This is a genomic window from Staphylococcus sp. HMSC62A08 (genome assembly GCF_001839105.1).
In the GTDB taxonomy this organism is placed as follows: Bacteria; Bacillota; Bacilli; order Staphylococcales; family Staphylococcaceae; genus Staphylococcus; species Staphylococcus caprae.
In genome coordinates this window covers 14,197-71,867 of record NZ_KV840030.1, presented here as the reverse complement: position 1 = coordinate 71,867, position 57,671 = coordinate 14,197, and the positions used below count along the sequence as shown (strand labels likewise).

Here is a 57,671-nt window from a genome sequence, read left to right as displayed (position 1 = left end):
TTCGCTACGTTGCCATTTACAGTTACACGACCTTGATCGCTAATTTCTTTAGCTAACGTACGTCGTTTAACAAGTCGTGAAACCTTTAAATATTTATCTAATCTCATGATTGATTCTCCCCTTGTTGTAAAAAATTTCTGAGGGCGTCTTCGTCAAAGTGTTTATTTTTGGTTTCATCATACAACTTCAAGAAATGCTCTGCAAATACTTTCTCGAATTTCACACGAGGCTTTTTACCTTCTTTATCTTTCGCTGCAGACCAAATCTCTTTTAAGTCTTCCACAGAATCAGCTTGTGCTTCTCCAAATATATGAGGATGACGACGGATCATCTTGGCATTAAGACTTTCAATGACTTCTTTGATATCCATATAACCTTCTTTTTTGCCAATACTTGTGTGGAGTAAGACTTGTAGTAAGATGTCACCTAACTCTTCTATCATATGCCAATCATCTTCATTGTCAATCGCTTCGAATAATTCAAACGTTTCTTCTAACAAATACCGTTTAAGTGTTTCATGCGTTTGAATTTTATCCCAAGGACAACCTTTCTCGTCATCTACAAGTAAATCAATTGTTTGTACCACAAAGTCAAAGTCTTGATAAAATGCTTTATCATCGTTCACTTTAGGAATGTATAAACTTGTAAGATTATTGAATTCATTTTCATGATGATCAATTTCATAAAGTGGGCATGTAATTACTTGAGAACCACCACTATGCGCACCTGTCACAATCTTCACTTCCCAATCATCAGGGTAGCGTTCCATCAACGTTAACTTCAGATCAGCCGCCACCATTGCACTATACACTTGTGTAATCATCGTATGTGTGCGTATATTCAGCATTGACTCTTCTAAAGCTGTGCCATCTAACAACGTAAAGCCATCGTTAGGGTCCACATTTACCGCTTCAAAGATATCATCGATAAAGCTTTTACCACCCAAAGTTTCTACACTAATATCATCATGCGATTGACTATATTCGAGCAACTTTGCCGTCGTCGTCTCAGCCACGCGAGGATGACCCGGAACCGCATAAACAATATCTTCGAATTGTGCACGTTGTATCAATTCATTCACAATCGTTTCGTACACTTCTTCGAAAGTTGCATTATCCTCATAAATATCATCAAAACTTTCGAAGTGAAGTTCTTTCTTCAGTTCTTCGACCACGGGGTGATCTAAAGTTCTCGCATAGATTTTGGGTTTATTTTTTAAAAAGCGATAAATGCCTAGCGGTAAATCATCAATACTGTAATTACCTAAACCAACAATTGTAATAGTGTGACTCATGAACGTCTTCCTTTCTTAAAATGATAAAGTTTATCTCCAAAAGGTAAATATTTCAACTCTTTATAGCTTAATACATCAAACATCATGATATATATAATCAGAATGCCAATTCCTACGAAAGCACCGATGAATAATTCAATCAATCCCATCATTCGCCCGTGACTCGGAATCAAGAACATTACCGCTTGCACAGCAACACTCATAACAACCATGCCACCTACTAATTTAATAATAAACGAGCGCATCTGACTAAAACGATAATACTTCAGTACTTCTATTTGTAACACACCCACAAATATAAATAGCGATAGCACGGTGCTTAAACTGGCACCCAAAATACCAAATTGACTGATGCATATAACATTTAAAATAGCTTTAGACATCAATCCAAGTGTAATGCCAATCAATATAGGTCGTATATGATTTAACACTTGTAACAACGCAATATTCATCATAATGAGTGATACACACATTACTGTAACCATATAGACGCTTAGTGTTGCAGTGAGTGCATTGTTCTTGAAAAAGACACGATTCATCAGCGGAAGCAAATTGATTAAGCCAATTCCCGCTGCCGAACTCATCAACACAGTAATCTTTACTGATGCATTCGCATAGCGATTCTTATGAATATCATTACGATGTTGAATAGCTTCAGTGAGTAAAGGTATGAGCACGAAACTAAATGTTGTTGTGACGATTAAGCCCATTTGGATAAAGGATGCACCTCTATCATATATACCTTTATGCTGAATAGCTTCTTTAAACGAGAGCCCACTCACTTGTAACGTGTGTATGACTGTGAAACTATCGACAACTTGCCACAAGATGACGATAAGTTGGCTCAATGCATAGATTAATATAGATACGAATAATTGTCGCCAATTTACATGCACTGTGTTGTGCTTTAATTTTAAGGAAAATGGACGCGTCAGCACTAAATAAAGCATGGAACCTAAAAACCCAATAGATGAAGCCAGGATTGCTAATGTCCCTGCTTGGTAAACTGACCAGCCATGAAGAGAAAATAAGACAATCGCAATAATAATTAAGCCAACCCGAATAAATTGTTCTATTACCTGGGAAATAGCTGGAATATTCATCTCTTGTTTCGCCTGGTAAAATCCACGCAACACGCCTAAGATACCAATTAATATAAAGCTAAAACTCGCCATTCTTAACATTGGCGTTAATCTGTCATCACCCATCCAAACCGCAATAGGATGTGCACAAATAAAGATGACGACAAATATGGCAAATCCAACATATTGCAAACGTAACATCACTTTCGAATAAGTCGAAATAGAGCTATTGACACCTAAAACTTGAGTGACGGCACTCGGTATCGCGTTCATGGACAGAATCATACCTAATGCCACGATGGGATAGACCTGTTGATATGCATATAACCCTTGATCTCCAAGTACATTCTGATATGGCACACGATAAATGGCACTCAAAACTTTAACAATAATGAGCGCTAACGTTAGTATGATGACACCATTAAACGCTGTTTTAGGCTGTGATTTACGCTTCATCTTCAATCGCCATACTTTCTTCGATACATTTAACTAAGAATTTCAAGCTATCTAGCCACTGTTTAGATTTAGTAAGCGTCACGCGCATCGCGTTATCTTGAACGCCTACTTTCATGGCTCTACCAAGTGGTTGCGACTGTTTGAATAGTTCTTCGCCGTTAATGTTTTCAGTAGCTTTAGTAGAGAGCGATACCTCAATTGTCTTGCCTTTATCTTTAATCAATGTAATACCCGCATGGAGGGCATGTACTTTAATTTCAACGATATCTAAAAGACGTTCCACCTCAACTGGATAATCATTGAAACGGTCGATAAGTTCATCTTTAACATCGAATAATTGATCTTCGGTCTCAACTTTACGTAATTTTTTATAAATTTCAATTTTAGCTTGTTCATTTTGTATATATTCAGCTGGTAAATAAGCGTCGAGATTCAATTCCACTTCTACTTCTGGCGCATCTGGTGTTTCTTCTTTAATGCCACGCTTTTCATTTACCGCTTCTTCAAGCATTTGTGAGTACAAGTCGAAACCAACTGAATCAATAAAGCCATGTTGTTGTTTACCTAGTAAGTTTCCAGCACCACGAATATTGAGATCTCGCATTGCGATTTTAAAGCCTGAACCAAGTTCAGTAAATTCTTTAATCGCTTGTAGACGTTCTTCAGCTGTTTCATTTAAGACCTTGTTAGCTGGATGGAGGAAGTAAGCATACCCGATTCGACTTGAACGACCTACACGTCCTCTAAGTTGATACAGTTGACTAAGACCAAAACGGTCAGCTTCTTCGATAATCAGTGTATTGGCATTAGGTACATCCACACCTGTTTCAATAATCGTTGTTGTAACCAAAATATCATATTCATGGTTGATGAAACTAAGCATTGTCTCTTCTAAATCACGTTCAGTCATTTGACCATGCGCAACCGCAATATTGGCATCTGGCATTAGCATTTGCAGTTGTTCGCGCTTTTCATAAATAGATTGAACTTTGTTATACAAATAGAACACTTGCCCATCACGCGACAATTCACGTTCTAATGCTTCTTTTATAAAGTTAGTGTTTTGTTCTAACACATAAGTTTGAACAGGGAAGCGGTTCTCCGGTGGCGTTTCGATGACAGATAAATCACGAACGCCTAACATACTCATGTGCAAGGTTCTTGGTATAGGTGTCGCCGTTAAAGTGAGCACATCCACGTTCTTTTTGAGCGTTTTAATGCGTTCTTTGTGTCGTACACCGAATCGTTGTTCTTCATCGACAATGAGTAGACCTAAATCTTTATACTGGATATCTTTGCCGAGCAATTTATGAGTACCGACCACGATATCCACGTATCCAGATTTCAAGCCTTCTTTCGTCTCTTTAATTTCCTTTGTAGTACGGAAACGACTCACAAGCTGAATTTCAACAGGGAAGTCTTGCATACGTTCAATTAGCGTCTCATAATGCTGTTGAGCCAGAATGGTTGTAGGAACAAGAAACGCCACTTGTTTCCCTTCCATCACTGCTTTAAATGCTGCACGCACAGCAACTTCCGTCTTACCATAACCAACATCACCACATAATAAACGATCCATAGGTCGTTCACGTTCCATATCGCTCTTGATTTCTTCAATTGATTTGTCTTGGTCAGGTGTTAACTCATATGGGAAGTCATGTTCAAATGCTGATTGTTCTGCAGTGTCCTCCCCATATTTGTAACCCACCGACATTTCACGTTCTTTATAAAGGTCTATCAATTCATCTGCAATATCTTCAACACTTTGTTGAACTTTGGCTTTCGTCTTCTTCCATTCTGTGCCGCCCAATTTGTTTAATCTTGGGGATTTATCTTCAGAAGCAACATATTTTTGAACCTGGTCCATTTGATCTACAGGCACGAATAATTGGTCAGTACCTTTATACTGCAATTTAATATAATCACGATGTGTATCGCCTACTTCAAGCGTTTCAACACCTAAATAACGTCCAACCCCGTGATGTACGTGAACGATATAGTCTCCTACGTTTAAGTCTTGATAAGATTTGATCTTTTCAGCGTTCGATAGCGTTTTGGTACGCTTACGTTGTTTCTTTTGTTTTGTCTTGAAAAGTTCTCTCTCCGTAATCACCACTAATTGCATGTAAGGTAATTCAAAGCCTTCAGACAAACTACCTTCTGTAACGATGGCTTGTCCGCTATCAACCTTTTCATGGATATGAGAGACCGTCGGAATGTGCATTTCATTTAACATGGATTGAATACGTTCAACTTTCGTTTCCGTCTCCACAAGTACCATAATTGTATAGTCATTATGAATAAATCTTTGAAATTCTGAACGCATGATGTCGTATTGACCATAGAATTGCTGAACAGGTTTACATGAGAATTTAATAATATGTTCTAGCGGCACTTGCATGGAGGATGTGAATAATGTGAAATAGGCCACGGGACGCTTTTCAAGTAATGTTTCGAAACCATCATATTTCATGAAACTTTGTCCTATAAACCCATTTCCACTCTCAATTAAGTTGCCAATAAAGTCATCCACTTCTGTTGTTAATGTCTCTTCCGTTTCTTTCACACGGTTAAATTCATCTACTGCGATAATCGCATCATCTCGGAAATAATCAATAATTGTAGATGGTTGTTCATACATAAACGCAACTAAACGTCGTAATAATTGATGATCAAAGAATGTAGATTCAAATAATTTGAAACTTTCATACGTTTCTTTTAAATCATTACGCACAGATTTTTCAATTTTAGGACGTGTATGTTCGTACGCTTCTTTTAGATGTGTCTGTAAATGCTGAATAACCTCATCTGTAATGATATAGTCACTCGCAGTAGTGATTTCGACTTCTTCAATATTTTCATTAGAGCGCTGCGTTTCAACATCGAAGTCTCTAATTGAATCGACTTCTGTATCAAATAATTCTATTCTTACAGGCGTACCTATAAGTGGATAAATATCAATGATACCGCCACGTAGTGAGAATTCCCCAATATGAGAAACCACACTTTCTCTGCGATAGCCCATATTCACTAATTTGTTTAGAAATGCTTCGACATCTATGTCTTCTCCTACTTTAAGCGTCATTTGATGACTCTGCCACATTTCTACAGGGGTTAACCATTTTTTGAAACCATTTAATGGCACAATAAATAACCCTTTCACGCCTTGGGCTAGCGCCGTCAATGTTCTCACACGTTCACTCATTAATTGAGGACTCTGTGTTGAGAATTCTTCAGTCATAATATCTTGTACTGGGTACTTATACACTTCAGAACCATCAACGTATTGTAAAAGGTCTGCTTCAATTTTGTCTGCTTGGTATAAATTATTCGTTACGAGTAACAATTGCTTATGATCTTTAAGATACTTTTCAGCGATAATTGTCGCTTTAGCAGAAGGGGATAATCCCGTAACTAATATGTTATCTTGACCAAAAACGTCATCTAATTCCTGAAAACGTTTATCTTCACTTATATAATCTGTAATCATTGATTTCAATTGACTTCACCATTATATTCATTCATGACATGATCAAATCGTGATGACTCAATGAAAGCTTCGACAGCTCTAGCAGAGTGCTCAATCACCTTTTCCATCGTAACCATTTCTTCTTTTGAAAAGCGTTGTAGTACATAGTCAGGAACTGACATACCGTTCGTTGGTCGTCCAACGCCAATCCGAATACGTTTAAATTGATCAGTACCAAGCATTTTGATGATTGATTTCATCCCATTATGTCCTCCTGCGCTCCCCTTCTGACGCAAACGAACTTGTCCCTGTTCTAAATCTAAATCATCATATAATACGATTAAATCTTCTGTATCTACGTTATAATAGCCCATTAATGGCGCAACTGCTTCGCCTGACAGGTTCATCATTGTCATCGGTTCAATGAATAATACTTTGTCACCGTTTAAACGTTCAATCGTATACGCGCCTTTAAACTTTTGTTTATCTAACGTAAATTGATTACGTTCTAATAGATAGTCGATCACTTCAAAGCCAATATTATGCCTTGTAAGTTCGAAACGTTTACCTATGTTGCCTAGACCGACAATACATTTCATCTTGCTACCTCCATCGTTATTCTTAATCTATATTCATCTACGTGAGTTTTATTTTTGAAAATGAAGGGACGGCTCCTAACACGAAAGTGTCATGCCAATACGTCCTATCCTTCATCCAATTTCAAATAATTAATCATTCCTTATAATAACACAAAAAGCACCATGCTTATTAGTATAAGCACAGTGCTTCAGACTGTAGACAAACTCTTTTTGAAGATTAGAATATGATATTAATACTTCGTATTGTTTAGCTCCCTTGCCGCGGGCATGGCTTGAGCCTGTAGTCTCAAGACGCATGCTATTCCTGCAGGCGTGTCGCCATCAATACTCAGTTTAACTATTCTAAATAAAACTTTTCGTCTCAGACTTTTGTTTGTAATTATTAATCTAAAGTCATCGAGTGATGATTGTTAGAAAACAAGTCCGAATTATTCTTCTTTGTTGTCTTCTTCAGATTCTTTGTCTTCACCAACAACTTCTGGTTCTTCAGTTGCTGATTCGCCTTCCATAGCTTCTACTTCTTCTTCAGAAGGTTCGTCTGTTGGAGGAACTACTGTTACGATAGAGTCTTCTGGGTCGTTTTCGATAGTGAAGTCACCAGAAATTTTAACATCAGCAACAGAGAAGCTATCGTTGATTTGTAACTCACTGATATCCACTTCGATTGATTCAGGGATATTTTCTGGAGTAGCTGTTACTTCTAAGTCGAATAATGGTTGTTCAACTACGCCGCCTTCTTTAGCGCCTACAGCTTCACCAACTAAGTGAACTGGTACTTCTACAGTACGTTCTTCGCTCATGTTGATTGCTAAGAAGTCAATGTGAGTGATTTGGTTCTTTAATGGGTCAAATTGGTAATCTGAAACCATTACTTTAATTGTTTTAGAACCAACGCCTAAATCGATAACACCGTTACGTCCTACTTCACGGATGACTTTGATAAATTCAACTTCATCAACTTTAACTGAAGTATTTTTAGTACCGTAACCGTATACTACTGCAGGTACTTTACCTGAGTTTCTTAATTGTTTAAGGTCAGAACGAGTTTGTTTACCTTGACGGATGATTGACTTTAATGAAGCCATTCAAATTTCCACCTTTCAAATTTTGCAGTTCGAGCAATCATCAGATTGTCTTATCTGCTCCTCACTTGCCCATCAACGTTATCGTTGCTTGCAAGTGTTTATTTGTCCGTAAATTCACGAACGAATGTATTATACACGTTGACAGTGAATACGTCAAACGCATTTGTAACCTTTAGTCAAATAATACACTTACTGATTCTCTTTCATAAACTCGGATAATTGCTTTTCCAATTAAACCGGCAACTGAAAGTTCTTTAGTGTTTGTAGGCTTTCTACTTTCTTCTAATTGAATTGAGTTCGTAACAATTAATTCTTTAATTGCAGAGTTTTCAATACGTTCTTTTGCTGGACCTGATAATACAGGGTGCGTACAACAAGCATAAACTTCTTTAGCACCTTTATCTTTAAGTGCTTGTGCAGCTAATGTAATTGTTCCAGCAGTATCAATAATGTCATCAATGATAATGGCTGTACGTCCTTCAATCTCACCAACAATATTCATGACTTCTGCCACATTTGGTTTAGGACGACGTTTATCAATAATTGCAATTGGAGTTTTTAAAATGTCTGCTAATTTACGTGCACGCGTTACACCACCATGGTCTGGTGAAACAACTACACACTCTTCTGGATTGATATCTGGGTCATTTTCAAAGTGTTGAGCAAGAATTGGTACACCCATTAAGTGGTCGATTGGAATATCGAAGAATCCTTGAATTTGAGGTGCATGTAAATCTAACGCAATCATACGATTCGCGCCCGCAGTCTCGATAAGGTTCGCTACTAACTTAGCTGTGATTGGTTCACGGCTACGTGCCTTTCTGTCTTGACGCGCATAACCATAGTAAGGTACTACGATGTTAATGTTTGCAGCTGATGCACGTTTACATGCGTCAATCATAATAAGTAACTCCATTAAATGAAGGTTTACAGGGTATGAAGTCGGTTGAATAATAAATACATCACAACCACGAATACTTTCTTCAATATTGATTTGAATTTCTCCATCACTAAAACGTTTTACTGAACATTTCCCTAGTTCAATTCCTACATGATCCGCTACTTCTTGTGCTAAGGGTTCATTTCCTTTAAGCGAAAAGATCTTCAATGATGAATTCTTATATTCATTATTTAACATTTATAGTCCTCCAATTATTTACTTACACAGTTTTATTATATAGAAAATAGAACTTTATTACTATGTTATCAGACGAATCAAAATAATTTCGATGATAAACTCATTTCCACTTTAATCATTTGATTACACGCTTTACTTTTTCGCTATTTACTTCTTCAAATAACCTTCTTTATTAACTTGTCGTGCACGCGCTAACGCTAAACTGTCTTCAGGAATGTCATCCGTAATCGTAGAACCTGCTGCAATCAGTGTATGATCACCTACTGTCACAGGTGCAATTAGATTTGTGTTACATCCTATAAATGCGTCCTTACCTACGATAGTTTTAAATTTATTTACCCCATCGTAATTGACAGTGATTGAACCACAACCAATATTCGTACGTTCTCCAATTTCAGCATCGCCAATATAGCTTAGATGTGATACTTTCGCGCCATCTTTAAGACTTGCTTTCTTCACTTCAACAAAGTTTCCAACTTTTACATCTGCACCAAGATTTGAGCCTGGTCGCAATTGGGCAAATGGTCCTACTTTTGTTTTCTCGCCTACAACTGAGTCGTTGATGATAGATTGTTTGATGTTAGCATTCGAATGAATCGTACTATTATTAATTTCAGAGTACTGACCAATCAGTACATCTTCACCGATTGTTGTATGGCCTCCAATACGCACACCTGGTTCGATTGTTGTATCCATTCCAATTTCCACGTCTGGACCAATATATGTTGAGTTTGGATCAAGAATCGTTACACCATTTCTCATATGGAAATCATTAATACGTTTTTGGAATGCTTTTCAGCTACACTCAACATCACTCGATCATTGACGCCCATAATTTCATCAAAATCATCTGTATGGTAAATTTCAGCTTTACCGCCATCCTCTATGATGAGTGACAAGACGTCAGGTAAATAGTATTCTCCTTGTGCATTATCATTTTTCACTTGTGCTAATTTATCGAATAATACTTGGTTATCGAAGGCAAAAATGCCTGAGCTAATTTCGTTAATCTCACGTTCAGTTTCACTCGCATCTTTTTCCTCAACAATACGTTGTAGCAAATGGTTTGAATCTCTAACAATTCGACCGTAGCCATGTGGTTGGCTAGTTGAGGCTGAAAGAACAGTCACTTGTGAATTTGTACTTTCATGATGATCGATAAGAGATTGTAGTGTTTTAGATGTGATTAATGGCGTATCTCCACATACAACTAAAGTGGTCCCTTCTTTTTCCGCCAAGTGTTCTTGTGCCGTCTTTACAGCATGTGCTGTTCCAAGTTGCTCTTCTTGAAAACTGTATAATGATTGTTCACCTAAAGTTTCTTTGACACTTTCTGCGCCGTGCCCAACGATAGTTACAATATGATTAACTCCAGATTGTTTAACACTGTTGAGAACATGTTCAATCATTGATTTGCCAGCAACTTCATGTAGCACTTTATATTTTTTTGATTTCATTCTTGTGCCTTTACCTGCTGCCAAAATAATCGCATGTCTTTGCATGAATGCTAACCCTCCATAAAAATTTACACTTCATAATTATTATAATTTAACAACTAATAGACTTTCAACTTTTAAAAGTTTTTGTTAACTAATCGTTAATTTTTTATAAACATTTTTACTTTTGTAAGTATCAATGAACAATTACACGTACCATGGACAAAAAAAGGTCAACGCCCCTCTCTCGAAACGTTGACCATTTTTCATACTTTAATTTTATATTTTTATTTAAGCTTCATCTGTTTCTTCGTTATCTGAATCTGAAGTCGCATTTTTATCTGGAATGACTTCATCTGTTTCATCATATACTTTCATCACGGCATCTTGAATTTCTTGTCTCATATCAGAGTTGATAGGGTGCGCGATGTCGCGGAATTCACCATCTGGTGTACGTTTGCTTGGCATTGCGACGAATAGACCTGAGTTTCCTTCGATTACACGTAAGTCATGAATTACGAATGCCTCATCAAGTGTAATGGAAACAAGTGCTTTCATTCTGCCATCTGTTTGTATTTTTCTAAGTCTTACATCTGTCACTTTCATGTAGTGAGCCCCCCTAGTATATCTTTATATTATTAGAAGCTTGACAATATTTTTAAAAGAAAATTATAAATCCTTAACTTTACCTATCAATTCAATTTCAACCTTCACGTCTTTTGGTAAACGTGCGACTTCAACGCAGCTACGTGCTGGTTGCGTTTCGCCGAAATAGTTTCCATAGATTTCATTTATTTTTTGGAAATTATTCATATCAGAAATAAAGATTGTTGCTTTTACAACAGAATCTATATCAGAACCTGCTTCTTTTAATACCACAGTTAAGTTTTCTAAAACTTGCTTAGTTTGTTCTTGTACATCGTCACTTACAATTGTTCCATCAAGTGTTAATGGAATTTGACCTGATGTAAAAACTAAGTCATTAATGACTGTAGCATGTGAATAAGGTCCTAATGCTTCTGGTGCTTTGTTAGTATTAATCGTTTTCATGATGTGTAATGCTCCTTTTTTAAGAAAATTTAGACAAACTATTGCCTGGTTCTACTTTAAATTCCTGATTGTACTCATCAACATCTGATAATCTTACTAAGGAAGTATAATCTTCAATCAATCTTTGTTTTACTTCTTTCGATTCTACAAGTACTGATACCCCTTTTACGTGAGCTTTAAACTCGTTCATTAAATTCATAACTCCGTTAATAGAGCCTCCAGCTCTCATAAAATCATCTACTACGAGGACATTGGAATTTTCAGCTAAAGTACGTTTTGATAACACCATAGTCTCTATCTTTCTAGAAGATCCAGAAACGTAATTGATGGATACCGTAGAACCTTCAGTTACTTTATTGTCCTTTCTAATAACCACTACAGGTAAATTTAATACGTTTGCTACTGCATTAGCAAGCGATATACCTTTCGTAGCAATCGTTACAACGGCATCGAGTTGTTCATCCATATAAATACTTGCAATCAATTTACCTACTTTATTAAGTAAAGTAGGATTCCCAACTAAATCAGATAAGAATAAGTAACCGCCAGGCAATAAGCGTTCCTTTTCTTGTAAATGCGTAATGACTTCATTCACGACATCCGTCGCTTCCGCTTTACTCATCTTCGGTTTGTACGTTACGCCACCACTTGCGCCGGCAGTAGTAATAACCGTTCCCAATTCTTCCTTCTGAAAAGTATTCTTTATAATTTGTACATCTTCACTAATAGAAGATTTCGCTTGTTTGAATTTTTTTACGAAAAAAGTGAGAGGTATTAATTTATTCGGATGATTCATAAGGTATTGTGTCATAAACACGATACGTTCGCTTCTTTTATATCTCATTGTGTCAAACCTTTCTATCCTAATAATCTTACTAAATATACTTCATTACAACATCCGTTGACTGCATTAAAAATATTCTTAGCTTGTCGTTCCTTTTGCGCTAAAGCATAAACAGTTGGTCCACTCCCACTCATTAATGCACCATCTGCGCCACATTGCAACATATTATCTTTAAGTTTCTTTATTTCCGGATGCATAGATATTGAAATAGGTTCTAATCGATTAGATAAGCTTTTACATAACAGTTGATAATCATTCGTTTTTAATGCTTGTTTACACAAATCATTATACACGACATGCTGTTCATTTAAATTTAATGCTTTAAAGACATCCGGTGAGGATATTCCTAAATCCGGTTTAGCCAAAACTACCCATGCAGAAGGTGGTTTATCTAGAAAAGTCACCTTCTCACCTCGCCCAGTGCACACAGCAGTCTTATTATAAATACAAAAAGGGATATCTGTACCAATTTGAATACCTAGTGCTGATAAATCATCTAAAGACTTACCTAATCTAAATAAACGATTCATCCCTCTCATTGTAGCTGCTGCATCTGCAGAACCGCCTGCTAATCCAGCCGAAACTGGTATATCTTTATCAATGGTAATCGTAATCCCTTCTTTAATATTATAGGTCTCCACCATCAATTTAGCCGCTCTATAGGCAAGATTTTTATGATCGTTAGGAACATAATTATGTTCGATATCTACAACAATCTTTTTATCTTTACGCTTTTGAAAAGATAATCGATCATTTAAATCGATTGTAGTCATAATCATTTCAATTTCATGGTAACCATCATCTCTTTTAAAAAGGGTATCGAGCGTAAAATTTATTTTGGCTGGTGCCGTTTCATATATCATTTTTCCGCCCTCGCTTCGAATTGTTATTAAGATGATTTTAACATAAAGGTCTTAAATATTTGATAGATTATCTTCAATTTTTCGTAAAATCTTAATGAAATACATTTTGAAAAGTAATAATATACGTTTTTTGATTTTTTAAAATATAAAATTGAATAAAGAGTGTCGAACAAAAATATCATTTAGCAATATTAATTTCGTTGGCATGCACCCAACTTGCATTGTTTGCAGAATTACTTAAATATGCTTGATGGGAAAGACATAATAAATAATGTCCCGACCTCTTCATTGACCTTGAGCAATGATCCACAATACTTTTCAAGACAGAAAAAAGAGCATTGAACCTACTGCCCAATACTCACCTTAATAAATATAATATAAAACTATAAATTTTAGAGTAATACATCACTCTTATATATGTTTCTGATTAGTGTGCAACTGCTTCTTGATGATTATCTTCTTCAAATGAAACTTGTACGTTTTCAGTAAGCACATCAGTGTATGTATAAGATACGCGTTCAAAGTTGTGTTTGTCTTGATCTAATTCGACAATGAATACTGAAGGATACGTTTCTTTTAAAACACCTGAGCGTTCAATTGTCTTTTTGCGTCCACCATTGGCTTTTAGTACAATACGATTTCCTAAATGACAATCAATAGAATTTTTGATGTCCAAAATTGATTTTGGCATATTGCCCCACCTCGCTACAAGTTACATAATACCATATTTATAGCGATTTCGTCAAATAAAATTTAAATTTTATCAAGGTAAAAGACCTTTGTCAATATTTTAATTTTCTAATTCAGGGAATTTTTTCTTTTCTTCATATAATTTTGCAAAATCCTGTATTGTAAGCGTTTCGCCACGTCGTTTAGGATCGATTCCTGCATTTTCTAACCAATTCAGAATAGAAGATTTATACTGTTTCCCATCTTTGAAAAAGTTCTGATAGTTATTGTTAATTGTTTTACGTCGTTGTGCAAATGCTGCTTTCGCTAATTTGAAAAACGCTTCTTCGTCATCGATGTCTACAAGGGGTTTCTCGCGTTGCATCAGTTTTACGACAATTGAATCCACATTTGGAGGAGGCATAAACACTGATTTAGGGACGGTCAAAACTTTACTTGTTTCAGTGTAATATTGTGCGACGATAGAAAGCGACCCATACGCTTTAGTACCTACACTAGCGTTCAGGCGCTCACCTACTTCTTTTTGCATCATCACTACATAACCATCGATAGGAATATCCTGCTGCATTAAATTAAGTAATATAGGTGTCGTAATATAATAAGGCAAATTAGCCACAACCATAATTTTATCGCAATCATCAAGATATGTATTGACCGCTTTTCCAATATCAGCTTTTAAGATATCTTCGTTAATAATTGTGACATTATCATAAGGAGAGAGTGTATCGTTAAGGACAGGTATAAGTCTTTGATCTATTTCAAATGACATGACTTTTTTTGCGTGTTTAGCAAGTTGCTCAGTTAATGATCCCATACCAGGACCAACTTCAATGATACCTGTTGTTTCATCAATTTGACTGGCTTCAATAATCTTATTAATGATATTCACATCTACTAAGAAGTTTTGTCCTAAACTCTTCTTAAAATTAAATCCATATTGATCTAGTAAAGCACGGGTACGAGATGGTGTAGCAATATCTTTATGTTCCATTTATTTCTCCCTTCTTTCTTCATCAAGTAAAGCGTCTCTTACATCTTGCTCAGTATAACCAAAAGCGTTCAGCTTTTTTAATAATTGTTTACCATTAGAATGACCGATATGCAATTTACGTCCTAAGATTTCTCGTCGGCGTCTAGCGTCTTTCCCAATAATTAGCCCTAAATCAATCAAGACACTTTTATCAATGGTTTCTTCCGCTTCTTCAAATGGTGAACTCACATGCATCAATGCTTCTCTAATGTCTTTAACATCCGCATGTTCAACACCAATTTTACCTCTTCTGTTCTTTGCCTTTTCTTTATCTAAATACGCATGTTTAACGCCAGGTACATTGTCACGGATGGTATGTCTGATTTTATCACCCGGGAAATCAGGATCAGTCAATACAATCACGCCTCTACTTTCTTGCGCATGACGAATAACATCTAATGTTTCTTGGTTTATTGCACTTCCATTTGTCTCTATTGTATCGCATTCTACAGCAGTTTTAACACGCTCTGTGTCATCTCTGCCTTCAACTACGATAAATTCATTAATCTTCATATTTATACCTTCCAACAATGTTTAAGTCGTTTATCCTTATTTTATAAAAGTAAATCAAAATAATAAAATACTAACAAACTTCTTCATTCATTTTACTTTATCAACGAGCTTCACTACATTTCATATTTTACTATGCCGGCACTCTAACTTTATAAAAAATAAGAAAGATGTCTCGAACTTTTAAAAGTGTGATGATATTCATCCCTTTAAAGTTGGACACCTTTCTCACTGTAAATTATTGTTTTAATTTAAATAAACGCTCAGCATTTTCAGTCGTTTGGCGACATACTTCTTCATATGTCATGCCACGTAAGTCTGCAATTTGTTGTGCTACTAATGTGACACGTTCTGGCTCATTGCGTTTACCTCTATATGGATGAGGCGACAAGTATGGTGCATCTGTTTCACATAATAAGCGATCCATTGGCACATGTTGCGCAACTTCTTTAGGTTGTTTCGCATTTTTGAAAGTAACTGGGCCACCTAGAGAGACGTAGAAATTCAATTTGTTAATAACTACATCTGCAATTTCAGGTGAGGCACTGAAACTATGCATAATGCCACCCACTTCTTCGGCATGCTCTTCCATCAAGATATCAACACAATCTTGAGTCGCTTCACGATTATGAATAATAATAGGTAATTGTACACGTTTAGCTAGAGCGATTTGCTTTCTAAATACTTCCTTTTGAATGTCAGCAGGAGATTTATCCCAGTGATAGTCTAAGCCCATCTCACCAATGCCGATAATCTTAGGATGTTTAGATAGACGTTCAATCCACTCTAATCTCTCATCCGTACAATCAATTGCATCGACAGGATGCCAACCGATAATACCATAGACAAATTCATATTTATCTATGAGTTCCATAGTACGTTCAATTGTAGGCGTATCAAATCCCACTACAAACATTCTATCTACGCCTGCTTCTCTCGCACGTGATATCACTTCATTTAAATCTTCATCATATTGTTCATCATTTAAATGGACATGTGTATCGATTAACATCATTATCTCTCCTATCTCTCTGCAATATTATTTAACAATTGCTCCGTTTGGAATTGCATTTGGTAAACTTACCAATGTAAGAACGCCATCTTTTTCAGCAGATAAAATCATACCTTCAGATTTTTGACCCATTAATTTTGCAGGTTTTAAATTTGTTACTACAGCAACTTTTTTACCAATAATATCCTCAGGTTTATAGAACTTCGCTATTCCTGATACAATTTGACGCTGCTCACTATCTAAATCAATTTGAATTTTTAATAGTTTATCAGATTTTTTCACATTTTCAGCATCTATAATTGTTGCTGCTTTAATTGCAACTTTATCGAAGTCTTTAATATCAATTTGTTCTTTACTTGGTACTTCTTCTTTTTCCTCAGATTTAGGTGGCTGCATTGATTCTTTAATATAAGAAATTTCTGCTTCTGTATCTAATCTTGGGAAAATTGGTGATGGCTTTTCAGTAACCATAATCGGTTCAGTGAGTGCACCGTAACTTTCGAGACTTTCTAATTCTGTTAATTTAGGATTATTGATATTAAGTTGCTTAAACATTTCTCTTGGTGCATGTGTTAAGAACGGCTGTAGTAAAACAGCTGAGAAACGAATATTCTCAACAAGGTGTGCCATCACATTGCCGAGCATGTCACGTTGACTTTCATCTTTAGCTAATACCCATGGTTGTGTCTCATCAATATACTTATTCGTACGGCTAATAAATTTCCAAACCGTAGACAATGCAACAGAGAATTGTAAACTTTCCATGTTCTCATTAAAGTTCTTAACTGTTTCAAGCGCCATTGCTTCCATATCCTCATCAAGTTCGTGTTTTGGACCTTGGTAAGCTGGTAATTCACCATGGAAGTATTTATTAATCATTGAAATTGTACGGTTAACTAAGTTACCTAAGTCATTCGCCAAGTCATAATTCGTACGTTCAACAAAGGCTTCTGGCGTGAACACACCATCAGAACCGAATGGTAACTCACGCATTAAGTAGTAACGTGTTGCATCTAAACCGTAACGATCAATTAATACATTCGGATCAACGACGTTGCCTTTAGATTTACTCATTTTACCATCTTTCATTAAGATCCAGCCATGTGCAAAGACTTTCTTAGGTAGAGGTAAATCTAATGCCATTAATAAAATCGGCCAAATAATAGAGTGGAAACGTACAATTTCTTTAGCCATCAAATGAATATCTGCTGGCCAATATTTGCTAAATAACGTTTCATCCTCTGAAAGATAACCCAATGAAGAAATATAGTTAACTAGTGCATCAATCCATACATATACCACATGCTTAGGATTTGATGGAACACGAACGCCCCAGTCAAATGATGTACGAGAAACAGCTAAATCTTCTAATCCAGGCTTGATAAAGTTATTGATCATTTCATTCTTTCTAGATGGTGGTTGAATAAAGTCTGGATTTTCATCATAAAATTCTAATAGTCGATCTGTGTATTTATTAATATTGAAGAAGTAACTTTCCTCTTTCACAAGTTCAACTTCATGTCCAGAATCTGGGCTTTTACCGCCAACGATTTTACCATTTTCATAAACTGGATCTACGAGTTGTGATTCCGTGTAGTACGTTTCATCTGGAACAGAATACCAACCTTCATATTCACCTAAATAAATATCGCCTTGTTTTAATAATCTTTCGAATACTTTTTCCACAACTTGCTTGTGACGTTCTTCAGTAGTTCGAATAAAGTCATCATTTGAAATCTCAAGTTTATCCCATAAACTTTTAATTCCAGCAATCATTTCATCTAAATATTCTAATTCTGTTTTACCAGCTTTTTGAGCTTTTTCTTGAATTTTTTGGCCATGTTCATCCGTACCTGTTAAGTAACGAACATCATATCCTTGCATTCTTTTATAGCGCGCAATGACGTCGCCTGCAACAGTTGAGTATGCATGACCGATGTGTAAATTCCCACTTGGATAATAAATTGGGGTAGTTATATAAAACGTATCTTTAGCCATCACTGGTCCTCCTCATTAATTACATAATAAATGATATCTAAATTTATTTTTCTTTTCAATGAAGTAGCGCACTACTATGTATCCGTGTTTACATTCTCACATCATTTGAAAATTAATTGTCATCATCTTTACTACAATACCATAAAATCAGTGTTTTATGGTGGTTTTCATACGAATTCATCACTAATAAAATATATATGAAAACATGAAAGTTTTTAGTCTATATCATGATAAATATTATAAACTTCTCCAGTTTTCATACCACGATCTGAAGCAACCGTTTTAATCGCTTGTTTCGGTTTAACTTTATCATTTTCAATGTAATGATTTACATGGTCCTTAACAGTTAAATCTTCGAACCATGAATGATTCGTAATAGGTGAAGCGCCTTCGATTAGAATGACGAATTCACCTTTCATTGGTATATCACCATTCTGGATTGTTTCAAGCATCAGTGTTACTGGTAAAGTCATAAGTTGCTCAAATTTCTTAGTTAATTCTCTACCGATTGAGACACGTCTCTGAGAATCTACCTTCGCAATTGCTTTCAACGTATCTGTCACTCTATGAGGGGATTCGTAAAGTATTAGCGTACTGTCTTGATACATTCTAAGTTGTAAGACATTTATTTTTTCTTTCTCTTTTCTAGGTAAAAAGCCTAAAAACGTATACGTAAAGGAAGGTAGACCACTCGCCATTAGGGCTGTTAGCCCTGCATTAGGACCAGGGACAGGGACTACACTAATATTCTGATGACGTGCTTCCACAACGAGTTCATAGCCTGGATCACTGATTAAAGGTAGTCCTGCATCAGAAACTAATGCGACATCCAATCCGGATTGCAATTGTTCAATTAAATAAGCTGTTTGTTGTTCTTTATTATGTTCATGATATGATTTCAGAGGTGTTTTTATTTCGTAGTGATTACATAACTTGCGTGTCACTCTTGTATCTTCACATGCAATCATATCTACGTTATTCAATGTGTCTATTGCGCGATACGTCACATCCGCTAAATTGCCAATGGGTGTGCCCACTAAAAATAACGTTGCCATGCTATCCCTCCTTAATCATTTTTAATTTCCGTTGTCTTGAAAATGTTTTTATTTCGTATTCTCTCTTTAACGCATCGGATTTAGTTTCATACATTTCTTGATAAACTAACTCTACCGGACGTCTTATTTTGGTATATTTGGCACCTTTACCATCATTATGTTTCGCTACGCGTGCTTCAACATCTTTTGCATAACCCGTATACAGACTACCATCATTACATTTAACAATATAAACAAAATGTCTATCCATAATATATGCCCTTCATTTCATCACTATATGTCCCATCTTCATTGTATATATAGAAAGGTTTTCGGATCTCTAATCCTTGTTTTCCACCTTTTCGACCTTCAACTACAATCGTCTGAGCAGTTTTATTCACTTTGCTATATATAAATGAGAGCTTCTTTGGTTCAATTTTAGCATTTCTCATTTCATTTAAGACATCCATAAGCCTCTCCGCACGATGAACTAAAACTAATCGTCCACCTTCTTTTAGTAAATGTCTCGCCGATTTTACACAATCTGCAAGATTACACTTCACTTCATGACGTGCAATTTTATGTGCTTCTTTCTGATGTTGATTCAGTTGATTCATTTTAAAATAAGGAGGATTACACGTAACTAATGTATATTGAGAAGGTTTAAATGTATCATATACATTGTTTAAGTCCATTAGATGCATGGTTAATCGTTCTTCTAAATCATTTCGTTCAAAACTACGACGTGCCATATCAACTAATTGACTTTGTATCTCAATGCCCTCAATATCTTGGTTACACTTTGCAGCTAACAATAACGGAATCACTCCGTTACCTGAACATAAATCCATAATGCGATCGTTCTTCCTCACTTCAGTGAGATATCCCAACAATAAGGCATCCGTTGAAAATGAAAAGACATCATCATTTTGGATAATCTCATAACCTTCTTTAATTAAATAATCAATTCTTTCATTATCCTTAAGCATCCTACTTACTCCTAAAAAAAGGATGTCATTATAGCATGATTGAAATGTCATACTTATAATACACCCTTAACTTTAATCATTTCGTCCTCAATTGAACTTTAATCGCTTAATACATTTAGACACAAGAGACAATCTTCGCCTTGACGGTGTTTACCGAACAATTCACCTTTACATATATGAAAGCCTTCCCTATACAACATAGCTAAATTGTCTTTACTAGGAGACGGTGTTTTAATGTGCTTAGAATGAGACTTTTCATCATTATGCTCTGATGACGCTTCACCTTTGTCCATCAACCTTTTTAAATTGTCATTTTCAACTTGCAACGCTACATTCTCTTCGACGAGTTCAACAGCTAAATCTTTCAGTTCAGTCATATCCTGGGTCAACTGACCTACATTACGTTCAAGTCTCATTAATCTCTCAAATAATTCATTTCTATTCAAAGGTCGCTAAACCTCCTTAGTTCATTGCTTCAATTTCTTCCATCTTATATTCTAGTGGTTGTTCAAGACCTTCTATTTTTACTTGCATAGAAATATCTAAAATATTTAATCCAATTACCTTTCCACTGCCATCAGGTGTTTGTACTGAAGCACCTACGTCTGGCAACTGCGCTCTTGCTTCTTCGTAGTGATCATTTTCATACTTAAGACAACACATTAAGCGACCACAAGCACCTGATATTTTAGTTGGATTTAATGATAAGTTTTGATCTTTTGCCATCTTAATTGATACAGGTTCAAAATCTCCTAAGAAAGTAGAACAGCAAAGCGAACGTCCACATGGACCTATGCCACCCAATAACTTCGCTTCATCTCTTACCCCAATTTGACGTAATTCAATTCTAGTTTTTAAATTTTGAGCCAATACCTTTACTAATTTACGAAAATCTATTCGATCATCTGCCGTAAAATTAAAGATAACTTTTGACTTATCTAATGTATACTCACAATTAACTAAGCGCATGTCCAAATTTTGATTTTTAACAACTTTCTTACATAATTCTAATGCTTGTTCAGCGTCTCGCTCATTATTATAATACTGTTCCTCGTCTTCCTCATTGACTATTCGAATGATTTCCTTTAAAGGTAAAGTCACATCACCATCAGCGACATCTTTCGGCGGAAACTTTACCAAACCTATTTCAATGCCTCTTTTGGACTCAACGACAACTCTGTCGCCAACATTCACATCTAGCTGATTAGGCGCATAATATTCCAATTTCCCTGCTTTTTGAAACTGAACACCTACAACATTTGGCATTTTATCTCACACCTCTTATAACTATTTGTTCAAATACGAGTGTTGGATTAACGTTTTGATTCAATTTTTTGTGCGCTTCTGTAATTTGATCATACATCAGAACCATTTGGTTAAACGTTAAACTTTCCGCATATTTTTTCATTTCAACACTCAAATCACTATAGATAAAATGATTTTCTATATTCACTTTTGCATGCATCATATCTTCGAAAAATCCATTGACTGCTGCTAAAGTTAACAATTGTAATTTACGATTTTTAGCTTGTTTAAGCAAGTCTATAATGCCAATTAAAGCCATTGATTTATTTGATAAGATTAATTCACACCAACGAATAATTGATTTTCTTAAGGAAGTTAAATCATATTCTTCATTTAATGCTACTGCTGTTTCAACTTGAGTCGTATATGTACTTACCATTTCTGCTACAGGTCTCGTTAGAGATGCTTCAACTAACCTCTCAATAAACTGCTCTCTATCAATGGGTTTAAAATAAACATGCTGACATCTAGAATGTATCGTATCTAAAATCTGTTCAGGTTTCGTAGATAGTAAAATCGCAATCGTATTCTTTGGTGGTTCCTCTAAAAATTTTAATATACTATTTTCACCTTGAACAGTTAATTTTTCAAATTCTTCAATAATGTACACTTTATAATTACCTTCTATAGGTAATTGATTCATATGATGTACAAGTTGTTCAATTTGTTCTTTCTTTATCGTATTTTCATCTGAGGAAACATACAGAAAGTCAGGATGATTAAACGTATCAACTTTCAGTTCACATTGATGATTTTCATCACATAAAATCAATTTCGCAAAGTTGACAGCCACATGTTTCATTGATTGTGCATCATCACCTTCAAATAAATAAGCATGTGACAATTTATTTGAATGATACGCATGAGCTAACTGTTGTTGTTCATCCATGATTTACTACTCCCTCTTTTAAATCTTATATAAAAAAGGCTACTCAAACCATAGCTTTAGACTGTAGACATGTTTCTTCAATCAAAATGACTCGATAAGCATCCTTCACTTGACTGCAAATGACAACGAATTTCAATGCTACAACTGAAAGGATAAAAATCATAATTATGAATCAATATGCCATCAATCTTAAACTACATTTAAAGCAGCCCAACATTGTAAAATAATTGCTGTTTTTCTGAAATGAATCTATTTTTAGTCGCTAAAAGTCAGTTCTATACTTATGTAGAAGACGTAGCGACAACTCAACGTTCATTAAAATTGGTGAAATGCTTCAATTGGCATAACAAATACTGTTGCGCCACCCACTTCAACCTCAACTGGGTATGGAATATATGAATCTGCACTTCCACCCATAGGCGTAATAGGAGAAACAAGCTGTTCTCTATTACCACAAGTGTTATCAATTACAGATAGTATTTCATCGACACGTTCATCATTAACACCGCATAAGAATGTAGTGTTACCTGCTCTTAAAAATCCACCTGTGGTTGCTAATTTTGTTGCTCTAAAATTATTTTTTACGAGTTGGTCTGAAAGTTCTTGACTATCTTGATCTTGGACGATCGCTATAATCATCTTCATTTTTATAACACCTCTTCTTGATATTATATCACAAATTTTTTAAATATTTGATGATAGATTGGTACGCTTCTTCGACTACATTTTCCAAATTCTGATTTGCATTCACTTTAACAAATCGTTCCGGATTTCCTTCTATCACTTTATGATAACCTTCTATCACTTTTTCATGGAATGCCTTATCTTCTTGATCTAAACGGTTTTGATCACGATTATTTTTGAGAATTCGTTGGCGTCCAACTTCAGCGCTAACGTCTAAATAAATCGTTAAATCGGGATACAATCCATTAATTGCAAATTCATTTAAAGTTTGAACTTCTTCAATACCTATACCCCTTGCATAACCTTGATAAGCTAAAGAACTATCAATATATCTATCACACAGAACAATTTTTCCATCTTTTAAAGCTGGGATAACTTTTTCAACGAGATGTTCACGTCTTGATGCTGCAAATAACATTGCTTCAGTACGAATATCCATGTTATCTCCATCTAATACGACACGTCGAATTTCCTCTCCGGTAGGTACGCCACCAGGTTCACGTGTAGTAATAACATCAAAGTCCTTAGCTAATTTTCGACTTACTTTTGTGATTACAGAAGTTTTGCCTGCGCCCTCAGGCCCTTCAAATGTTATAAAAGCTGACATTTTATTCATCCTTAACTAATATTTTTTTATCCTTCAAACCTTCTACTTTAATACCTAAGTTTGAATAATATTGTAATAATTTTATCATATGTATTGTAATAACTTCTCCTCTAAACATTACTGGAATTCCAGGAGGATAAGGTACAATATGTTGTGCTAATATTTCATTTTCTGCTTGTTCTATTGCTATTTCTTTTGTTTTTGGAAAATGAATTGCCTGATACTCACTCGTATCCAACATCAAATTCGCTGCTTTAGTATATGACTCTCTTTTTTCAGGAAGAGGTATGGCATGAATCCTAGCTTTCAATAATTCAAATGGAAATGCATCATCATGATGCCACAATGGTAATATAAATAAAACTTGATATTCATCCGCAAGTTCAACGTAAATATGTTGCTTTTCAAACCATTGCTGGACTTCATATCCTTTGAAACCGTCATAACTTATTATTAATTTTAAAGGATCTTCAGGCTCTCCAACATTAAAACCTTTCATTTTGAGTACGTCTATGAATGTTTTTCTTTTTTCAAAGAACAGTTCCGATTCAAATTCTTCATAAAACGACTGGGCATATTCTAAACTAGACATCACAAGGTAAGAAGGACTTGAAGTTTGAAAATATGTTAAATACTCAATAATTTGTGGGCGTAATGGTGCATCTTTATGTATAAACAAAACGGAACCCATTGTTAAAGCTGGCAACGTTTTATGGTATGACTGAACCACATAATCTGCCCCAAAGTTCATCGCAGATTTTGGGAAACCTTTCAAATCAAAGTGAGCACCATGTGCTTCATCAACCAACACTGGAACATCATCGTCATGTAAGTTGCTAATGAAATGGCCAACATCAAATGTCTCTCCATAGTAATTGGGATATGTACATATGCCTAATTTGTAATCTTCAACCGGGCCATCGATGACAGGCCCTACATATTGGTTTGTTAAACGACTTTGAGTCATAGCTGTAAATGTAGCATGAGCTTTCGTTAAATCTAGACCATGAAAGACTGATTTATGAACATTTCGACTTATAAGATATCGACCTTTCTCACTGGAAAATGCCTGTATCACAGCAAGTATGCCTGAAGTCGTACCATTAACAAGTAGAAATGCATCATAATCATCATGTTTGTTAAATTGAGACATACTCTCTAAAATAATGTCTTCAGGATGGTGCATATCATCAAGTCCTGTGATTTCTGTCATATCCATATTCAACTTTAATTGATTCAACTTACCGATTGTCATGTTTTTATGACCTGGCACATGCATAGAAATTGTGTCATTATTAAGCAATTCTTGGAGCTTATTTGTAATTGGTTTATTCATTTTAGTCACTCTTTCCAATTCCATCAATTTAGCATTTTATCGTATATGCGATAAATCATCATCATGTTTATTAATCCAATTTCTCTTTAATAATCCCATTACATAACAATCTCTATACTCTCCTCTTGTATAGAAATGTTCTTTCAATGTACCTTCAATTTCAAAGTTATTACTTTTATATATGTGTACCGCTTTTTCATTTTTAATATCTACATATAAATAGACTTTATTCATATTTAACACTAAAAACGCATAATCAATTGCCATTTTGAATGCTTTTTTAGCATAACCACGATTCGCATACTGAGGATCTATAATAATTAAAACTTCGCATGTTCGATGTATAAAGTTAATTTCCAATAATTCTACTACACCTATGGATATTGAATCCTCCTCAACAATGAAACGTCTTTCAGATTCATCCAAAATATGTTTTTTATATAAATTTTCTAATTCACTTAAGGATTGGTAAGGTTCTTCAAACCAATAAGACATGATTGAATACTCATTATTTAAATTATGAACAAAACGCAAATCTGTTTCCTCTAGCGCTCTAATAATCATATAAATGCTCCTCTAATTTAATACTCATTTAGTACTAGTGTATTAAAAAAGCACAAAATTCTCTAATACTTCACTAATATTACTAAATTCCATAAGTTGTAACTTTACTTAATGTATTAGTTAAAAAGTTAGATTCACACATCATCTAAGAGACAATAATTTTAATATTTACATTAACACGAAATTTATATAGTTATAGATTATTTTTTAATATCATTGAGAAGTTTTAAATATTACATTATAAAAGTATTAAAATCGATTCAAGGAATAAACATAATTAAGATAGAATTGAGCATTATCTTAATGGTGTGCAATATAAGGAAAATAAATTCTGATTGATTCTGATTGATTCTTATTGTCTCTTTTATTAATCTAATAAACCCTACTTTTCGATAAAGTAAGATAACTTGATCTTCCTTCTAAGTACTTCTAAACTTTTTCTTAACTTGATATTTATCCATAAAAGAGCCTCTCAAAGTTAGATTTCATTCCAACTTTAAGAGGCTAAACTATAAACATTTTTATTTTTTGAATAAAATATTATTTGAATTTCTTTTTATGGTTTTATTTCTTTAATTAAGCTAATAAACCATCATAAGCTAATCAAGAGTTATGCCACTCACCAATGTTAGTACTATAAATATATCAAGTCAAACTAAGGGCATAGCAAAAATAATATTATCAATTTTTAATTTCGATAATATAAACATCAACTATTATTAATAATTTCAACTAAAATATTTACATAATCTTCTTTCATATAGATTGGGAAAAAATGATTACCTTCAAATCCATTTAAAAACACATTGTTGGTTGTTATAGTTCCCCATTTTTTTAAATTGGATAGTTTTGTATACTTATCTTGAGTACCATAATGTACATGTATAGGACAATTCACTTGAGAATTCTTAAAAGTATAATTTCTATGTAGCATATAATCACTTCTCAATATCGGTAAAAAATAGTCCATTAAGTTATTATTATTTAAAATTGAAATAGGAGTGCCTCCCATTTCAAATAATTCACTGACTAAATACTCATCACTAAAATAGTGAACGTCTTTATGCCTGTTCATGCACTGAGGAGCTTCTCTCCCTGCAACAATTAAGTTTCTCACATTAACGTTATATTCTCTTTCTAAAAGAGATGTTACTTCATAAGCTATTAAACTTCCTAAACTATGTCCAAACAGTGTTATATTATCTACATTATCGTAGCTAGCTATCTCATGAGAAATATTCTTTATTATAGCATCAAAATCGTGCTCATACTCTTCATTAATCCTACTACCATGTCCTGGTAATTCTACAGGACAAAATTCTATTTTATCGTAATTCTTATTAGCCCATGTAAAATAAGTTGAAGCGTTACCTCCAGCATGATGAAAACAAAAAACCCTATGATCAACGTAATTTTTATTAGTATTATATGGAAACCACACACTTCCATTCATAATAATATAACCTCTCTTATTTACGGTAGAAACTCTATTTTTTTACAATATTCCACCATATTTTCAATTTTTTTATTATCTATCATACTCCATTTGAATCCACATTCACTTAAAATATGACATGTCTTATCACTAACCGTTTTAGTAAAAGTCTTTCTATCTAAATCTAAATATGCTAATAAATCATCAATATAATGTCTTTTTTCTGATTTATCTATATTTTTAATAATAAATTCTAGTAATTCTTTATACTGAATAGATTGTATATCTGGATAATATATTCTTAGATACTGTAGAAACTTATCAAAGCTGATTTCATTAGGATTGTATAAATGGAATACTTTTTTATTTAAATAACGTTTTTGAAATAGTAACATGATTGCTTCAGCTGCTTCATTTACAAAAGTAAAATTAAGGTTTCTCTCACTCGACTTAGGAATAAAGTTCAAGTTAATATATGCTCTAATGTTTCTATAAAAAGCATTATCTTCAATATTCTCTTGAAATTTACCACTATTACTATCAAACATTAAATTCCCTATTCTCAATATTTGATAGTCTAACCTATCTTTTTCTTTAACTATAACTTTTTCTGATTCTAATTTTGTCGCTATATAATAATCATCAATACTTTGATTCAAATCCATTTTATCTTCCGTAAAAAGTAGGCTATTAACCCCTTCAATAACTCCTTCTCCAACCGATGTTGTAGAAATATGAATTAGCTTTTTAGACAACCCATTCAGAGCAAATCTTACAATATTTTTTGTACCTATGACATTAATGTTATAAAAGTTTTTGTATTCTCCAAAATGTTTCACAAAAGCGGCTGAGTTTATAATACAATCTATACTTTGAGAATAATACATATAATCTTTTTTAGATAAACCTAATTTTTCTTTAGATATGTCTCCTGAAATCACAGTTAATTTTGCTAATAAATTTTCGGGAATTTCCCTGTTAAAATAAAATTTATAACTTTTTTTCACTCTATTTAAAGCATGCTGATTATTTTTTCCCCGAATTATCAATGTTATACTTGGTACATTTAAATTTAATAAATTATTTAATAAATATATACCTAGAAATCCGTTGCCACCTAATAACAAAATATGTTCAAAATTTTTGTTTATTAAAGGAGTTTTTATATTCTGCACACTATTTTTATACTCTCTGTATTCTTCATTTAAATTTTTTTCAATTAAGAACTTATCCGCTTCTAAATTTTCGAACCCTTGAAATAAATCTTCTAATTTATTACTTAATCTTTTTTTTATTCCTGGATGAGTGGGATTTATCTGAGCAGATATTTTTTCAATCGTTCTATATTTATACATATAGTTAATACTTATATCATATTTTTCGGAGATAGCATTCGCTACTTGAATTGCTTTTAAAGAGTCACCACCAATCTCAAAGAAATCATCAGTTATACTAATGTTATAGTTATCTAAATATTTCATCCATATAGCTAAAATTTCTTTTTGTATTACAGTATATGGCGCTTTTTTTCTTTGATTTTTTATAGAGAGATTAATATTTAACAACTGCTTTTCATCAATTTTTCCAGCATTGGTCAAAGGAATTTCTTTTAACCTTATAAATTTTCCGGGCATCATATATTTAGGCAAATACTTTTCTAGGTATGAAACTAATTTATTATTATCTACAAAAAAATCACTAGTATAAAAAGCTATAATTTGCTTTTTATTAGCTGAATATTCTTTTATAATTACTTTTACCGAATTAATTAAGTAGTGTTCATTTAAGATATTTTCAATTTCATCTATTTCTACCCTATATCCGTTTATTTTGTGTTGACTATCTTTTCTACCGAGCAATTTAATATTACCGTCACTTGTCCATTTTGCTAAATCACCTGTTTTAAAAAATTTTTTAGAATTTAAACTTAAAAAATTTTGAGAAGTTAGAGTTTGATCTTTCCAATAGCCATAGGCCAATCTTTCTCCACTTATATATAATTCTCCTGGAACATTAACTGGGCAAATATTTTGATTATTGTTCAAAATTAAAATTTCAGTATCACATATGGGCTTTCCAATTAAAATTGACGAATTTCTAGAAAATTTATATATCGTTGAAAGGATTGTACATTCTGTTGGCCCATACTCATTGTATAACTCTATCCCTCTGTTTTTACATTCCCTAATAATTGTCTTAGTTGGATAGTCCCCGCCAATAGTAATTGTTTTCACTATGTTCTTTTTAAAATATTTTACTATTTCTTCAATAAGTGAAGGTGTTCCATAAAGATGTGTAATCTGCTGTTTTGTAATTAATTTATTCAAGAATTGGGTATCTTTCATTTCACACTCTTTAACTAAATGTACTGAAGAACCACTAGTTAGAGAAGAAAATAACCCCCCAAAAAATGCATCAAAAGAATTAATAACTGTTAATAAAGTGCTGTTTTTTTTAGTTAAATTATAAAATTCTTTTCTCCACACAATAGTTTTCGAGAGTGCTTTGTAACTAACCGCTACCCCTTTAGGCGAACCTGTAGTACCCGATGTATATATTAAATAAGCTATATCTTGGTTTTTAAAATTTTCGTTTTTATAATCATTATTATATTCATCCAAATTTATCTCTTCTATATTTAGATTCTTAACATTACATTCTTGAAAGCTTTCAGTAATGACTATATTTATATCTGCGTCGAAAATTATTTTTTTTACTCTTACCTTAGGATAATTAATATTAATTGGTACAAAAGCTTTACCTGCCTTCATTATTGCTAAAACACTAATTACAAAATTGACTGTTGAATCCATTAATACACCTATATTACTAGCATTAGAATGTTTTTCTACAATATAATGAGCTAATTGAGAAGACTTAGTATCTAACTTCTTATATGTTAATGAGTTTAATGAATCCATTACAGCTATATTATTAGGGTTGATTTTGACTTGTTCTTCAAATGAATCCAGTAATAGTTCATTTTGATTATTAAAATCATAATGACTAGTTGAAAATCTTTCGACCTTTTTTTGCTGAGTTTCAGACAATACATTGATATTTAAAGCATTTTTTCTTAAGTCAGACAAACACCTTTTCACGGTGCATATAAAGTTATCTATAAGTTCCTTAATATAAGAGGATGTATACTTATTTGTAGAATAAAACAATTTTAAATCTATATTACTCCCATGTTCATTAAACACAAAGTTAATATCAGATAAAAATTTTTTAACTATAATTTCTGACTTAATATTGTAAATACATATAGTACTTAAGATTTCTGACTTATTTATATTTTTATTTTCAATTACCTCTTCAAAAAAGTTGGAGTTCATTTCTTCTGATTGAACCATTTCCTTTTTCATTTTTTCTATTATATCTTTTAAAAAATCACTCCCTTTAATATCAATATCACATCTTAAAAGGTTTTGATTTTTATCAAAAAAGGGAATGATTCCTACCGAAACAATTTCTTCATCACTATAATTTTTTTGAAGCAACTGTACTATAGATGAAAAAAATACATATTTATTATAACTATTTTCATTAGTCAGTTTATTTATTAAAAGTACAACATCTTTCGGTAACCTTGTGTTGATACACAAATGACCTTTATCACCTTTATCAAAAAAATTTTGATTATAAGGGAATTTAGACGTGTAAAAATGTTCATCTAATTTTGCGTTCCAGTAATTACGACATATAGTCTCATTCAATGTACTCAAAATAAGAACACTCCTTTTATTAAAAGTTAAATCCAACTTTCGTACCTATTTGCTCTTCATTAATGATGTTTGCAACGTTTTGTGATAAATCCTTTGTTACTAACCTTAAGATGTTCAAATATTCAGACCCAATCTGTTGTATAGTGTCTTTATCAAATAACTCTTTTTGGTATTCAATTTTTATTTTATATAAATTAGGCTTTTCTTTGAATATTATAAATGTCAATGGGTAAGGTGTTTTCTTAATATCTATGTCAATCCCCTTTATTTCAGAATTATCTATTTCAATTTTTTTCTGAACACTATTTTGAAAAGTGAACATAACATTAAATAAATTATCTACCGGTAGTTCTTTTATTAATTCATTATATGGGAAATCTTCATTAGAAAACGCTTCAAATGAATTTTGAGTAATCTTATTTAGTAATTGCTCTATTGTTTGATCATCATATATATAATTGATAAGAGGTATTGTATTTACAAACATTCCTATAATTCCTTGGACCTCTCTAAAATTCCTTCCTGAAGTAACAGTTCCTATAACAACTCTTGTATCCCTGGTAATTTTTTTTAATAATATATTTAATACCATTAAAAAGTAATTATAGACAGATGTTTTGTAAATATTAGAGTTTTGAATAATATCTTTAGTTAAATTAACATCAATATTTAGATTAATCGAACCTCCTATATGTTTAACATCTTTCGCATTTTGTTTCATTGGTAATTTCAATGTTTGTGGAATAACTTGGAATTTTTTCAACCAAAATTGCTTTTGTTTTAAAAATTCTGTTGAGTTATATACTGAATTTTGCCATTCTGAAAAGTCTCTATACTGATATTTAGGTAACTCTAATGTCTCTCCATTATAAATTTGGGTGAATTCTTTAACAAAAATATTTAATGAGGTTCCATCAGATATAATATGATGCATATCTATTACCATTATATGTTCTTTTGAATTTACCTTTATAACATTAACCCTAATCAAAGGGGCATTCTTTAAATCAAATTCACAAATAAAAGAATTAATAGCATCTTTTATATCTACTTTCCCTGATATGACAGTAAAATCAACAGATATATTTTCATTAACTTTTTGATATAAATCTTCGTTTTTAAATTCAAATGAGGTACGTAATGATTCATGACGTTTAATAATATTATTAATAACTTTTTCAGCTCTCTCTAAATTGAATTCTCCAGTTATACGAAAAGCACCGAACATATTATATCCTATAGAGTTTTCTTCTAAAACAGAAGATACGTACATACGTTTTTGTGCATAGGAAGCCTTATAATATCCGTCATTACTTTTTTTAGTTTTTTGAAATTTAGAATAAATATTTTTTTCACTATCTTTACTTACTAAAGATGACATTTCATATAACGTAGGATTTTTTAGAAATTCATTTAAGTTAATTTGAAGATTCAGCTCTCTCTTTAAATTATCAATAATTTGTACTGCCATTATAGAATCTCCACCTAATGAAAAAAAGTTATCATGAATATTGATTTTATTATATCCAAGTATTTCTCCCCATATGTCTGCAATTTTTTGGGTTGTTTTACTAAATTCTATATCTGAACTAATTAATACTTTTGTTTTTTTATTATTTTCTTTTTTAACAGGACTGTTTTGCTTTTTTGTCTCAGGAATATTAATCCAACAATGAGTATTCTCAAACTGATATTCGGGTACTAATATATAATTTATGTTTGAATTTTGATAATACGATTCCCAATCGACGCTTGTGGAGTATAAGTATATTTTTTTTATATCTGTTAAACTCATACTTTTTATATTTAACTTTTTATTCTTCTCCACAAAATAAAAATTCCTACAATCTGACTTGATTGAAGTAAAATATTGTTCTTTTAAAAAAGAAACCAATTGATCTTTATCTTCAACAATTTCCGAAATTCTATAACAATACTGACCTTTACCAATATTAGTGGAATAGCAGATACTTTCAATACTATCTTCACTATTATCCAAAAACTCTATATAACTTTTAATCATTTTCTTTAAAGAATTTTTACTTTTAGCCGAAAGAGTGAAGATACAACTTTTATTTGAAGATGTTTCATCCAATATTTCACTTCCATCTCTAATATATTCCTCTAAAATAACGTGCGCATTTGTTCCACTTAATCCAAAAGAACTAATTCCACATCTTAATGGGTTTTGATTAACTCTCTCCCAAGGTTCTAATACTGAACATAAATAAACTGGTGAGTTTTCAAAGTTAATTTTTTTATTTGGTATATTAAGATGTACTATAGGTGCTAATTTCTGATACTTCAAAGATAGACATCCTTTTATTATTCCTGCAAGTCCAGCAGCCGCTCCTAAATGACCTATATTAGATTTAACTGCTCCCAAACCACAAAAGTGTTTCATATTTGTATAGTTTTTAAAAGCCTGTGTAATACCTTGAATTTCAATAGGATCCCCTAAATTAGTTGCAGTTCCATGTGTTTCAATATAATTTATAGTTTTAGGGTCTATTCTAGATTTTTCCCATGCTTTTTTTATTAATTTAGCTTGAGCACTTGGATTAGGCGCTGTTAAACCAATCGAATTACCATCTTGATTAATAGCACTTCCTTTTATCACGCTATATATATAATCTTGGTCTTCTATAGCTGCTTGCAAAGGTTTTATAAGAATGGAAACCACTCCTTCACCTTCTCCAGTTCCATCTGCTGTATTATCAAAGGACTTGCTTTTTTCTGAAGATGATTCAATACCGATAGAATTTAAATTTTTAAATGGAAATAGTGTTATCTCCGAGGAACTTACTATTGCTGTGTCTATTTCTTTATTCTCTAAAGCTCTACAAGCAGTATGAAGTGCAACCAATGATGAAGAACATGCTGTATCAATAACCATAGACGGACCACTAAAATTCATTAAATAACTTAACCTACTAGGTATCATTGACGTCATATTTCCTTGTAGAGATAAATTAAGATCATTCTCATTTATGTTACATATCATGTTTAAATAATTACTAATCGGTGAAAAGTTAAAACCTAAATAGACGCCTGTATTAGTATTTTTTAACCTTTCTCCTCCATATCCACCATTTTCCATGGCCCTAAAGCTAACTTCTAAAAATCTTCTTTGTATAGGATCCATTAATTGTGATTCTTTTGGTGAAAGACCAAAAAACTTATAATCAAAACAATCAATATTATTTAAAAAACCCATTTTTTTAAAATGTAATTTTTCGTTTTTTTCATTTTTATATTTTAAGTATGGAAGCACCAATTTCTTTCTACGTTGCGGGACATCGATTACACAATCTTTTCTATTACAAAGGATATTCCAAAACTCTTCAACTGAGGAAGCGCCTGGAAAATCAAATGCTATTCCAACAATTGCTATATCCTTAAAGGATCTATTTTCATTTGAATCCAATTCAATATTAGAGTAATCTTTACTTTTGAGACTTTCAATATCTATCATCATAATTCACTTCCTTGATTTTTTTCTTTAAATCATGATTCTGAAATTCATAAGTCATCAATTCTTTAACTTTACATTTTAGTGTTTTTTGTGCCCCTTTTTCTTTCATTAGCTTTATTAAATTTATATATATAGCTATAACTTCTTCATTAGAATAATTAAATTTATCCCTTTCTTTTATTAATTCAATACTTAATTTGTTCAATTTCACGTTTTTTTGACAGTAATAAATAGCAGAAAAAAAAATCCACGAGATCATCATTTGATAATTTAGTGCAGACAAAAGAATTAAATAAAAGTTCCCTATCTTTTAGATAACTAAAAGAATATGTCTGTGGCGATTGAGAAAAAGCGTGATTAAATTTTTTTAATGTACTTTTCGGTCCAACTTCTATACATAAATCTATCCCCATTTTGGGAATCAAATTAATGACTCGATCCCACCTAACTGAGTTACATGTAAGATTTATCAAATCTGTTAAAATTTCATCTGGATCTTTTAATTTATTCCCATTAATACAACTAATCACAGGTATATCAGGCGCGTTTATTTTTATTTTTTTCAATGTATCTTCTAAAGGTTTTTTTAAGCTTTGCAATAAACAACTGTGAAATGGTGCTGAAATATTTAAAAATGAAAACTCACCTTCAAATTCTAAAACTATTTTTCTTATTTCTTCTAAAATATTATTTGTAGATGAAACAGCAAATTGTTTAGGAGTATTATAACAAGCTATATTAATATTACTGTTATTAAATGAATTACATATAAATTCTACTTCAAACTGAGTTAAACCCCTTATAATCCCCATCCCTCCTATATCTTTTTTAATAGCTTTATCCATTAGGTCTCCTCGTTTTAAAACTACTTCAATACCATCTTCAAAAGAAAGTGCATTACTGCAAACTAAAGCTGATATTTCTCCTAAACTATGCCCTACTAGTACGGAAGGGTCTATATTAAATTTCTTTTTTATAACCCTAAACATCGCAACGCTGGTTACAAATATACTTAATTGAGCAAATTTACTATCTTTTAAATTCTTACCTTCAAAACAAACTTCTTCCATATTTATTGGTAATAATTCAGATGCTTCTTTAAAAGTATTTTTTACTATATCATATTCATAATATAAATCTTTAGCCATACCGATATACTGGGAACCCTGTCCAGGAAAACAGATGCAATATTTCATAAATTTATCATCATCCTTATATCGAATTTAGTAGGTTAGAGTAGTTAACATGCCTATAAAGTTTTTAAATATCACCTTTATTTTTTCTTTGCTAAACTCAAGTTGATTAAAAATACAATGGTATGTTTTATAATCACTTTCATATATTAAATACATATTAAATTTTTCTAATAAATCACTATTTTTATTCTTTAAAAATTTATAATCATTATATCCAATGATTACTGCACACATAGAATTTGGTTCATTATCTTTAAAGTTAGTATATGCAGATAAAATATATTCTTCTTCGTTTTTTTGCATAGAAAGTAAATTATTTGAATTTTTATAATCTTCAAAATCCAAAAACGAAACAATAATATTATTATCTTTGTATATATTAACTCCAACATTTTTATTTAATGAATATTTGCTGAATTCAATCAATAATAATGTTTCAAATACTTTTACAATAGATTTTTGTAATGCATCATTAAAACGAAGTAATTTTCTATATTCTTCCTTCGGCAAAGTATACTTGATGGAATCTGTCACAGTATCATCCGTCTCAAAAAACTCTACTGGAAACTTATTGTTAGCTAATTTAATTACTTTCTCTGTATTAATTTGTTTTTCGATTAAAGTTTTCAATTCTTTTATAGTAGGATTCTGAAATAGATCTGCTATATTGATAACAACACTAGGGAAAGCTGTTGATAATTCATATTGCATAGTTAAAAGAAGTAAAGAATTACCTCCAATATCAAAAAAGTTATCATTCTCTTTGACTCCTGTAGTATTTATTACTTTTTCCCATATACTTATTAATATTTTTTCTGTACTACAATTTTTATTAGACGTAATTTTGCTATTATTATTTATATTTTCTAACAATTCTTTTTCATTCACTTTACCATTAATAGTTATAGGGAATTTTTCCACTTTTATTATTTTTTTAGGAATCATATATTCTGGTAAATTTTTAGATAATAACATTTTTAAATATTTTTCTTCATACTTCTTATTAGATATATAAAAAGCATATATATCTATTAAACCATTATTATCAACGTGAGTCACAATGACATTTGTTATGTTCTTAATAGTTAGTAATACTTTTTGTATTTCCAGTAGTTCTACTCTGTAACCTCGAATTTTAATCTGCCTATCCAATCTACCTATATATTCTAATTCGCCATTTTTTAATTTTTTTACTATATCCCCAGTTCGATAAAATATTTTTTGTGAGTCATGAGGCAAATTTATAAATTTCTTTTTATTCAATGACTCATTTTGTATATATCCACTTGCTAAACCACTACCTGTTATAAATAATTCCCCTTCTATACCTTCAGGTACTTCTTCTAAGTTCTCATCACATACTTTAATCTCTAAATTGTCTATTGGCATTCCTATTGGTGGATAAACAGGTATATTATTATTATCTATTGTATACGCTGTAGCAACGTGCGTTTCTGCGGGGCCGTATTGATTATGCAATTTAATCTTAAAGTTTTCGATATATGTTCTTAAATAATTTGAAATAATCAGAGCTTCTCCAGAAGTTATTATTTCTTTAACTGTTGTAGGAAAATTTTTACAATATACTGCATTACTAAAGATAAATTTTAAGAATGCTGTTGGAAGAAATAAAATTTCTATCTGGTAACTAGATATAAACTTACTTAATTCTTCAATATTTTTTTTCACATTTTCTTCTGCAATAATTAAATGGCCACCATTTAATAAAGTAGAAAACAATTCTTGAAAATATACATCAAATCCAAAGTTAGAAAATTGTAATACTTTTTTATTAAAGTTAATTCTTTTATTTCTTTGAAATTCTACTAAGTTTAGTATAGTTTTCTGAGTTTGTATTATTCCTTTAGGTTTACCTGTAGTGCCCGAAGTATATATTGCATAAAGATTTTTTTCGATATTCTCTTTTTCCATCAAATTTTCACTTGAATAGTTAGAATAATCGATTCTTTCTATATTGATAATGTTATTAGATTTAAAATTATGTTTTTCAGCCTTATCATCTACTATTACTACTGAACTTTGGCTTTCTTTTATAATATTATTTATTCTGTTCTCTGGATAATCCGCAGGTATCGGGAGAATAATCCCACCGATTTTCATTACTCCAATTACTGCTATGACAGCATCTATAGAACGTTCCATTATTATTGGGATTATTTGCCCCTTCTTAATACCGTTCTTTAATAGCAATCTTGAAAATTTGTTGGATTTTTCATTTAAAGTTCTATAGTTAATAGTTTTATTTCGATATGAAACAGCTGATTTTTCTTTAGATTTTTCCACCATTTTAATAAATAAATTGTTTATTGTTTCCTTTTCTTTTTCGTGTTCTATACACCTTTTATTAAAATTACATTTAGTGAAATTAATATCTTTTACTTTTTTATTTAAATCACATAATACATCTTCCAATATGCATTGATATTTTTCCAACATTCTTTGGACAGTGTGTTCTCTGAATAGGCTGCTTTTATATTCTAAAATTATTTTACATTTCTTATCGGCAATAATCTGTATAAATAAAGATAAATCAAATTTAGCTATTTTTTGTTTATTTATTTGAGGAATTAATCTAAAATCTTTTGCCTTATAAATTTCATTACTTATATTTTGGATAGTAAACATAATATCAAATAAAGCGTTTCTGTTTGTTTTACGTTTGTAATCAATATATTTTATCACTTCGCCAATATCATAATCTTGGTTTTCTAAGGATAAGTTGATTTTATTGTTAACATAATTCAACATACTTGAAATTGAACTATTTTTATCAATATTTAATCTAATTGGTAGCGTATTAAGAAACATTCCAATTGTATTGTCAAACTCCTCAGTCGTTCTACCACTGCTAGGAGTTCCAATGATAATATCAGTCTGCGAACTGTAATGATAAAGCAATATATAATAAGCGGCCATAAAGATCGCTGATTTATTTATTTTGCAATTTTTAGATATATTATTTACACCTTCTAAAACTTCCTCACTAAGATCTAAAATTTGGATATCTCCATCAAAAGTTAATTGATTAGGCCTTTTCTTATCTGTTGACAAATCTATAAAAGGAACCCTACCACTTAGTTCATTTAACCAATAATCTTTTTGGTTTTTAAAATAATTACTGTTTAGTGCTTTATTCTCCCATTCTGTGTAATCCTTGTACTGATAATTTATAGGCTTTAGTTTAATACCATCATACATATCTATAAATTCTTTCATTATTATATTTAAAGAAGGCCCATCGCTTATTATATGATGTGTATCTATAATTAAATAATTATCTGAGGAAATATAAACACGTATTAAAGTATCTTGCGACAAATTGAAAGGTCGAATAAAATTATTTAAATTATGACCTCGGACTTTAATTATTTTAAAATCAAAATTATTATTTACTTTTTGATAAACTTCACCAGAATCTACATGAAAAGTCGTTCTAAGAGCTTCGTGCCGTGAAATAATATACTTGAATATTTTTTCAGTTTTTTTAATATCCACTTGGCCTTTGATTTTAAACACATCTGTTAAGTTATATACACAACTATGCGGATAAGTTTGTTGAATAATATAAAGTCTTTTTTGTACTGAAGACGCTTTATAATAACCCTTTATTGGAGCCTTTTCTACTTCCAATGCTTTATTTTCAAATACATTTTCATCTATATACTTTGCCATAGTATATATAGAAGGATATTTATATATATCTTTAATAGATATACGTATATTCATATTTGAATATACGCTTGAAATTATTTTAATTGCTATTAAGGAATGCCCACCTAATTGAAAAAAGTCATCTTTGATACTAACTCGTTGCACACCAAAAGCTTTCGAAAAGATTGATTCTAATTTCTTCTCTGTTAAACTTGAGGGAGCAACATACATTTCTTCACAAGTAAATTCAAATGCTCTTAATTGCTTTCTATCTACTTTATTATTGACTGTTAAAGGAATGTTATCTACCTTTTTAAAATGATATGGTATCATGTAACTTGGAAATTTTATTTCTAATTGTTTCTTTAACAATTCTTCTTCTAAATTTTCATTTGATGTATAGAAACATACCAATGCCTCATTGTTTTTATTTGGCACCACTACTGCTTGTATTATACTTGGATACTTCGAAATATTATTCTCAATTTCTCCTGTTTCAATTCTATGACCTCTAATTTTGAGTTGATTATCTTTTCGTCCAATTAACTCTATATCACCTGTTTCAATCCACCGTGCAATATCTCCTGTTTTATACATAATAAGGTCTTTGTTTTTTAAAAATTTTTTATCTGTTAAATCATTATCATTCAAATACCCACGCCCAACACTTTTACTAACTATACACAGTTCACCATATACACCGACAGGAAGCATTTGATTACTACTATTTAGTATTAAAAAATTAGTGTTTTTCATTGGTTTTCCTATAGGAAGATTTGAAACATTTTTAAAGCTCCTATTTTCTAATTCATAATAACTAGAATCTACAGCCGCTTCAGTAATACCATAACTATTAATAACTCTCATCTGGTCTCCAAATCTTTCATTAATTTTATTAAAATCATTAATATTACATGTATCCGAACCCAATATCAAGAAATGAAGATGCTTCAAACTTAAATTATTATCCCAAACAAAATTTGTAAATTCTATAAGGAAACTTGGTGTAGATTCAATCATGCTAATTTTATATTTATCTATTGTTTTATAAAGTTTGTAAAAATCGAACCTAATTTCTTCTTCGCATATAATTAGTTCGCCACCTGTCAACAATGATTTACACACATCTCCAATAAAAACATCGAAAGAGAAATTAGCTAATTGTAATATCTTAGGGGGTGTATTTTCTAAATCATAAGCATCGAACCAACCATCTAATGTATTAATAATGTTTCTATGTTCTATCATCACTCCTTTAGGTAATCCGGTAGTACCTGAAGTGAATATTATATAGCATAAATCCTCACTACTATGGTTTTTATCTAGTTTAAAATATTTTTGTTCATAAATAACAGAATGGTCTGCACAAATAACTTTGTACTTATTTTTAAATTTTTTATATAGACTATCTAGAGTAATAATATATTTTGCCTTGCATAATTCAATCATTAAGTTAATACGTGATGAAGGAAGATTGTTATCGATAGGAAGAAAAGCTGCTCCGGTTTTTAATACCGCCAGAAGTGATATTATATTGTAAATAGATTTATCCATAACTATAGGTACAATATCATACTGGCTTACTCCTTCTTTTATAAGTTGATTCGCAAGCTTATTAGCCCTATCATTGAGTGTTTTATAGGTGAGCTTTTGGTTTCTGTGTCTCACGGCAATTGTATTAGGATGTAAATCTACTTGTTTCTCAAAAATCCGATCTAAAGTGTTATGAATATTTTTATTTATAATTTTATTATTGTATTTAGTGTCTATTAAGAATTGTTGTTTTTTTGAAATAGCAGGAATTTCATCTATTTTAATATCTTTATTAATTAAAATTGTTTTTATTATATTTATAAAGTTGTCTATTAAACACATTATATAATCTCTACTATATAATTCTTTGTTATAATTTATATTAATAAAAGTATCATTATTATTAGGATTTATTAATATGTCACAAGTAATATCAAATTTACATATATTGTAATTATACTTATATCTTCTGGTTCTATAGTTTCCAATTTTTAATTCTTGACCATCTATATATTCGACAGAAAACATAATATCAAACATCAAACTACGACCTTTAACTGATTTAACATTAAGTAAATCTACAATATTATAAAAGTCTATTTTTTGGTGTTCAAAATCCTTTATTATGTTATTTTTTACTTTATTTAAGAATTCACTATATCGATAATTACTCTTAGGGTTATTCCTAATAGGTAAGGTATTAACGAAACACCCTACTATTTCTCTGGAAAACTCCCGCTCTCTTCCTTGTGTTGGTGAACCAATTATTATATCATCTTGGTCACAATATTTGGATAATAAAATATTGAATATAGTTAAATAGAACATATAGTTTGTAACCATATATTTTTCAATATGTTTTTTCACTTTACTTGTCATACTTTTAGAGAGTTTCATTTCGACATTATTACCATCCGATTTATTTTGATTCTCTCTTTTATAGGTAGTTGGTATATTTAATAGAGGTAATTCTCCTTTCATCCTTTTTTCCAATAGGTTTTCAGTTCATCTGGAACTATCTTTTCTTGATTAAAATAAGATGCATAATCCTTAAAACAAAACTCAATAGGCGCTAGCATTTGATTATTATATATTTTATTAAGATCTGATAAAATAATTTTCATTGATACCGCATCGGCCGCTATATGATGTATGTCAATCCCTAATATATAACAATCCTGTAATTCTAAAATTGTACTTCTAAATAATAAATCTCTATTCAAATCAAATGGTCGAATAAAATTACTAATATATTCATCTATTCTATCTTTAGAATCCTCTAAATTTGCCTTTATGATTTTCTCCTCTATCTTCAGTGAATTACTATTCTGAATGTTTTGCACAATGTCGTTATTTCTTATAGAATATATTGTCCTTAAAGATTCATGACGTTTAACTAAGTCAAACAAGCTTTTTTTCAACTTCTGCCTATTAATATCTTTTTTTAGTACATAAAAATTAGGTATATTATAGTTAATACTATTAGGATTGTTTTCAAAGAGCGTGTACAATCGCTTTTGAACAGGAGTGGTTGCATAAAATTCTTTTTTTTCAACTTTATAATTCTTCTTCACTTTATCCCTTACATTATTACATTTTTGCCTATCCCTCAAAAATAACCCTAATTCTTTAATAGTTGGATGTTTAAAGAGATCTGATATATTAAAATCCACTTCAAATTGTTTATTTATTCTAGAAATAATATTTATGGCTGATAATGAATGCCCCCCTATACTAAAGAAATTTTCTGTAGTTCCTATTGTTTTTTGATTTAAAACGGTTTTCCAGATTTCATGTAAATCTTTTTCTATTATATTTTTAGGAGCTTCATATTCTCTATTTCCTGTAATTTGATCTTTCAAAGCAATTAAATATTTTCTATTAACTTTTCCATTAACAGTAGTTGGTATTTCATCTAAGAAATTGTAAGTATCAGGTATCATATACTCAGGCAGCAGAGTAGATAGATACTCTACTATTTTCTTTTTAGTAATAGTTTTTTCAGATAATAAATAAGCACTTAGATAGTCTTCACTTTTCCCCTTTTTTGAAACAACTATACACTCTTTAATACCTTCGATTTCCTCAATAACTTTCTCTATTTCACCGATTTCAATCCGAAACCCTCGAATCTTCACTTGAAAATCTTTTCTTCCTAAAAAATATAAGTTACCATCTAAACCTAATTTAGCTAAATCACCAGTTTTATAAAGTTTTTCAGTTGGATTATATCTATTAACCACAAATTTTTCTTTAGTAAGAGTATCGTTAAAGTGATATCCTAATGCCAAGCCATCTCCGCCAACATACAATTCACCTGAAAATCCACAAGGTAATATTTTACCTTCGTCGTTCATAACGTATGCAGTACTATTACTTACTGGTTTCCCTACAGGTATCAATTTCCTATTATTCTCATTATTCGATAAAGTAAACTTAGTAGAAATTACAGTATTTTCAGTGGGCCCATAACCATTTATAATTCTCAAATTAGGATTACAGTCGTATACTCTTTTAATTCCTTCACTATCAATCACATCTCCACCAACAAGTACAGAAGAAAAATGTTCAAACACTTCCGGACAATTTTTGGTTAATTTGTTAAAAAGTATGGTAGGAACTACTGAAAGATTAATTTCATTTTTTTGAATATATTTCTTTAATCTAGTAAAGTTTAATATCAATTCATCATTCTCAATAAATAAATTAGCTCCATTAAGTAAAGGAATAAAGACTGAGAGAATTGAAGCGTCAAAAGACATTGAACCAACTTGTAAAAAACGAGCTTTATCTTTTGAATCTATAATATTTTTATCAGTAGCTACCTTTATAACAGATTGATTTGAAATAGAAACTCCCTTAGGCATGCCAGTAGAACCAGATGTGTAAATTATATACGCTGGAGAAGAAGAACAAACTTTTGTTGTTAAATTTCCTTCATATTCTTTCTCAATCTCGTTTTCCATTTCTTTGGTATTTAATGTAGTTATATCAAGAGAAGACAAAACATCACATTGCTTTTCAGAAGTATTAGTTAATAAAAGCGAAACACGACTATTTGATAATACATATTTCATTCTTTCTTTAGGATACTTTTGGTCAACGGGAAGATATGAATAACCACATTTTAATATAGCCATTACTTGTATAATTAAATCAATTGATTTATCACTCCATATAGCAATGGTCTCATCAAAAGAAAGTCTTTTTTTCATTATAAAGCGAGCTAATTTATTAGCTTTTTTATTTAAAGTTGCATATGATATATCTTCTCCATTTGAAGATACAGCGATATTATGCGGGAATTTTCTTACTATTTCTTCAAAGCGATCTTTTATTGTCAAATTCTTATTGTAACTTTTTTTAGTATCGTTGAATTCTTTTATTATTTTATCAATTTCTTCTTTTTCACATAATTCTAAATCATGTATATAATCCTCCAAATTTTTCATAGCCTGGCTGATTTGAAACTCAATATTATTTAAAAAGGAGTCAATGAATTCTTTTTCATAAATATTTTCATTAAAAAACGCCTTTAAATGTATGTCCTCTCCTTTAAGTGTAAAGATTAAGTTTACATTATTTACATATTTTTTTAGTATAACAGCTATTAAGCTATCAGAATGCAAACCTGACATCATTATATTTAACTGGCCCACCTCAAAGCTACTTTTATCAATGCCCAATTCTTTTAGAAGTTTATCTATAGGATAAAATTGGTACTTGTAACTATTTGATATATGCTTTTGAGAATCTCTAATTAAATCTTTTACTTTCCATCCACTATTTAATTTTGTATTAATAGGTAATAAAACATTCATAGATGGATTATCACTTAATGAAGGAATTTGTAATAAGGCAGTATTTTTCAATAAACGATTAACATGCAATCTAATACCAGAAAACAATAACGTAAAGATTAACATCTCGTTATTTTTACCAACTTTAATAATTCTTTCACTTATATCTTTGTTGATAGTTATAGAAGCAGAAGAACAATTTTCTGTCTTAGTGATTCCCTTAATATCAAATAAATTCTCTTGAAAGTTATTTAGTAATATATTTTCCCAATACTTTTTAGATTCCTTAATGCTTTTTTTAAGCATATTTACCCTCCTAATTATAAAATTTACAAATCAAAATTCATTTGTGAATAATCGTTAATTCTTTTAGAAGTTTCTTTTATAGAATCATGTAAATCATCTAATTTTCTGTCCAATAAAGGATCAGTATCTTCTACTTTAGAATTTGGGTCTTTTAACATAATACTTAAAATATCATTTAATATTAACTTTAAGTTTTGAATAGTTTGAATGGAGTATCGAGACTTATTATAATTTAATATTATTTCAATATTCTCACCATCCAAAAATATTGCACTTAAGTCATATTCTGATTGTTCGTAAGACGTGGATTTTTCAATTTTGTAGTCATATTTTTTTTCAGACAAAGTATTTTCCAACTCTTTTTTGGGATAATTTTCATAGACCATTGCGATATCAATCAAGTCCAAATTTATACCCGATGCTTTTTGAATATCTATTAATGATAGAAAACTATATTTCTCCGCTTCAAAATTATTTTTTTGTCTTTCTATAATCAAATCCAAAAATGTCGAAGAAGATTTTGTAATAATTCTTGCTAATATATTATTAACAAATATGTCTACAGCCTTTTCAATATTTTTAATAGGTGCTTGTCTACCTGAAACTACTTTACCAAAAACTATATCTGAGATTCCTCTCCATTTTTGTATCGTAACTCCCCATAACACTTCAAAAATATCATTTAATGTAGTGTTGTTTTTTTTCGCGAATTTTTTTAACAAATTCGATGTTTCAAAAGATAGTACATGACTTTCTTTTTCTATTTCTTTTTCGTTTGATATATTTTCTGGTTCTATCAATATTGATGAATCTGATTTATAATCACCTAATTCTTTTTTCCAGTAGTTATATGCTTCATTCATATTTTGTTTATCTAGCCATTCTATATATTCTTCTACTTTAGGGAGCTTATTTTCAATCAAATGTCCTGTCGAAATTTCACTGTTGTATAAATCAAATAACTCTTTGAATAAAATACTATTAGACCAACCATCCATTATAATATGGTGGTAAAACAATGCAATTTTATACCTATTTTTATTTATTTTTATCAAAGAAATTTTGAATAAATCATCTTTATCTAATTGAAATGGAGTATTTCTTTTATTAAGCAAATAATTTTCACAGATATCATATGAATTTTCGTACATGCTAAAATCATGATAATCAATATTAGCTTTTTTATCTTTTAAAACTACCTGTACTGGCGCTCTCCAATGATTCACTATATTTGTTCTTAATATTTCATATTTATTCATTAAATATCGATAAACTTTTTGTAATTTTTTACAATCTACAAACCCCGAAATTTCAAAATCAGTACTTACTAAATAATTTTTAGTATTCTTATTTTTCAAATACGAATATAACATTCCGAGTTGAATTGGTTTTAATTTATTTATGTTCTCAATCTCATCAGTGCGCACCTTCATTAATTCAGCAATTTCATTAATATCATTGTGCTCAATCATATTAATACCATAATCACGGGGGGTTAAATGAGTCTTATTTAGCTCCGTACAGTGATTAACTATTTCATTTAATGAAAATTGAATACTGTCTACAAAGTTTTTTATTGTCTTTTTCTCAAAACATTTTTCATTAAAATCTATATCAAAATATAGTACTTCATCTTGTATATAAGAGTTAATATGAATTGGAGCGATGATTTTAGTTTTTGAACTTGCTGAATTATTAACATTAATATCTGCTATTTTAAGCTGACTGTTATTCAAATCATAATCTCCTAAATAATTAAAAGCTATACTAACATATTTATCCAAATTGATTGGTAATTTGTTGTCTTTATTAGTAGAAGCTAAAATCCCATAATTAAACCCTTTATTAGGAATTTTTCGTAACATTTCTTTGTTTTGAATAATAATATCTTCCAAATTTTTGCTCGTAAAGTCGATGTTTACCGGATAAAAAGTTGTAAACCAACCTACCGTTCTTGTTAAATCATACTTATCATTAATTTTTTCTCTTCCATGACCTTCCAAAAGTACTCTTACTTTTCCTAAAGATTTAGTCCAATGCTGTAATGACCTTGCTAATATAGATAATAATATGTCATTAATCTCAGTATTATAACTTTGATTAATTTTATATTTAATATAATTTGTTCTTTCCTTATCTATATATAATTTATAACTTTTCATATCTTTTAAAGTACTATTCCCACTAATTAACCTTGTATCAACTAACTGAATAGTGCGTTCATCTAGTACGTCTTTCCAAAAGACAATTTCCCTACTATTAACTAATGTATCTGCATATTCAGTCAAATAGTGACTCCATTCTAAAAATGACGTTGATTTTAAAGGTAGATTTATACACTCATACTCCTTAAGAGAACTATAAAATTTTGATAAATCATCAAGTATGATTTGCCAAGAGACTCCGTCAACTACACTATGATGAATACACCAAAACAAATATAAACCTCTAGGTGTATGATATAAACGTATTTTGGATAAGGAATCTTTTAAATTCAAACTTTGTTGTATTGACTCAGCATCTTTTTTTAGCAGCTTTTTATAGTCACAGTTATCATTGTACTTTTTTTCAGTGATTTCAATTTTAAAGTTATCAAAACTTGAATTAACTCTTTGAAAACTATCATTAATAGTGATTCTTAATGCATCATGGTGTTTAAATAAGTATCTTATAGCTTTTTTTAGCTTTGGAATATTAATGTTCTTCCCAAAATAAACTAATTGACTTTGATTAAAATGCGAAAAAGTCTTTAATGACACATCTGTAGAAAAATATTGAAAAATGGGAGTTGATGAAATGTAACCTTCAACATCGCCTTGATTATCTTGTTTTGTCATACTTTTAACATGTGAGGATATTTCTTTAACGGTTTTATATTTCATAACATCTCTCACTTCAACAACTAATTCATATTCTCGTAACTTGGCAACTATTTGTATAGATTTGATAGAGTCTCCTCCAACATTGAAGAAATTAGTATCTCTATCTATATTAGATACGCCTAAAACTTCTTCCCACGTTTTCACCATTATTTTTTCAATGTTATTATAAATCTGACATCCGTCTTCTTTATTTTCTACCATTTTATATGTTGGATTAGGTAACTTTTCTTGATTTATTTTCCCATTTAATGTTATTGGAATTTCATCTAGTCGCATAAAAATGTTAGGAATCATATAATCAGGAAGAAGTGATTTTAGGTGATTTTTAATATATTGTGTTTCAATGTTTCCGCCACTTATATAATAACCACATAAAACCTTATTGGTGTTAATCATTTTGACTGCGGCTAACGCGTTTTCTATACCTTTCACGCTCTTCATCGCATTACTAATTTCATCAAGTTCAATTCTAAACCCATTATATTTCACCTGATTATCTTTTCTTCTAATATATTCAATATCTCCAGAAGATAGTATCCTAACAATGTCTCCTGTTTTATAATAACGTTCTTTATTCCCCATTTCAGGTAAATACACAAAGTTTTTCTCATTAAGCATTTCATTGTTTAAATAACCGTTAGACAGCCTATCACCCGCTATACATAATTCTCCTGGCATATCTATACCGCATAATTGATTATTATTAATCACTTGAATTTTAGTATTGGATAAAGGTTTACCAATAGGTATATTCTTAGGAATAGTTTTTTTAATTTCATACATTAAAGCAAATGTAGTCGTTTCCGTAGGTCCATACCCATTTACTATTTTAATATTTGAGTTATTATTTCTTAGTAAATTCACATGATAAGAAGATAATTTCTCTCCCCCAATGATTAGTATATTCAAATTATCAAACACGCTATAATCAATATTGACTAATTGATTATATAACGCTGAAGTTAACCACATAATATTTATATCTTTTTCCAAAATTATTTGCTTTAATTTACAAGGATTTGATAAAGTGCCCTTATTTGGGAATATAATCGTTCCACCATTTAATAATGGTCCCCAGATCTCAAATGTAGAAGCATCAAATGCTAATGAACCAGTTTGTAAAATCCTGGAGTTTTTTAAAAATATAAAATTGTCTTTAACTAAGCAATGAATATTCTTATGACTAATTTCTACTCCTTTAGGTTTTCCTGTAGTTCCTGAAGTATACATAATATACGCAACATCACAGGATGAACACTCAACATCTTTATAATTCAATTCTCTAACTTTATCATAGTCAAAATATAAATCATGGGTTATATTTATATCTTCAATCTTATTATTAAAATATATATACATATTACAGCTACTATCTTCTATAATATACTGAATTCTTTCTAGAGGATTTTTAAAATCGATAGGTAAATATCCATATCCTGCTTTTAAAATACCTAACATAATTGGCACCACTAAATAATTTTGCATTGATTCAAACGCAATGAATTTTCCATCTGGTTTTTTATCTAATATACATTTAGCTATATAATTAGATAAATTATTAACTTCATTATAAGTTAATTTAAATCCCTCGAATTCCACTGCATCTCTTCTAGGGTTTTGAGAAAGTTGCTCGTTAAACAATTGTACAAGAGACTTGTTCTGTTGAAAATTTGAAAAATTGCCATTTATACTATCATATAGTACCTGAAGATCTCTTCTAGATGTTAGATTAACTTGATTTAATGAAGTATTATTTTTTATATGGTCTATACTATTTTTTAAAAGATAAATTAGATTATTAGAAATCTGATTAATGAATGACTTAGAAAAGTGATAATCATCATATATAATTGTCACTTTTATATCATTTTTTTGTTCAAAAATAATGTTTATAGGATAATTAGTTTGTTCATGTTCTTTAATATGATGTATATCAAATTCTAAATTCCATTCTTTTTTATTAGGATAATTTTCAAAAACGAATAAGCTTTCAATCCTATCAGAATTAGCTTTTATAAGTTTTCTAATTTCATTTAAAGGTAAGTAAGAATACTTTTGCAGCTTTATGTTTGTACTCTGTATTTGTTTAAGTAATGTAGTAAAGCCCAAGTTTTCTGCATTATTCACTCTGATAGGGATAGTATTAATGAATAGCCCGATTACATTTTCGTAATCTTCGATTTCTTCCGGACGGCCATGAACCACGTTATCAAAAATAACGTCATTTTCGGCAGTGTATGTTTTTAAAATTAGCGCCCAACACAGTTGGCATATAGTATTTATGGTTAATCCATTTTGACTTGCTACTTTTTTTAGTTTTTGAGAAAGCTGTTCATTTAATGTTTTACTACATATATTTTGAGATCCTTCATTATCACAACTCATTTTTTGAGATAAACGGGGGATAAAGTTTATATCTGATAAATACCTTTCCCATTTTTTTAGTCCTTCGTTATAATCCCTATTGTTCAGCCATTTAATATATTTTTCATAATCGTATTTTTCAGTAACCTCAAAATCACACTCATTTATAATATCTTTATAAAAACCATTTAGTTCATTAAGAAGTATACTGTTGGACCAACCATCAATAATTATGTGATGACAAACAATCATCATTCTATATTCTTCCTCAGTCATTTTAAATATCATAATCTTGATTAAGGATTCTTTAAATATATTTATACCTTTCTCTTTAACCTTTTTAATATACTGAAAGTATCTTTCATGAGGATTGCTATAGATACTTAAGTCTAAATAATAAAAGTCAGGATCTCCGTCTTTAAGAATTACTTGTAATGGCTCTTTCCAATGATTATATATACGAGTATTAAAAATTTTATGTTTTTTACATAATAAATTAAAAGCCTTCCCATATGCATTTGCATCAAAATTGCCTTTTATGTTATATTCAGAAATCAACAAATATTCTGAAGATGTTTTATTTTTTAAATAGTTAAATAATATTCCTTTTTGCATAGGAGACAGCTTATTTATCTTCACTATAGAATCTTTTTGGGACCCATTTTTTTCAAAGTAATGACTCAATTCATTTATATCATTAATAGTTAATTCGTGTGTACCATAATCCGAGGGGGTTATCATTTCATTAAATTCTTGAGAGTTGCAGTGATTAATTACTTTTTTTAATTCTTTTTGAAAAATCTTTAAAAATTCTTGAATGTTACTTAATTCAAATTCTTCAGGAAGATAATCTATTGCTACATTTAATTTTTTATTTTCTATCCAACAATTAATCTGCAAGTTACTATTTACGATAATACTTTCAGTATTATTGAGATTAAAATTATATTTGCTAGCAGTAAATACAGATTCTTTAGAATCTAGAATTTCTCCTAAATAGTTCAAACTTATTTTAGCATTATAAGAATCTCTACTATCTATACTTTCTTTTATAAACTTTAATATACCGTAATCAAATCCTCTATTTGGGATTTTTCGTAAGTTTTCTTTAATACTAATAATTTGTTCTTTTAAATTATTGTTAAAATTATCTAATATAACTGGATAAACAGATGTAAACCAACCTATAGTTCTTGAAATATCCACCTCTGAAATTAATTCTTCTCTTCCGTGACTTTCTAATAAAACTTTTATAATTTTATACTTTTTCCATTTATACATTGCTCTCATTAAACTTACAAGCAATATATCATTGATATCCGTTTTATACTTTTTATGAATATGCGATGTTAAATCGTTTGTATCAATTTCTGTAAATATTTCAAAAACATTATTACAATCACTTAAAAACCTTTTATTTTTCTGTAAATCTAATAGCTGCAAGTTATCAGTGGATTTATCTATCTTTTTCCAATAGCTTTCTATTGAAGGTAACGGGTTGTAGCTTGAGATTTTTTCAGTCCATAATTTATAAGAATCTGTAACCAATAGTTCGGGTAATTTCTCGTACTTTTTAAAAAATAAACAACTATCTTCAAAGTCTTCTAAAAATGTTTGCCATGAAACACTATCAATAGCTATATGATTAATCACAAATAATAAAAAATTACGTTTCTCAGTTTCTACATTTGCTACTTTGATAATCGAAGTATTGTAAAGAACTATAGATTTCTGTAAATATTTTGCGATATTTTGCAATGAATTTGTCAGGTTATTTTCACTTATTTTATAACTTTGAATATCATAATCTGTTTCATCATATTTTTTATAAAATAACGTACCATCTTTTTTTACATTTATTCTCAGACTACTATGGTTCTTCACAAGATGAAGAAGCACTTTTTTTATTAAATTTATATTATATGCTTTATCGAGCTGAATAACTTTGTATTGTACAAAACCACTCAAATCTTCTACACTATTATTTTGTAAAAACATTTTAATTACTGGTGAGCTTTTCAGCTCACCTTCTTTAACAACTTCTTTATTATTGTATTTAGTTAACTTTACGCACTTAGCTAGTTCTGATATAGTTTTACACTTCAGAATATCATTAACTGAAGTTATTATATTTTTTTTTCTTAATTTAGCTGTTATTTGAATTGATTTAATAGAATCTCCCCCCATTTCAAAGAAATTACTATTAACATCAATATTAGCGATCCCTAAAACTTCGACCCAAACTTTCAGAATTTCTTTTTCTAAATCATTTAAGTTAGTATTTAAAGATTTTTTCTGTACTATATTCATTGATTTCAACTTAGAATAATCGATTTTCCCATTAGGCAAAGTAGGAAGCCTATCTAACTTAATCATAATCTGAGGTAGCATATAATTAGGTAGTAACTCTGACAATTTATTTCGTAACTCTTGCTCATTAATGTTATTCTCATTGTCATTAATTACATAATAAACAATTAGATTTTTATTCCCTTGTTTATCAACTCTATCAATAACAGCAGCTTCTTTAATCCCTTTAATGTTTTTTATAATATTCAATATTTCATTTAGTTCTATTCTGTAACCACGAATCTTGACTTGATTATCTATACGACCTAAAAAAAGCATGTTACCTTCTGAATCATAAGATACTAAGTCTCCTGTTTTATAGGCTTTACTTTTTAAATTTTCAGAATAAATAAAACTTTCTTTTGTCATTTCAGGTAAGTTCAAATATCCTTTAGCTAATCCATCGCCACTTAATAAAAGTTCACCAGGTATCCCTATCGGTAAAACCCTTCCAACATAGTCAGTTATAATAGCATTAGTGTTTACAATAGGTTTTCCAATTGGAATATTATTTTTAACATCTTCTATTTTAGTCATTTTATAACTAGAGGAAATAATAGTATTTTCCGAAGGTCCATAACCATTTATAACTGTTAAATTTTTATTATTATTTAAAATTTTCTTCACATCACCTTGCGATATAACATCTCCTCCAGAAATAACTTGTTTAACATTTTTAAAAGTTGAAGGATGAATCCGCGAAAATTGGTTGAATAATGGCGTAGGAAAAATTAATATACTTATATTATTAGTTAAAATATGTTGAGACAAGAAGTCAAAATCTATAGTTTGCTTTTTATCAATTATATTTAATTCTGCCCCATTTAATAATGCAAGCCATATTTGTTGAACAGAAGCATCAAATGATAAAGACCCAACTTGTAACAAAATATCTTTAGAAGAAATATCTAAATAATCAATTTCTTTTGTTACATTTATTAAAGACTTGTTTTTGATGCATATTCCTTTAGGGTGCCCAGTCGACCCTGAAGTATATATTATATAAGCAATAGCTTCACCATCTATAGCATTTGGTAAAGATATGTTTTCTTTATTAAAGATCCGTTTTCTTTCATTTATGTTAATAAATGAAATTTCACTTTTCTTTTTAAAAGAGAAAATCATATCTTTAAAGCCCTCTCTTCCAATTACAATTGAACATTTACTATCATTTAACATGTATTTGATTCTATTTTTAGGATAATCTATATCAACCGGTAGATACGTAGCTCCAATTTTTATAACTGCTACCATAGCGATAATTGTTTGGATATCTTTATCAGCTAAAATAGCAACTACATCATTATTTTTGACGCCCTTGTCTATCAACTTGTTTGCAAAAGAATTAGATTTTTCATTTAATTCTCTATATGTTATTTTCTCGTCACATTTAGATATTGCAATTTCTGACGAATGTTTTTCAACTATTTGTTCAAAAATTTCCTTAATAGCTATATTTTTAGGAAATATTCTTTTTTTACCCTGGCCGTAATTTATTATCTCTTGTCGTTTTTCAGAAGGTGTAACTTCAATTTTTTTTATAATTTCATTAGGATTTTCAATAATTTGATGTAATATAAAAAGATAAGATTCAAACCAACTTTTTATAATATCTTCATGATAATTGAATCTGTTATATTTTACAGTTATGGATAAATCTTTCTTTGTGTTAATATTTAATTCTATTTCATTATTAATCGGTGGATTAGCTCCGTCAATTTTGTTTATACTCAAATAAAATTGACTTTCCATCCGATCTATTATTTTTTTAAAATTTTTACTTGCAAATTCGTAATTTGAATATGTTTGTTTTAATTTTTCTTCGACATTTAAAATTAATTCTTTCACCGTTTGGTTGATGTTAACATCACAAGAAAAAGGTATTTTTTCACTTTTTAATAATTCCTTATTTCTTGGATTGTCTACATGAATAATAAAATCAGAGTTAAATGAGAAACTATCCATTTGAATATTTAATGCTGAAAGTAATAATGTTACAATTAATTGTTCATTAAATTGAGTCAAATTCTTAATTCTAAATTTCGCTTCTTTAGAGAAATTGTATTCTATAACTTTTATATTCGGTTTATTAGCACGCTGATAATTAATATGAATAATTTGATTTGTATAATCTTTTTTGGTAAATTCTTTCCAAAATTTTTCTGCTAACAAATTTTTTCTATAATTATTGTTCATTTTAGGCTCCTCCATAATCAAAAATTAAATCCTGATCCAAATAAACCATCTAATTCTTTTTCAATTTTCTTATCCTGCGTACAAGACATATCCAAATCAATATTTTTTATTTTTATACAATTGTCCGCTGAAAAACTATTTACTAAACTAATAAAGTTGCTTTTCAAGCATTCTACTTCTTGAAATGAAAGTATTTCTTTATTAAAAAGTATTTCTATTTTCAAACTCTCTCTCTCAATAAACGCGACATTTATATCATAATGCGTTTGTTCAAAAGATTCGCTTTCTTGTAAAAATACTTCTCCGTCTCTTAAAAATTTTTTTACAGGATAATTTTCAAAAACTGTAAGTGAATTTATTATAGAGTCATCACTTTTCATTAACGATTGAACTTCGTTTAAAGGTACATAGTCGTAATCGCGACTTGTATTCATGTCGCATTTCACTTTTCTCACAATATCGATTAATGACTCATCCCTATTAAATATAACTCGGATTGGGATAGTATTAATAAAGTTCCCTACACTTTTTTCAATACCTTTTATTTCTCCCGATCTTCCAGAAACTACAGTTCCTAAAACTATATCATTTTCATCTAAAAAATAACCTAAATTTATAGCCCAAAGCGCTTGGCATATCTCGTTCATAGTAATACCATTATAGATTCCTATACTTTTAATTTTGTTATAAGTATTTTGATTAACGCAAAAAGTTAATTTTTCATTAATATATTTATTTCCATTACTGTTATTAACAATCTTAGGAGAATATCCTTTTAGATAATCCCCCCAATAATCAAGCGTTTCTTTTTTACCTTTATTAAATAGCCAAGGGAGAAAATCATCAAAAAAACTACTTTCTTGCTTAACATCAAAAATATTGTTATTATATAATTTTAATAATTCGCCCAATAATATATCTATAGACCACCCATCTAAAATAATATGATGTGCAGTTATTAAAAATTTATAAGTTTCATGATCCAATTTAAATAAAGTGAATCTTATCAATTGATCCTCATTTAATTTAAATTTCTTCTCTCTCTCTTTTTTTAGTACTCGTTGAATTTTTGCTTTTTGCTTCCTTATGTTATACACAGAAAAATCGAAATAACTTATATCATATTGATAATTAGATATAACAATTTGTATAGGTAAGCCATCAGTTTCTAAAATTCTAGTTCTAAGAACATCATACTTTCTTAATAACTGCTTAATTGCTCTCGTCCATCTTTCCTTGTTTATTTTCCCATATACACAAGCTAAATTTTGAATTATATAAGCTGAGGCATCTTTATTTTTTAAATATTCGACGTACATACCTAGCTGCAACGAAGTTAAACTATTTACTCTTTGTAATTCGCACGTACATTCAAACTTATTTTTTAGATAACACTGTAGTTCTTCAATGTTTTTTTGACTACAAGTATTCACACCAAAGTCTGTAGATGTTTTTATTTTTTTGCTTTTTTCTAAACAATGATTTGTTATAACATTAATCGCTTCAGTAACATTTGTTGTTAAAGACTCTAACATTTCATCTGAAACCTGATTAGAATCTGCTTCTAACTCCCATATTAAAGTCCCATCTTTTATCTTAGTATTAATTTGTATTACTTCACCAAAATTAAATTTTCGATGTATATCTATAGTTCTTATATCAAATTCAGATAATTTAAAAATTGGATTCTGTTCATAATTTGAAACAATTCCATAATAATTAAAAAGAACATCGGGAATATTATGCTTTTCTACCTCTTTAATTTTTTCGGACTCCTTGACTATTCCATATCCAAACCCATTGTTAGGAATTCGTCTTAACATTTCTTTATTTTCAATAATACATTTTTCAATAAATTCACTACAGTTAATAATTATTGGATAATAAATAGTAAACCATCCAACTGTTCTTGTTACATCTATCTGATCGGAAATTAATTCTCTGCCGTGACCTTCCAAATTTACTGAAAAATTACTTTTATTAAAGGTTTTATTTAAAGCTATTCCTAATGCTGAAATTAGTATATCTTTTGTTTCAGTATTATAAATTTCATTACAATAATTTGTTAATAATTTCGTAATAGTCTCATTTATAATAATATTTCGTTTATTATATAATTGATATTCTGATGCATTAACATCAAAATGTTTATTATCATCTACAGCAAGAGACACTTTCTTCCAATAATCTTTTTCATCTCGTAAAGTTTTTTTAATAAACTCTTCTTCTTTAACAAATAACAACCATTCCAAATAAGAAGAATATCTATTACTTATTTTCATTTTTTCTTTGTTTAATAGCTTCAAATAAATATTTGTTAAATCTTCAATTATAATATCCCAAGACACAGAATCAATAGTTATATGGTGAAATATTAACAGTATAAAATCTTTAGTTTTGGTATGAAATAACGCAACCTGGATAATAGAATCTGGGTTAAATATATCTATATTTCCTTGTAATTCAAACCCTTTTTTTATTATCATCTCTCTAATTTTATTCTCATCAAATATATTAAATTCTTTTATTACTGGAGGATTGAGTTGAGGATCTATCTTTATCTTAGATCTATTTCTATCCATATACGCTCTTAAAGCTTCATGCTTTTTATAAATAATGTTAAAAGCTTTTTGTAAAATATCAATATCAATATTTACCCTTGACTGTAATAATAGTGATTGATTAAAATGGTTAAACATCTTATTGTCATTGTTATGAAATTTTTCATATATAGGTAATATTGGTGCCTCACCGTGGTTTTTTTCTTTTTT

The 57,671-nt window shown here is 30.4% G+C and carries 32 protein-coding genes and 2 pseudogenes (1 of these 34 running past the window's edge); all 34 read right to left on the bottom strand.

Annotated features, from left to right (window positions below):
• Positions 1 to 107 carry the 5' portion of an RNA-binding S4 domain-containing protein gene (locus HMPREF3264_RS03720; protein ID WP_002445693.1) on the bottom strand. The gene continues 157 nt to the left of window position 1, outside the view, so 107 of the gene's 264 nt are visible here — the first part of the coding sequence; it begins with the start codon at positions 105 to 107; its stop codon lies beyond the left edge, outside the window.
• Positions 104 to 1,294 (bottom strand): MazG nucleotide pyrophosphohydrolase domain-containing protein, encoded by a 1,191-nt coding sequence (locus tag HMPREF3264_RS03715; RefSeq protein ID WP_070871967.1) that lies wholly within the window; start codon positions 1,292 to 1,294, stop codon positions 104 to 106. Before HMPREF3264_RS03715 ends, HMPREF3264_RS03720 begins: the two co-directional genes overlap by 4 nt.
• Entirely contained in the window at positions 1,291 to 2,832 is a 1,542-nt protein-coding gene (locus HMPREF3264_RS03710) for a polysaccharide biosynthesis protein (RefSeq protein WP_070871966.1), read from the bottom strand. The genes HMPREF3264_RS03715 and HMPREF3264_RS03710 overlap by 4 nt, the downstream gene beginning before the upstream one ends.
• Positions 2,822 to 6,322, bottom strand: a complete 3,501-nt coding sequence (gene mfd / locus HMPREF3264_RS03705) for a transcription-repair coupling factor (RefSeq protein WP_176746813.1) — start codon at positions 6,320 to 6,322, stop codon at positions 2,822 to 2,824. Before mfd ends, HMPREF3264_RS03710 begins: the two co-directional genes overlap by 11 nt.
• 5 nt (positions 6,323 to 6,327) lie before the next feature.
• The gene (gene pth, locus HMPREF3264_RS03700) at positions 6,328 to 6,900 is read right to left on the bottom strand and encodes an aminoacyl-tRNA hydrolase (RefSeq protein ID WP_070871964.1); all 573 of its coding nucleotides are present in this window, start codon (positions 6,898 to 6,900) and stop codon (positions 6,328 to 6,330) included.
• A 428-nt stretch (positions 6,901 to 7,328) separates the two neighbouring features.
• A complete protein-coding gene (locus HMPREF3264_RS03695; protein WP_002445699.1) occupies positions 7,329 to 7,985 on the bottom strand; it encodes a 50S ribosomal protein L25/general stress protein Ctc in 657 nt (218 codons plus the stop codon).
• A gap of 172 nt (positions 7,986 to 8,157) precedes the next feature.
• The gene (locus HMPREF3264_RS03690) at positions 8,158 to 9,123 is read right to left on the bottom strand and encodes a ribose-phosphate diphosphokinase (protein ID WP_002445700.1); all 966 of its coding nucleotides are present in this window, start codon (positions 9,121 to 9,123) and stop codon (positions 8,158 to 8,160) included.
• A gap of 147 nt (positions 9,124 to 9,270) precedes the next feature.
• Positions 9,271 to 10,625, bottom strand: a pseudogene (glmU, locus tag HMPREF3264_RS03685) (bifunctional UDP-N-acetylglucosamine diphosphorylase/glucosamine-1-phosphate N-acetyltransferase GlmU).
• A gap of 225 nt (positions 10,626 to 10,850) precedes the next feature.
• On the bottom strand, positions 10,851 to 11,165 hold the full coding sequence (spoVG, locus tag HMPREF3264_RS03680) for a septation regulator SpoVG (RefSeq protein ID WP_002445702.1): 315 nt from the start codon (positions 11,163 to 11,165) through the stop codon (positions 10,851 to 10,853).
• 63 nt (positions 11,166 to 11,228) lie between these two features.
• On the bottom strand, positions 11,229 to 11,609 hold the full coding sequence (locus HMPREF3264_RS03675) for a RidA family protein (RefSeq protein ID WP_002445703.1): 381 nt from the start codon (positions 11,607 to 11,609) through the stop codon (positions 11,229 to 11,231).
• A 19-nt stretch (positions 11,610 to 11,628) separates the two neighbouring features.
• Positions 11,629 to 12,453 (bottom strand): pur operon repressor, encoded by an 825-nt coding sequence (purR, locus tag HMPREF3264_RS03670; RefSeq protein WP_002445704.1) that lies wholly within the window; start codon positions 12,451 to 12,453, stop codon positions 11,629 to 11,631.
• A 14-nt stretch (positions 12,454 to 12,467) separates the two neighbouring features.
• Complete coding sequence (gene ispE / locus HMPREF3264_RS03665) at positions 12,468 to 13,316, bottom strand: 4-(cytidine 5'-diphospho)-2-C-methyl-D-erythritol kinase (RefSeq protein ID WP_002445705.1); 849 nt, start codon at positions 13,314 to 13,316, stop codon at positions 12,468 to 12,470.
• Positions 13,317 to 13,743: 427 nt separating this feature from the next.
• Positions 13,744 to 14,007 carry a biofilm formation stimulator Veg gene (gene veg, locus HMPREF3264_RS03660; RefSeq protein WP_001832193.1) on the bottom strand — a complete coding sequence of 88 codons (264 nt, stop codon included), beginning with the start codon at positions 14,005 to 14,007 and terminating at the stop codon, positions 13,744 to 13,746.
• Between the two features lie 99 nt (positions 14,008 to 14,106).
• Positions 14,107 to 14,997, bottom strand: coding sequence for a 16S rRNA (adenine(1518)-N(6)/adenine(1519)-N(6))-dimethyltransferase RsmA (gene rsmA / locus HMPREF3264_RS03655; protein ID WP_070871963.1), 891 nt, complete (start codon positions 14,995 to 14,997; stop codon positions 14,107 to 14,109).
• Positions 14,998 to 15,549, bottom strand: coding sequence for a ribonuclease M5 (rnmV, locus tag HMPREF3264_RS03650; RefSeq protein WP_002445707.1), 552 nt, complete (start codon positions 15,547 to 15,549; stop codon positions 14,998 to 15,000). It abuts the gene before it with no gap.
• Positions 15,550 to 15,784: 235 nt separating this feature from the next.
• Entirely contained in the window at positions 15,785 to 16,558 is a 774-nt protein-coding gene (locus tag HMPREF3264_RS03645; RefSeq protein ID WP_037541881.1) for a TatD family hydrolase, read from the bottom strand.
• A gap of 27 nt (positions 16,559 to 16,585) precedes the next feature.
• Entirely contained in the window at positions 16,586 to 18,556 is a 1,971-nt protein-coding gene (metG, locus tag HMPREF3264_RS03640) for a methionine--tRNA ligase (protein ID WP_070871962.1), read from the bottom strand.
• 215 nt (positions 18,557 to 18,771) lie between these two features.
• A complete protein-coding gene (rsmI, locus tag HMPREF3264_RS03635; RefSeq protein WP_070871961.1) occupies positions 18,772 to 19,611 on the bottom strand; it encodes a 16S rRNA (cytidine(1402)-2'-O)-methyltransferase in 840 nt (279 codons plus the stop codon).
• A 1-nt stretch (position 19,612) separates the two neighbouring features.
• On the bottom strand, positions 19,613 to 19,861 hold the full coding sequence (locus HMPREF3264_RS03630) for a GIY-YIG nuclease family protein (protein WP_002445711.1): 249 nt from the start codon (positions 19,859 to 19,861) through the stop codon (positions 19,613 to 19,615).
• Positions 19,854 to 20,579, bottom strand: coding sequence for a tRNA1(Val) (adenine(37)-N6)-methyltransferase (locus HMPREF3264_RS03625; RefSeq protein WP_070871960.1), 726 nt, complete (start codon positions 20,577 to 20,579; stop codon positions 19,854 to 19,856). The genes HMPREF3264_RS03630 and HMPREF3264_RS03625 overlap by 8 nt, the downstream gene beginning before the upstream one ends.
• Before the next feature lie 98 nt (positions 20,580 to 20,677).
• The gene (yabA, locus tag HMPREF3264_RS03620; protein WP_002445713.1) at positions 20,678 to 21,025 is read right to left on the bottom strand and encodes a DNA replication initiation control protein YabA; all 348 of its coding nucleotides are present in this window, start codon (positions 21,023 to 21,025) and stop codon (positions 20,678 to 20,680) included.
• A gap of 16 nt (positions 21,026 to 21,041) precedes the next feature.
• The gene (locus HMPREF3264_RS03615) at positions 21,042 to 21,845 is read right to left on the bottom strand and encodes a PSP1 domain-containing protein (protein WP_002445714.1); all 804 of its coding nucleotides are present in this window, start codon (positions 21,843 to 21,845) and stop codon (positions 21,042 to 21,044) included.
• 1 nt (position 21,846) lies between these two features.
• Positions 21,847 to 22,773 carry a DNA polymerase III subunit delta' gene (locus tag HMPREF3264_RS03610; protein WP_070871959.1) on the bottom strand — a complete coding sequence of 309 codons (927 nt, stop codon included), beginning with the start codon at positions 22,771 to 22,773 and terminating at the stop codon, positions 21,847 to 21,849.
• 315 nt (positions 22,774 to 23,088) lie between these two features.
• Positions 23,089 to 23,418, bottom strand: a complete 330-nt coding sequence (locus tag HMPREF3264_RS03605; RefSeq protein WP_002445716.1) for a cyclic-di-AMP receptor — start codon at positions 23,416 to 23,418, stop codon at positions 23,089 to 23,091.
• A 28-nt stretch (positions 23,419 to 23,446) separates the two neighbouring features.
• Complete coding sequence (tmk, locus tag HMPREF3264_RS03600; RefSeq protein WP_070871958.1) at positions 23,447 to 24,064, bottom strand: dTMP kinase; 618 nt, start codon at positions 24,062 to 24,064, stop codon at positions 23,447 to 23,449.
• A gap of 1 nt (position 24,065) precedes the next feature.
• On the bottom strand, positions 24,066 to 25,400 hold the full coding sequence (locus tag HMPREF3264_RS03595; protein WP_070871957.1) for an Orn/Lys/Arg family decarboxylase: 1,335 nt from the start codon (positions 25,398 to 25,400) through the stop codon (positions 24,066 to 24,068).
• A gap of 36 nt (positions 25,401 to 25,436) precedes the next feature.
• On the bottom strand, positions 25,437 to 25,964 hold the full coding sequence (locus tag HMPREF3264_RS03590; RefSeq protein WP_002445719.1) for a GNAT family N-acetyltransferase: 528 nt from the start codon (positions 25,962 to 25,964) through the stop codon (positions 25,437 to 25,439).
• A gap of 709 nt (positions 25,965 to 26,673) precedes the next feature.
• Positions 26,674 to 27,417 (bottom strand): thioesterase II family protein, encoded by a 744-nt coding sequence (locus HMPREF3264_RS03585; RefSeq protein WP_070871956.1) that lies wholly within the window; start codon positions 27,415 to 27,417, stop codon positions 26,674 to 26,676.
• 20 nt (positions 27,418 to 27,437) lie between these two features.
• Positions 27,438 to 31,127 carry a non-ribosomal peptide synthetase gene (locus tag HMPREF3264_RS03580; RefSeq protein WP_070871955.1) on the bottom strand — a complete coding sequence of 1,230 codons (3,690 nt, stop codon included), beginning with the start codon at positions 31,125 to 31,127 and terminating at the stop codon, positions 27,438 to 27,440.
• A 19-nt stretch (positions 31,128 to 31,146) separates the two neighbouring features.
• A complete protein-coding gene (locus HMPREF3264_RS03575) occupies positions 31,147 to 34,605 on the bottom strand; it encodes a condensation domain-containing protein (RefSeq protein ID WP_070871954.1) in 3,459 nt (1,152 codons plus the stop codon).
• Between the two features lie 182 nt (positions 34,606 to 34,787).
• A complete protein-coding gene (locus tag HMPREF3264_RS03565) occupies positions 34,788 to 35,798 on the bottom strand; it encodes an ACP S-malonyltransferase (protein ID WP_070871952.1) in 1,011 nt (336 codons plus the stop codon).
• 30 nt (positions 35,799 to 35,828) lie between these two features.
• Positions 35,829 to 44,320: pseudogene (locus tag HMPREF3264_RS12890) on the bottom strand (amino acid adenylation domain-containing protein); the annotation flags it as partial.
• An 812-nt stretch (positions 44,321 to 45,132) separates the two neighbouring features.
• Entirely contained in the window at positions 45,133 to 54,900 is a 9,768-nt protein-coding gene (locus HMPREF3264_RS03550; protein WP_070871949.1) for a non-ribosomal peptide synthetase, read from the bottom strand.
• A 17-nt stretch (positions 54,901 to 54,917) separates the two neighbouring features.
• Positions 54,918 to 57,671 (bottom strand): condensation domain-containing protein (locus HMPREF3264_RS03545; protein ID WP_176746811.1); only part of this gene is annotated, 2,754 nt, incomplete at its 5' end.

Bases quoted from the DNA above. Each gene is read 5' to 3' on its own strand.
- HMPREF3264_RS03715 (WP_070871967.1), bottom strand. From the start codon at position 1,294: ATGAGTCACACTATTACAATTGTTGGTTTAGGTAATTACAGTATTGAT.
- HMPREF3264_RS03710 (WP_070871966.1), bottom strand. From the start codon at position 2,832: ATGAAGCGTAAATCACAGCCTAAAACAGCGTTTAATGGTGTCATCATA.
- mfd (WP_176746813.1), bottom strand. From the start codon at position 6,322: ATGATTACAGATTATATAAGTGAAGATAAACGTTTTCAGGAATTAGAT.
- pth (WP_070871964.1), bottom strand. From the start codon at position 6,900: ATGAAATGTATTGTCGGTCTAGGCAACATAGGTAAACGTTTCGAACTT.
- HMPREF3264_RS03695 (WP_002445699.1), bottom strand. From the start codon at position 7,985: ATGGCTTCATTAAAGTCAATCATCCGTCAAGGTAAACAAACTCGTTCT.
- HMPREF3264_RS03690 (WP_002445700.1), bottom strand. From the start codon at position 9,123: ATGTTAAATAATGAATATAAGAATTCATCATTGAAGATCTTTTCGCTT.
- spoVG (WP_002445702.1), bottom strand. From the start codon at position 11,165: ATGAAAGTGACAGATGTAAGACTTAGAAAAATACAAACAGATGGCAGA.
- HMPREF3264_RS03675 (WP_002445703.1), bottom strand. From the start codon at position 11,609: ATGAAAACGATTAATACTAACAAAGCACCAGAAGCATTAGGACCTTAT.
- purR (WP_002445704.1), bottom strand. From the start codon at position 12,453: ATGAGATATAAAAGAAGCGAACGTATCGTGTTTATGACACAATACCTT.
- ispE (WP_002445705.1), bottom strand. From the start codon at position 13,316: ATGATATATGAAACGGCACCAGCCAAAATAAATTTTACGCTCGATACC.
- veg (WP_001832193.1), bottom strand. From the start codon at position 14,007: ATGCCAAAATCAATTTTGGACATCAAAAATTCTATTGATTGTCATTTA.
- rsmA (WP_070871963.1), bottom strand. From the start codon at position 14,997: ATGGAACATAAAGATATTGCTACACCATCTCGTACCCGTGCTTTACTA.
- rnmV (WP_002445707.1), bottom strand. From the start codon at position 15,549: ATGAAGATTAATGAATTTATCGTAGTTGAAGGCAGAGATGACACAGAG.
- HMPREF3264_RS03645 (WP_037541881.1), bottom strand. From the start codon at position 16,558: ATGTTAATCGATACACATGTCCATTTAAATGATGAACAATATGATGAA.
- metG (WP_070871962.1), bottom strand. From the start codon at position 18,556: ATGGCTAAAGATACGTTTTATATAACTACCCCAATTTATTATCCAAGT.
- rsmI (WP_070871961.1), bottom strand. From the start codon at position 19,611: ATGGCAACGTTATTTTTAGTGGGCACACCCATTGGCAATTTAGCGGAT.
- HMPREF3264_RS03630 (WP_002445711.1), bottom strand. From the start codon at position 19,861: ATGGATAGACATTTTGTTTATATTGTTAAATGTAATGATGGTAGTCTG.
- HMPREF3264_RS03625 (WP_070871960.1), bottom strand. From the start codon at position 20,579: ATGCTTAAGGATAATGAAAGAATTGATTATTTAATTAAAGAAGGTTAT.
- HMPREF3264_RS03615 (WP_002445714.1), bottom strand. From the start codon at position 21,845: ATGCCAAATGTTGTAGGTGTTCAGTTTCAAAAAGCAGGGAAATTGGAA.
- HMPREF3264_RS03610 (WP_070871959.1), bottom strand. From the start codon at position 22,773: ATGGATGAACAACAACAGTTAGCTCATGCGTATCATTCAAATAAATTG.
- HMPREF3264_RS03605 (WP_002445716.1), bottom strand. From the start codon at position 23,418: ATGAAGATGATTATAGCGATCGTCCAAGATCAAGATAGTCAAGAACTT.
- tmk (WP_070871958.1), bottom strand. From the start codon at position 24,064: ATGTCAGCTTTTATAACATTTGAAGGGCCTGAGGGCGCAGGCAAAACT.
- HMPREF3264_RS03595 (WP_070871957.1), bottom strand. From the start codon at position 25,400: ATGAATAAACCAATTACAAATAAGCTCCAAGAATTGCTTAATAATGAC.
- HMPREF3264_RS03590 (WP_002445719.1), bottom strand. From the start codon at position 25,964: ATGATTATTAGAGCGCTAGAGGAAACAGATTTGCGTTTTGTTCATAAT.
- HMPREF3264_RS03585 (WP_070871956.1), bottom strand. From the start codon at position 27,417: ATGAATGGAAGTGTGTGGTTTCCATATAATACTAATAAAAATTACGTT.
- HMPREF3264_RS03575 (WP_070871954.1), bottom strand. From the start codon at position 34,605: ATGATGATAGATATTGAAAGTCTCAAAAGTAAAGATTACTCTAATATT.
- HMPREF3264_RS03565 (WP_070871952.1), bottom strand. From the start codon at position 35,798: ATGAAATATTGCATCTGTTTTCCTGGACAGGGTTCCCAGTATATCGGT.
- HMPREF3264_RS03550 (WP_070871949.1), bottom strand. From the start codon at position 54,900: ATGAACAATAATTATAGAAAAAATTTGTTAGCAGAAAAATTTTGGAAA.